Below are 57671 nucleotides of genomic sequence, written 5' to 3' on the forward strand. Positions count from 1 at the left end.
TTGCCAATAGCATGGTATACTTTTTTACCGTCTCTGACCGCATCTTTTATTTCAAGGGTTGCATATCCTGCATTTACGAACCCATAATGTATCCTGAACTTAAACCATTCGCCCGAGTCATATGCTTCAGGCTTTTGGGAATCAAAACTTACAGTAATAAAAACCAATAATAGTAAAAGATATTTTTTCATGTCTTGCAATTGTTTTTATACTGTATTTACAATATCTGTTCCAAATGTACCAAAACAAAAAAACCCAGTCAAATTATGACTGAGTTTTTATGCTATTAACCAACCAAAAAACTATAAATTATGAAAATTTATCCAAAAATTAAAGGAAACCACTCCTCGTTTTTTTGATGGTGCAAATATAATTCAAACCATTACATAATTACAAGTGATTTGTCAACTTTAACAATTAATTAATAAAGAATAGTTGTTTTGCTGGTTGTTTTTTAAATAAAATTCAAATAAATTCGACTTTTATAAAGTTCCTCGTAGCATTTGTTCCCTTTCTATAGATTCAAATAACGCTTTGAAGTTTCCGGCACCAAAACCTCTTGCTCCCATTCTTTGAATGATTTCGAAGAACAGTGTTGGTCTGTCTTCGATAGGTTTGGTAAAAATTTGTAGCAAATAACCTTCTTCGTCAGCATCAATCATAATCCCTAGTTTTTGAAGTTCATTGATGTCTTCTTTGAATTTATGCATGTGATCTTTTAATCGTTCCGGAATCGCATCATAATATGCTTGTGGTGGTGTACTCAAGAATTCAATCCCTCTCGAACGCATATCGGCAATTGTTTTGATGATGTCATCAGTGGCTACTGCGATATGTTGCACACCAGAACCTTCATAGAAATCTAAGTATTCTTCAATTTGGGAACGTTTCTTTCCTTCGGCCGGTTCGTTTATTGGAAATTTAATTCTTCCGTTGCCGTTACTCATTACCTTGCTCATTAAAGCCGAATATTCGGTTGTGATTTGTTTGTCGTCAAATGAAAGAAAGTTTACAAATCCCATGACATCTTCGTACCATTTAACCCAAATGTTCATTTCATTCCATCCTACATTTCCAACCATGTGATCCACATATTTTAATCCAACCGGTTCTGGATTATAATCGGATTTCCATTCTTTATATCCTGGTAAAAAGGATCCGTTGTAGTTTTTACGTTCCACAAACATGTGAACCGTTTCGCCATAAGTGTAAATTCCGGCTCGAACTACTTCGCCATGTTCGTCTGTTTCAACTGTTGGCTCCATGAATACTCTGGCACCACGTTTTGTAGTTTCTTCAAAAGCCGAACGAGCATCTTCAACCCAAAGTGCTACCACTTTTACTCCGTCACCGTGTTTTTTTACGTGTTCTCCAATTGGTGAATTGCTGTTCAAAGCGGTTGTTAAAACCAATCGTATTTTATCCTGTTTTAAAACATAAGACGCTCTGTCTTTCATTCCGGTTTCTAAACCTGCGTAGGCATGTGATTGGAATCCGAAAGCTGTTTTGTAAAAGTGTGCTGCTTGTTTGGCATTGCCAACGTAAAATTCTACGTAATCTGTTCCTAAAAGCGGAAGGAAATCCTGTGCGCCTTCAAATATTTTTTCTAGTCCGTATTCAACGGATTTTATTTCTTTACTCATTGTGTATTATTTTTGCCACGAATGCACGAATAGTCAGTCGTGAAGTTTAATTTGTATTTTTTTAGCCCCGATAGGAGTGGAAATCCTGACATTGCTTTTAGAAATAAGCCCTTCGACTGCGCTCAGGGAGACAAAGCAATGACAGATTGTGACGGATAGCGGGAAATAGCTCCTTACTCTACCCAGGATTTATAATATTGTCCGTCATCTAATCCCATGGCTTCTTCTGTAACCATCAATGGGCGGAACGTATCTACCATAACGGCTAATTCTTGTGTTACGGTTTGACCGATACTGCGTTCCATTGCGCCTGGTGCCGGACCATGTGGAATACCCTTTGGATGCAACGTAATATGACCTTGCTCTATATTGTTTCTCGACATAAAATCGCCATCAACATAATACAGAACCTCATCGCTATCAATATTGCTGTGATTGTATGGCGCCGGAATTGCTTTGGGGTGGTAATCATAAATTCTTGGACAGAATGAACAAACCACGAAAGTCGCCGTTTCAAAAGTTTGATGAACTGGAGGCGGTTGATGCACACGACCTGTTATTGGCTCAAAATTATGGATGCTGAATCCGTATGGAAAATTGTATCCATCCCAACCAATGACGTCAAAAGGGTGCGTAGCATAAACCATTTCGTGTATCATGCCTTCTTTTTTGATTTTGATTGTGAAATCTCCTTTTTTGTCATGCGTTTCTAACTCGGTTGGCAATTTGAAATCGCGTTCGCAAAAAGGAGAATGTTCTAAATGTTGTCCGGAAGCGTTTTTATATCTTTTTGGTGTATAAAATGGCGCATAAGATTCAACGTAAAACAATCTATTTTCGGAAGTTTCGAACTCGATTTGATAAATCATTCCGCGTGGAATAATAAGATAATCTCCGTATTCAAACTGGATATTTCCCATCATTGTGCGCAGTTTCCCTTTTCCTTTATGGATGAAAAGCATTTCATCGGCATCGGCATTTTTGTAGAAATAAGTTGTTAATGATTTTTTTGGAGCAGCCAATCCAATGATACAATCGCGGTTGACCAACATGGCTTTTCGGCTGTCTAAAAAATCATCTTCAGGCTTTAATTCAAAGCCTTTTAGTAGCAATGACTTTATATTTTTGCCAATGGCAATTTTTGGTTCAACTGAATATGATTTGACTATTTCCTTGACTTGCGTTGGTCTGTGAACATGATAGAGCAGAGAAGCGTGTCCGTGAAATCCTTCGGTGCCAAAAAGCTGTTCGTAGTACAAACCTCCGTTTGGTTTTTCAAACTGCGTGTGTCTTTTTTGTGGAAAATCGCCAAGTTTATGATATAGTGGCATTATTTAAAATATTAGATATTAGATATTAGATATTAGATATTAAATTTACGATATATTGATTCATAAATTCATTCCGGATTTCTCTTAATCAGAAATTTTAAATGTGCTAGCAAATTATTCCAAGTAGTTTTCATTTGTCTTTTTTGATTGCCCTTTATCGTGTATATGTAATTCGCAAAGCTCATTTCATGTACACAAATATCGGAAAAATATAACTCCTAAAAATGATAATTATCAATTTTTAATTTTTAATAAAACAGAAAAGGATTAAAGAGCGAACCCTTTAATCCTTCTGTAAATTATTTTTTTAATAAATTATTCTTTAGGATTATTCAGTCTGCTATTTTTCTTGCTGTAGCCAAAATAAACAACAAAACCGATAGCTAACCAAACGATTAATCTCAACCAGTTTGTCCATCCTAAACCATAAATCATTGCAAGACAAACAATAATTCCAAGAATTGGAACTAAAGGCACAAATGGGGTTTTGAATTCACGTTTCATCTCTGGATGCGTTTTTCTTAAAACAATCACTGAAACACAAACTAGGATGAAGGCAAATAAAGTTCCTATACTTGTCATATCACCAACAATGTCACCTGGAATAAATGCGGCAAATAAACCAACAATTACCATAATTACCAAGTTAGCTTTGTATGGTGTTTTGAATTTTGGGTGTATATCACTGAATGATTTTGGTAATAAACCATCTTTACCCATTGAGTAAAATACTCTCGACTGACCTAATAACATTACTAAGATTACAGATGAGAATCCGGCTAATATTGCCACAGTCACGAACTGAGCCAGCCATTCATATCCTGGCATTGCCGAAGATATCGCATTAGCAACGGATGCTTCTTTTCCGCTAGTTCTAAAAAACTCAACAGATTCTAGACCTGTCAATACGTGAGCAAATAGAATATATAAAACGGTACAAACTGCCAAAGATCCTAAGATTCCGATTGGCATGTTACGCTTTGGGTTTATTGTTTCCTGAGCAGCTGTACTCACAGCATCAAATCCGATGAAAGCAAAGAAGACCGTTCCTGCTGCACCAAGAATCCCCATGATTCCGCCATAGCTATGGCCAACACCGTGTTCGTCTGTGAATATTGAAGTTGGAGGAATATAAGGCGTATGATTTTCAGGTTTAATAAAATGCCATCCAAAAATGATAATCATTATCACTATCGCTACTTTAGCCACAACGATAATTCCGTTTACAAAAGCAGATTCCTGAGTTCCTTTTATCAGCAATAAACTTATTACAGCTACTATAAAAAATGCCGGAATGTTTATAATTCCACTAACACCATCTGTTGAAGTTTGAAACGGTGAATGACATAACTCGTAAGGAATTGGGCTCACATGGAGCACATTGACCAGCAGATTATTGAGGTATTCACTCCACGCAATTCCAACAGTTGCGGCTCCAACGGCATATTCTAAAATTAAATCCCAACCGATAATCCATGCCAATAATTCGCCCATGGTCGCGTAAGTGTAAGTGTAGGCACTTCCCGAAATTGGAATAGAAGAAGACAATTCGGCATAACACAATCCTGCCAAAGCACATCCAATAGCGGCTACAATAAATCCTATAGTAACTGATGGTCCAGCATTTTGAGCAGCGGCTGTTGCTGTTCTAACAAAAAGTCCGGCACCGATGATTGCTCCAATTCCTAAGGCAACAAGTGACCAAGCGGTCAGTGTTCTTTTTAATCCTTTTTCAGATTCAGACGCTTCAGCAAGTAATAGCGCCATAGGTTTTCTTTTCCAAATAGACATATTGTGGTTTTTTAGTTAAAAAATAATAGTTTCAAATATAGTTTTTTATGTGTAAAATACATAAAAATGTTTTCTGGCTTTTTAAAACCAAAAGCCAACGCTAAAATAAGTAAATCCTTTAGTTAGCTCAGGCGACCATGAATATTTAATTTCGATTGGCCCAACAACTGATTCTAAAGCATATCCAATTGCATAACCTGTATATTTTGGTTTTGATAACCAATTCCCATTTTCGAATAAATTATCTTCGACATTTGCATAATTTGCGGCAAAATTTATGTGATTCTTTTTGTAAATTTCGTAATCCAAAGTGAAGCATGATTTAACATAACTATCAGCAGATATACTTAAAAAGTCATAACCATAAAAATGTTTAAAATTATTAATTGTATTAAAACCATAACCTCCAAAAACAAAGTCGAAAAAGTGAACGCTCTCTTTACCAATAACAAAACCAGCATCCGACTGTACTTTTAATGTTAACTTCTTAGAAAAAGATTCAACAATTCCTATTTCACCTTTGGCGATAGAATAACGATGGAATTCATTTGTATAATCAGAAGAAAATAAATAGGATTGAATATCTCCGGAAAACAACCAACCTTTTTTGGGAAATAGTTTATTATCAAAAGAGTCGTATTTCATATAACCAAAAACACTTGTGTAACTGCTTTTCTCAAAAATTGGATTAATTTGTCCCAAATTCTCTGATTCAATTTTTAAAAATTTATGTTCTATTCCGGCTCCAATTAAAAATTTTTGGATAAAAACCGTTTGCATATACGCTTGATTTGTTAAATCTGAAAAGTCAATATTTATGCTATTTAAACCCAACTGAGTTAACAATGCCCCGTTTCTAAAATCGGTTGTAAGGTTTCTGTTAAAAGTATTGTAACGTGATTTGAAGCCGAAACTCCAATAAAAACCATTGTCAATATAGTAATCAAAATTGTATCGAATATTATCCCCAAGTCCTATATCCATTGATGCCACATCATTTTTAAATAGTGATTTTTTTTGAGTTATATTTGCCAAAACTGCGCTTTTATACAAGCCATCATAATGAAGTCCAAACTTCAAAAAAGTTTTCGTCGCATTCTCAGTCAAACTCAGTTTTAATTCATCTCCGTCTTGATTTACTCCAATCGTATAGCTAATTCTGCTAAAATTTTGAGTTGCATTTATGTTATTAATTCCCGTTTTCAAATCGTCATAACTTATTTTACTTCCGTTTTTAAAACGCAGTTTCCCTAACATATAGGCTCTAGTATAATTATCCAATTTGTTTATGGAAATATTTTTAATTTGTAAAAAATCCTTTTCGCGCTTTATGGTATTAGGTTGATAAGTTCCTGTTGTATCTCCGAGTTTTTTTATTTGCTCATAAACCCCAAAAGCAGCAGTTTCGCCTTTCTTAATAATTTCTCTCCCTTCATTAAAAGAAATTACACCAAATTCAGAAACAGCGGGTTTAATATAAATATCGGTTAGTTTAATTTTATCTTTCATCATCTTAATCATGTCCAGATTTGTTATTTGAACCAAAATTCGAGTAGCGTCTTTAAGGGAATTTCTATCTTTTAAATCGTCTTGAACATCAACGCCTATGATAATATCTGCCCCCATTTTCCGAATTTCATCTATGGGATAATTATTAATAACACCGCCATCAACTAAAAGTTTACTGTCAATTTCTACAGGTGAAAACAAAGATGGGAAAGCCGAACTGGCCAACATGGCTTGCGCCAAATAACCATTTTGCAAAACCACTTGCTCGCCTTTTTCGATATCAGTAGCAATACATAAAAATGGAATGGGAAGTTTGCTAAAATCGCTTATGTGTCTTACTTTATGTGTAAGTTTTGACAACAAATTATAATTATACATTCCTTTAGAAAGCGCTATAGGAATCCCAATTTTAAGTTTGTTGAAAGGAAGTGTTATTGCGTACATTTCATCATTTCGCTTTTCATAAAAGTTTTTGGATGAACGTGGAATATAATCTTGAAGCAATTGATCAAAGTCAGTATTATAAAAAATAGAATCTATTTGAGTAGCGTTATAACCCGAAGCATACAAACCGCCAACAACGGCGCCCATACTTGTGCCGCCAATAAAATCGATTTTTACGCCAGCTTGTTCTAATACTTTTAAAACCCCAATATGAGCAAATCCTTTGGCGCCACCACCACTAAGAACCAAACCGATTTTTGGTCGAGTCTTTTTAATAGTGTCCTGCGCTTTTGAGGCAATAGGTAGTAATAAAAAGGCAATAGGCAATAGGCAATAGACAATAGTGGCAGCAAGACTACTTTTGACTAATGGCTTTTGGCTAACGGCTATTGGCTCTTTCTGCACTTGCTATTCTTTTTTGTAAAATTCGGAAATTTTTTTGGCTTTTGATACTCCAACAACATCAGAAATTTCTTTTTCTGTGGCTACTTTCAATCTTTTAACACTTTTGAAATGTTTTAGTAACGTGAGCATGGTCTTTTCGCCAATTCCCGGAATCAGTTCTATGGTTGAATTTAATGCCGATTTACTTCGCTTATCGCGATGATGTGTAATTCCAAAACGGTGTGCTTCGTTGCGCAACTGCTGAATAATTTTTAATGTTTCCGATTTTTTATCCAAATATAACGGAACCGAATCGCCAGGATAAAACAATTCTTCCAATCGTTTAGCAATCCCAATAATCGCAATTTTTCCTCGCAAACCCAAATCATCAATGCTTTTCAACGCCGATGATAATTGCCCTTTTCCGCCATCAATAATAATCAATTGTGGCAAGGGTTGATTTTCATCCAAAAGCCGTTTGTATCTTCTATAAACCACTTCTTCCATCGAAGCAAAATCATTTGGGCCTTCTACGGTTTTGATATTAAAATGGCGGTAATCTTTTTTACTTGGTTTGCCATCTTTAAAAACCACACAAGCCGAAACAGGATTCGTTCCCTGAATATTTGAGTTGTCAAAACACTCAATATGTCTGGGTTCAACCGAAAGTCGTAAATCCTTCTGCATTTGTGCCATAATTCTATTGGTGTGGCGTTCAGGATCTATAATCTGGATTTGTTTCAATTGTTCTAATCGTTGGTATTTTGCATTTCTTTCAGAAAGGTCTAGAATTTGTTTTTTATCTCCCAATTGTGGAACGGTAACTTTTATTGTAGAACCAAAATCTAAAGCAAAAGGCAGAATAATTTCTTTGGATGTCAAATGAAATCGATCCCGAAGTTCAACAACCGCAAGTTCTAATAATTCTTCATCGGTTTCGTCCAATTTCTTTTTGAGTTCCAAAGTAAATGACCGAATGATAGCGCCATGTGCAATCTGTAGAAAGTTGACATACGCTGTCGCTTCATCGGAAACAATCGAAAACACATCAATATTTGAAATTTTTGGATTTAATATTGTGGAACGCGATTGGTAATTTTCTAAAACATCTATTTTTTCTTTGATTTTTTGTGCCGCTTCAAATTTCATTTCGGAAGCCAAATCCTGCATCATTTTCTTGAAATCTCGCATGCTGTCTTTAAAGTTTCCTTTCAGAATTTGACGAATCGCATCAACTTGCTTTTGATAATTTTGTAAAGTTTCCAATCCTTCACATGGCCCTTTGCAATTCCCTATATGATATTCCAAACACACTTTAAATTTTCCCGATTTGATATTGCTTTCGCTCAAATCATAGTTACAAGTTCGCAACGGATACAGCTCTTTAATCAAATCTAAAATAGTATTTACGGTTTTGAAATTGGTATACGGACCAAAATATTCCGAGCCGTCTTTGGTCATTCTTCGCGTTGGAAAAATTCGGGAAAAAGGTTCCTTTTTGATGCAAATCCAAGGATAGGTTTTGTCATCGCGCAGCAACACATTATAGCGTGGCTGTAGTTTTTTTATTAGATTGTTTTCCAATAAAAGTGCATCTTGTTCAGAAGAAACTACTATGTGTTTAATGACAACAATCTTCCTGACCAACACATTGGTTTTGGCATTGTCATGGAGTTTATTGAAATAAGAAGCAACACGTTTTTTAAGGTTTTTGGCTTTGCCAACATACAGAATTTTGCCTTCTTTATCATAATACTGATACACGCCGGGATTGTCCGGAAGCGTTTGTATTTGAAGTTCGATAGAAGGAGTTTCCATAGTCATTGCGAGGCACGAAGCAATCTCTTTATAATGTTAGGATTTAGGATTTGTTGATTTCAAAGTTATAAAAATTAAAGTACTTTTGAAGTATGAATAAAAAAGAACTCAGAGCTAAATATAAAGCCTTGCGCCAAGAATTATCGCTTGACGAAATTGAAGACAAGAGTTTGGCGATTGCTAATAGAATGCTTCAACTCGACATCTGGCATAAAACCTATTTTCATTTATTTCTTACTATAGAAGAACAAAAAGAAGTAGAAACGGAATTCGTTCTTCAAATATTGGCAGGAAAAGATAAGGAAATTTTAGTTTCTAAATGTGATTTTGAGAGCAGCGGAATGACTAATTATCTATTGACAGACAATACCAAATTCCAAAAAAACCAATATAACATTTACGAACCTGTAGATGGTCCCGACGCTTCGGGAGAAGTCCCAAATTCCAAAACAGAAGTGGTGTTTGTTCCGCTTTTAGCGTATGACAAACTGGGAAATAGAGTAGGATATGGTAAAGGATTTTACGACAACTTTCTTTCGAAATGTCCTGAAGATGTTATAAAAGTTGGATTGTCCTTTTTTGAACCAGAAGAAACTATTGAAGATGTTTCTCCAACCGATATTCGGTTAGATTATTGCGTTACGCCAACAGCTATTCACTCGTTTCGTTAGTTCCAAGCGACGTTTTCTTTGCAAATGCTTTTTTATTAAACACTATTAGAATTCCAACACCTGTTGAAATCGCCATGTCGGCAATGTTAAAAATAGCATTGAAAAACTTGAATGGATGTCCACCCCAAATAGGCAACCATTCCGGGAAATTCCCTTCTACAATTGGGAAATATAACATGTCGACCACTTTACCATGAAACCAAGTACCATAAGGATTTTCAGCAAATAAAGTTGCTAAGTTATTGTAGCTGTTATCGAAAATAACACCATAAAAAACGGAATCTATAATGTTCCCGACTGCACCGGCAAAAATTAAAGAAATGGCAACCATTAAATAATTAGAACTGTGCTTTGTGCTCGAATCATATAACCAATAGCCAATTCCTAAAACTGCTAAGATTCTAAAAACTGTTAGTATCAATTTGCCATAAGCACCCGGGATTTTTGTTCCCCAAGCCATTCCTTCATTTTCAATCAGTAATATTTTAAACCAACTGGCAACATCAATTTGTCCGGCTTCTCCATAAACGAAGTTGGTTTTGATATAAATTTTGACGAATTGGTCAACCAATAAAATAATGGCAATGATTAAAATGGAATTTCTTAAGGACATTTTTTGGATTTTACTGGCGCAAAAATAACAATATTATTATACAAAAGGCAGAATATTTTTTAGTTATAAATCTCATTCTATACATTTTATGAATGTTAGTAAAAGATTTGTTAACTTCACCATCAAAAGCAACCAATTTGGTTTTTATACATCCAAAAGAAACTAACCAATAAAATAACTGATTATGAAAAAAATTTATTTAATCGCTGCTTGTATTTTTTCTATACTTATATCTTCATGTGATTCGGATGATTCTGCAAAAGAACAAGCAAGATTTGCGGTTCCAACGTTGAAATCATTAGCAGAAATTAGAGGAACTGTCTCTGTAAACTCAGCTAGACAAACCAATTCGGACGGTAAAATTTATGTTGCAGAAAACTATCTTTTCTACATTGCCAAAGAACAAGGCGTTCATGTTTTTAACAACGCTAATCCTTCTGCACCTATAAATATTGCATTTATAAATATTGAAGGCGTTCATGATATTTCTGTGAAAGGAAATTATCTATTTGCCGATAACTTTGTCGATTTGTTGGTTTTTGACATCAGCAACATTCAAAATATCACTTTGGTAAGAACCGTACAAAATTCTATTGGTTTTAGCCCTGTTTTTCCTGATGATGCTGAGTTTTATGACTACACAGTTACTCCTGTCGGAGACGAAATAATTACAGGTTTTGCTATTGAAATGAGAGACAGACCTGAAGCACAGGAAATAATTTTGGCAGAAGATGCTTTGGCCTCATTTAATGGTGCCAACGGAATTGTGGGAACAGGAGGTTCGTATGCCCGTTTCCAAATAAGAAACAACGCACTCTATACAATTGACTCTTATAAATTGAATGTTTTCAATATCACAAACCCTATTACTACCTTTTTTGACAAAGAAGTTTATATGACACAATGGTTTGGTGGCGGAGAATTTGAAACCTTATTTATCCAGAAAAATATACTATTTGTGGGTTCAACTACGGGAATGTATACGGTTGATGCCACTGATGAATTCAACCCTTATTTTGTTTCCGGATTTTCTCATGCAACAGCCTGCGATCCTGTAGTTGTCTATGAGGATACTGCTTATATTACTGTTCGTGGCGGTTCTAGTTGTGGTGCTATTGAAGATCAGATTAATGTTATCGATGTTACTGATATTTCAAATCCGACATTACTATCAACGTATCTGATTGGCGAGCCTTATGGTTTAGGAATTAAAAATGGTACGCTGTATGTTGGTTGCGGGAACAATGGATTAAAAGTATTTAATGCTGCTAACAGCGCTAGTCTTACTTTAGAAAACACCTATGAAGGAAATGTAAAAGACATTATTCCTTTAGACAGCCATTTAATTGTTATTGGTGAAAATAAAATAACGCAATACAGTTACGGCCCTAATTTTACGCTGAATCTGTTAAGTCAAATCAATTTATAAATAAAAAGCCTCTCGTTCCAAAAACAAGAGGCTTTTTTTATGGTAAGTAAAGCTGTTATCGTTGCAAATTTTTAGCTTCAATACTCATCGTAGCGTGAGGAACAACGCGCAATCTTTCTTTTGAAATTAGCTTTCCGGTTACTTTACAAACACCGTATGTTTTATTTTCCACACGGAATAGTGCATTCTTCAAATCGCGGATAAACTTTTCCTGACGAATGGCTAACTGCGAGTTGGCTTCTTTAGACATGGTTTCGCTGCCTTCTTCAAATGCTTTAAACGTTGGCGACGTATCATCAGTTCCGTTGTTTAAGTCATTCATATAGGCGCTCTTTATCAACTCTAAGTCAACTTTTGCCTTTTCCATTTTGTTTATAATAATTTCTTTGAACTCTGCTAAATCTGCATCTGAGTATCTCATTTTTTCTTCTACCATCGTTATGCTATTTTGAGATTAATATTCTTGTTTTTATGTCGTCAAATTCTATTTCTGTTCCGTTCTTTAAATCATCTACAAAAACTAAGGATTCTGTTAGTGTTTCCGATTTGATATAATTTTCATTGGCCGCAACTGCTTTTTCTAAACCGTTATTTGTCTGCAAATGAACCTTTATTTTATCCGTTACTTCAAATCCTGAATCTTTTCTTAGGTTTTGAATTCGGTTAACCAATTCTCTTGCGATTCCTTCTTTTATCAATTCCTCCGTTAAGGTAATGTCTAGCGCAACAGTTATGCCATTTGCATTTGCCACTAACCAACCCGGAATATCTTGAGAGGAAATCTCAACGTCATCGGATGTTAAAATTATACTATTTCCTGAAATAACAAGCGATAGCTCGCCATTTATATCTAATTCGTTTATTTGTTCTGTCGATAAATTTTGTATCTCTTTGGCAATCAAACCCATGTCTTTACCAAAACGTGGTCCAAGCACCTTGAAATTTGGCTTAATTTGTTTCACCAAAACTCCCGAAGCATCGTCTAAAAGTTCTATTTCTTTAACGTTAACTTCGGCTTTTATTAGGTCGGAAACTGCCTCAATTTCAACACGCTGATTGTCGTCAAGCACAGGAATCATTACCTTTTGCAATGGTTGACGCACCTTTATCATTTCCTTCTTTCGAAGTGATAAAACAAGCGACGAAACCGTTTGTGCTTTCATCATTTTGCTTTCGAGCGATTTATCAACAAAGTTTTCAACCGAAACAGGGAATTTTGCCAAGTGAATGCTGGTAAATTCCTCACTATTAGTGGTGTTAACTAAATCACGATACAGTTTGTCCATAAAGAACGGAGCGATTGGCGCGGATAATTTTGCAACATTTATCAAACAAGTATATAATGTTTGGTAAGCCGCAATTTTATCTTTTTCGTATTCGCCTTTCCAAAATCGTCGCCTGCACAGACGAACATACCAGTTACTCAAATTCTCCTGAACAAAATCAGAAATAGCTCGAGCTGCTTTTGTTGGTTCATAATCGGCGTAAGCTTCATCAACCACTTTTATCAAAGTATGCAATTCCGATAAAATCCAACGGTCAATTTCAGGTCTTTCGTTTAACGGAATTTCTGCTTCACCATATTTGAAACCATCGATGTTAGCATATAAACTAAAGAAAGAATATATGTTATATAAAGTTCCGAAGAATTTACGACGCACCTCAGCAACACCTTCAATGTCAAACTTCAGGTTGTCCCATGGATTTGCATTCGAAATCATGTACCAGCGTGTGGCATCAGGTCCATATTCTGCCAGTGTTGTAAATGGGTCAACGGCATTTCCTAAACGTTTGGACATTTTTTGTCCGTTTTTGTCCAGAACCAAACCATTTGACACTACATTTTTATAGGCAATTTTATCAAAAACCAAAGTCCCAATGGCGTGTAAAGTATAAAACCAACCACGTGTCTGGTCAACTCCTTCCGCAATAAAATCGGCTGGAAAATCTTTATTCTCGTCAATTTTATCTTTATTTTCAAATGGATAATGCCATTGTGCATATGGCATCGCGCCTGAATCGAACCAAACATCAATCAAATCAGCTTCGCGTTTCATAGGTTTTCTAGAAGCCGAAACTAAGGTGATGGCGTCAACCACATTTTTATGCAAATCAACCAAGTCGTAATTTTCCTCGCTCATGTTTCCGATTTCAAAACCTTTGAACGGATTTTCTTTTTGGAAACCTGCTGCAATTGATTTTTCTATTTCTGTGACCAATTCTTCAACCGAACCGATTAAAATTTCTTCGGTTCCATCTTCGGTTCTCCATATTGGCAACGGAATTCCCCAATAACGTGAACGTGATAAGTTCCAATCGTTAGCGTTTTTCAACCAATTTCCGAAACGGCCTTCGCCGGTTGCTTTTGGCTTCCAGTTGATGGTTTCGTTAAGGTCGAACATTCTGTCTTTGACTTCGGTTACTTTGATGAACCAAGAATCTAACGGATAATATAATAATGGCTCGTCGGTTCTCCAACTGTGTGGATAACTGTGAACGTATTTCTCAACTTTAAAAGCTTTGTTTTCTTCTTTTAATTGAATGGCAATTTCTACATCAGCTGAACGTTCTGGTACCTTATCAGCATCATAATATTCATTCTTCACATATTTTCCAGACAAATCGCCCAAGCCTTGAATAAACTTGCCTTGTAAATCAACTAAAGGCACTGGATTACTATTAGCATCTAGAACCAACATTGGCGGCACTTCTGGTTTTGCTTCTTTGGCAACTTTCGCGTCATCGGCACCAAATGTTGGCGCGGTGTGCACGATTCCGGTTCCGTCTTCAGTAGTTACGAAATCTCCCGAAATTACCCTAAACGCATTCTCTGGATTTTGATATGGCAAAGCCAAAGGCATTAATTGTTTGTATCGGATTCCAACTAAATCTTTTCCTTTGAATTCGGTTAAAGTCTTAAACGGAATGGTTCTATCTCCAGCCTTGAAGTCTGCAAAATCAGCATCATCAGTACTTGCAGAAAATCCTTTTCCGAATTGTTTTCCAACTAAGTTTTTAGCCAGAATAACATTTACTGGTTCGAAAGTATATTGGTTGAAAGTTTTTACCAAAACATAATCTATATTTGGTCCGACTGTCAATGCTGTATTACTAGGTAACGTCCATGGTGTAGTCGTCCAAGCCAAAATATGAACTTCTCCAAAACCTTGTAAAAAGCTTGGTAATGTTTCGACTTTTGTTTTGAATTGAGCTACAACTGTTGTATCCGTCACATCTCTATAACTTCCGGGTTGGTTTACTTCGTGTGAAGACAAACCTGTTCCGGCTTTTGGAGAATAGGGTTGTATTGTGTAGCCTTTGTATAATAAATCCTTATCGTAAATCTGTTTTAATAACCACCAAACCGATTCCATATATTTGGATTTGTAGGTCACATAGGGATCTTCCATATCTACCCAATAGCCCATTTTTTCGGTAAGATCATTCCACACATCAGTATAGCGCATAACGGTTCGTTTACACGCTTCGTTGTATTCTTCGATGGAAATGGTTTTCCCGATATCTTCTTTGGTGATGCCTAATTCTTTTTCGGTACCTAATTCAACTGGCAAACCGTGCGTGTCCCAACCTGCTTTTCGCTTAACCTGGAAGCCTTTTTGAGTTTTATAACGACAGAAAATATCTTTGATAGCACGTGCCATTACGTGGTGAATTCCGGGTAAACCATTTGCAGATGGCGGCCCTTCAAAAAACACATAAGGTGTCGCGCCTTCACGAGACGTAACACTTTGTTCAAAGATGTTGTTTTCTTTCCAAAAATCAAGAACATCTGAGGCCACTTTTGGCAAATCAAGTCCTTTATATTCAGTAAACTTAGTACTCATTTTTGTCGTTTTCTTTAATCAAGTCTGCGAAAGTAAGGAATTTTGAGAAAAGAGAATAGAAAATAGAGAAAAGAGAATAGACTTTTACTAAAAATTAAGAAAGAAGAATGTTTTTTTGAACTTTTAAGCAAAAACCTCTTTTAAAACTTCGAGTGATTTTGGTTTTTTGAAACCATCGAGATGAATGGTATAATAGTCTAGTAGAATTTTTAGTAGGATTTGACGTTCGATTACGCCAAAAACCTTTTGGTCGCTGTCAAATTTTAAATCAATTAGTTTTTTGAACAAAAAAGTTTCGTGTTCGGATAGGCAATTGGTTCCCTGAAATGCTGTAAAGTTTCCTTCTTTGCAATCGAAAAATTTGAAAACCGCTTCAGAATTGTCGGGATAAAACCCAAAAAACTTGGTCATCTCCAACATCAAAATCAGATGAAAATTAGCCATTTCGTCATGAGCATCAAGCCAAAGCAAAGCCGATTCGAGAAAGTTGAACAAGTTTTCGTTTTTTTCTTCTTCGTGTATACTGTGATGAATGATTTCGGAGAGAAACATCACGATAGTGCTTTTGACGATATCGGTGGAAATTGTTTGATACGCGTGTGCGAGTTTTATTTCTTTGAAATGCTCGAGGGTTCCTTTGTTCTTGTGATTGGCTTCGATTTCGAGTAACGATAAAGGCTGGAAATACGCAATCTTTTGATTTGATTTTTTAGCTGCAAAAGCATTGGGCACAAAGTAACTTTTTAAGCCGTCGCTTTGCGTGAAGCATTTTACTATCAGGCTTTTTTCCTGATATTTTAGAGAAGAAATGACGATGGCTTTGGTTTTGACGAGCATAGTTAATTACGAATTGCGAATTACGAATTACGAATTAATGACTCGTAAATCATAATTCGTAATTTATCTGATTATCATCACTTTTTTAACAGCAGTTTCTGAGGCATCTTCGGCAGCGATGAAAATCATATACACTCCAGAAGCTACATTGTATTTACCAAAAGCTTTGGTATCCCATTCTACCGTTCCGCCTTCGGAAGTGGTTTCGTAGACTAAATTTCCTTCGATGTCTGTGATTTTTATGTTGGCTTTCGAAATTAATCCCGCGATTTTTACTGTTCCCACAAATTCGGGGCGAACCGGATTTGGATACACATATACCGCGTCTAAATTATCGGCTGATTTTGTCGCTGTGCCTTGAAAAGAAACCATTCCTCTATCGGTAGCAAAGAAAATTTCACCGGTAACTGAATTGATGTCGATGTCATTGATTACATTGCTTGGTAAGGGTGAATTGTCTTTTGTGAAATGATAAATCGTTTCCTGACCATTGGAAGAAAAAAGAAAAACCCCTGAATCTGCTGTTCCAATCCATTTTTGATTCGAACCATTCACGGCAATATCTGTAATAAATTGTTCGTATAAAAGTTCTTGTGCCAAACCATCTTCCAGAATTATAATCGCATTGGCTTTCATTTGATCATCACTATTGTAGCTTCCGGCACTTGGCAATACTCTCAATCCCCGTGTTGTTCCTATCCAAACCTGATTTCTATTATCTACAGCAAGAGCTCTAACGTCTTGAGAAGGAAGATTTCCTAAATCAACTCCTTCTGATAATTTTTTAAAAATATTGGCCGTTTCGTTAAAAGCAACAACTCCGTTTTTATATGTGGCAATCCATTTTGTGCCATTTCTGTCGACGGCTATTTTACTAAAATCATTACTTGCATAATCTGTTAAAATGGTTTCCATGTCAAACGCTTGCCATTGACCTCCAGATTTTAGAACATTCAGTCCGGTTTTTACACGACTGTTAGTTACCCATAAATTTCCTGATTTATCATAAACTGAAGGGCCGATTCTGATACCTGTTGTTGAAGGCGAACTTAGTGATTTCAATGTACTGTTGCTTTCGTTAAAAAGTGTCGTTGGCAAATCTAAATCTACTTGCAGCAAACCTCGGTTATAGGAGCTGAAAAAAGCTTGGTTTTCATCGTTCGGATTTACCGTTATTCTTGTCAATGCTTCTGTACTGGGAAGAGCGCTATAGGGAATATAAGACCAAAGATTAGTTGAATTGTATTTGCTTATTCCAAATGTTGAAAGCGAAAATCCTATGTAATTAAAAGGATTGTATAATATATCATATCCTCCATAAACTGCCCATAAATTAGAGGACGAACTATTTATCGAAAATATATTATTCCGAACTGGTCCGTTAGGCATAATAAATTCGAAGTTAGTGGGAGAATTAATAGGTGAGGAAACAATTCCATTTTCATTTGTTCCGATATAAATCGTTTCATTAACAACGGTTGCACATGTAAAAGTTACCGGAATTGAAGTTATTTGCGAGTTTTGAATATGAATTATTTGGCTTAATGATGTGTTGTAAATAAAAACGTGATTTAAAGAAGTAACTATTAAATAATTTGAAGTGGCACGAATATCAAGTCCTGTTTGTCCAATAGTTCCAAATTCTTCAAAAAAGAAACCATTGTATTTGTAGACTTTATTGTTTGTGTTCATTCCGACTAGCTGATTATTAAATGTCACTAAACCGTTCCAAAAACCGCCATCAAAAACCTGCCATTGTGCAAAATCAATCAAATTTGGATTGGTTACAGCTGCTTTTCTGATTCCGTAATATTGTGTCACAGCATATATTGCAGTATTATAAATAGCTGTTTGATAGACTTTTATTTCCTGTCCGGCCGGACCGATAAAATAAGTATCTCCAAATTCTAAAGTTGCCAATTTATATTGCACAATTCCAAAATCACAGGAAACATAGACAATGCCATCATATTCCATGAAATGATTTACTCTTTTGATATTTGAAGGAATGTTTTTATTGATGATGTCCACCACATTTAACATACTTCCGTCGGCATCATTAATGATAATCATCAATCCGTCTTCATACCCTACAATTGTTTTATTGAAAGTGTCGCTGTGATAAATTGCAGAAATGGTTTGTCCCGAAAGACCATCAATCGTATTAACAGTTTTTATATCATTAGATACAACGTTTTTGGTAAACAGCGCATTTTCGGCAGCAGCATAAATTTTGGTGTTTGATTCTGAGATATCTTTAATTTGATTGTATGAAAAATAACCTTTCCAATTTTGAAATGGTTGTGATAAGCAAATTTGAAAAAAAAGAAATAAAACCCCGAAAAAGCACTTTTTCATCTGTAAATAATTAGCATACAAATATAGTATAAACGCAAAAATTATCTAATTGTTGTATTTGAATCAAAAAATGCCATCATTTCTGATGGCATTTCAAGGGTTTTGGTTGGTTTATTTAATTATACTATTCCTTGTGCTAACATGGCATCAGCTACTTTTACGAAACCGGCAATGTTTGCTCCTTTTACATAATCTGTATATCCTGTTGCATCTGTACCGTATTTTACACAAGCCTCGTGGATGTTTGCCATGATGTTTTTCAATCGTTGGTCAACTTCTTCCGATGTCCAGCTTAAACGCAAAGAGTTTTGTGACATTTCAAGACCTGAAGTCGCAACTCCACCAGCATTTGATGCTTTTCCTGGAGCAAAAAGAATTTTTGCTTTTAAGAATTCTGTAACAGCTTCCGGAGTTGAAGGCATATTTGCACCTTCGGCAACGCATGTACATCCGTTTGCAATAAGCGCTTTTGCTTCGTCACCGTTTAATTCATTTTGAGTAGCACATGGTAAAGCAATATCACATTTAACTTCCCATGGGCGTTTCCCAGCTACGAATTTTGCTGAAGGGTATTTTGCAACGTAATCGGAAATTCTTCCGTAGTTTACGTTTTTGATTTCCATGATGTAAGCCAATTTTTCAGATGTGATTCCATCAGCATCATAAATATATCCTGAAGAGTCAGAAGCTGTAACTACTTTTCCTCCAAGTTCGGTTGCTTTTTCGATTGCATATTGCGCAACATTTCCTGAACCTGAGACCACAACAGTTTTTCCATCAAAGCTTTGTCCTTTGGTTGCTAACATATTTTGAGCGAAGTAAACATCACCATAACCTGTAGCTTCAGGGCGGATTAATGAACCTCCGAAAGTAATTCCTTTTCCGGTTAAAACTCCGGTAAATTCGTTTCTCAATCTTTTATATTGACCGAACATATAGCCAACTTCTCTTCCTCCAACACCGATATCTCCGGCAGGAACGTCAGTATCAGCACCAATATGTTTAGCTAATTCGGTCATGAATGCTTGACAAAATTTCATGATTTCGATATCCGATTTTCCTTTTGGATCAAAATCAGAACCTCCTTTTCCACCGCCCATTGGTAATGTTGTCAAACTGTTCTTGAAAGTTTGTTCGAAAGCCAAGAATTTTAAGATACTCAAGTTTACTGATGGATGAAAACGAATTCCACCTTTGTATGGTCCAATAGCTGAGTTCATTTGAATTCTGTAACCACGGTTTACTTGCGTGTTTCCGGCATCGTCAATCCAACACACACGGAACATGATTACTCTTTCTGGCTCTACCATTCTTTCCAAAAGCATTTTGTTTTGGTATTTTTTATTTTGTTCAATAAACGGAATTACTGTTTCAGCAACTTCCATAACTGCTTGCATAAATTCAGGTTCATGGCCATTTCTTTTTGCAACCAATTCCATAAATGTGTTGATACTTTGTGACATAAAATTATACTATTATATTTTTTAAGAAATCGATTTCGTAAAATCGGACAAATATACATTTTATTCAAATAATGACATCTTTTTTTTTAAATTCTCATTGCTTTTATTGTTATCCCAATAAAAGTTGAATAAACCTATTAAAGTGACAGCTTATAAAACTTTTTATTTATTTCTTCATATATAAATCAAGTATTTTTTATTTATATTTTATAACTGATTGATGTTTTTATATATTTGTCGAGATTTGAACTAATTAGAATGCAAATGCCCAAAAATTTTATCATAACCTTACTACTGTTATTTGGTTTGTCAAATAGCGTAAATGCTCAATTTGGATTTTCCCATGAAATTGGTGCAATACTTGGTCCTGTTGCTTTTCAGTCGGATTATGGTGAGCGTCATGATTTTTCTACAAATGCGGGGAACACCGGATATGGTATTGGTATAATTCATTATTTAAATTTTTCCTATAAAGCCGAATGTAATTGTTACACTCCCGAGACCTATTTTAATGATCACTTTAAATTAAGAAGTGAGTTGTCCTATAATAAAACCGAATTGCAACATTTTGGAAAATGGGTTGATGCTAGCAGAACCAGTTTAATGGCCAATCAATTAAGAGCTATGAGAGGTAGCACAGCTGTTACCAATGTTGGTATGCAATTGGAATTTTTTCCATTAAGTATACGAGAATTTACAGCTACTTTAGGTTCGTTTGCTCCATTTATTAGTTTGGGTGGACAATTTAGTTTTTACAGCCCTAAAGCTTGGTCCACTCTTGGCCCTATAGGCACACCACTTACTACACCCGATAAATATTTAGATGGCTGGAGAGACGAAAGCGGAACCGTTTGGTCTATAGTTTCCAGTATTGGTTGTAGATACAAATTAACGGAACTATCTGATTTAATGGTTGACCTTAGATGGCAGTATTATTTCTCTAATTGGGTCGACGGTTTGAATCCTGACCCAACCAGATATCCTGAGAATAGAGCAAATGATTGGAATCTTTGGTTGAATGTTGGATACATTTATTATCTTCAATAGAAATTAAACGCTACTCTTTTTCTACGGCATCTTTATAATCTGGATAAAGAAATTTATTATAAGGGAATCTGGTGACGTGAATTTTTCTCACGGATTCATATACTTTTTCTCTGAATTCTTCAAAATTTTCTTTGTTGGTAGCCGAAATAAACAAGGTGTTTTTTTTACCAACATTACTCATCCAAGTTGTTTTCCATTCTTCCAAAGTGTAATGCTTTGTTGTTTTTTCGGTAATTAAATCATCCTCTTCAATTTCTTGATTTTTAAAAGCATCTATTTTATTAAAAACCATTATAGTAGGTTTGTCATTGCTCTTTATATCTTGTAAAATCTGATTAACGGAACTTATGTGTTCTTCAAAATCAGGGTGCGAAATATCAACAACATGTAATAGCAAATCCGCCTCGCGAACTTCATCTAACGTACTTTTGAAAGAATCCACTAATTGTGTTGGTAATTTTCTAATAAATCCAACGGTATCTGAAAGCAGAAAAGGCAGATTTCTGATAACTACTTTACGAACAGTAGTATCGAGTGTAGCGAATAATTTGTTTTCGACAAACACTTCGCTTTTGCTAATTACATTCATCAATGTCGACTTCCCAACATTGGTATAACCAACCAAAGCTACTCTGACCATTGCGCCACGATTGCCTCTTTGAACCGACATCTGTTTGTCAATGGTTTTTATTTTTTCTTTCAGCAAAGCTATTCTATCCCGAACAATCCTTCTATCGGTTTCAATTTCTGTTTCCCCAGGACCACGAAGACCAATTCCTCCTTTTTGACGTTCTAAGTGTGTCCACATTCCGGAAAGTCTAGGTAATAAATATTGGCATTGTGCTAATTCTACTTGAGTTCTTGCATAAGAAGTTTCTGCTCTTTGTGCAAAAATATCTAAAATTAAATTTGTTCTGTCCAGAACCTTACAATCAAGAATTTTAGAAATATTTTTTTGTTGAGATGGCGACAATTCATCATCAAAAATTACTGTTGAAATATTTTTTTCTTTGATGAACAAACTAATTTCATCCATCTTACCTGTTCCTAAAAAGGTTTTAGGGTTTGGTCTTTCTAATTTTTGAGAGAATCTTTTAATAACCTCACCACCAGCTGTGTAAGTTAAAAATTCCAGCTCATCGAGATACTCTGTTAATTTTTCTTCGTTTTGATTTTGCGTAATTATTCCAACAATTACAGTTCTTTCAAAATTAATAATTTCTTTTTCTAACATTTTTTTTGATTCTATGGCAAAATTAGACATTTGAGAATTAAAAAATCACATAAATTGTTAATGATTCTTAATAATAGTTTGGATTGATTTGTTAAATGTGTGTCTATCAAAAACAATTCATAAATAATTCATAAATTTTACTAAATTTGGGCGTCAAAAATTTTCAAGAAAAATTAACAAAAAACTCAAAATTTTCATTTTATGAAAAAAATTACTTTACTACTACTGTTTTTATTATTCTCTATAAGTGGCTATTCCCAATTAGCTCTAGAAGGTTTTGAAAATACTACAGGTCCTGATGCATTTCCGTCAACACACTGGCCTTTAGGTACGGGAGACTGGGCTGTATTTGATACTAGCGGATCTCCAGTACGCTGGGAAATTAATACCGCCTTTCCATACCAAGGAGTTAACGCTGCTTATGTTAACAGGGAAAATATTGGTGCCGGAAATACTACCGAAGAATATTTAGCAACTCCACCTGTGCAAATTCCAACCAATGGAGTATTACATTTTTATACAAGAATGTTTACCAGTGGAAATCAAGGGACTATTTATCAGATAAAAGTAGCCTCTGTCGCTACTGGATCACAAACCAATCCAAATGACTATTTATTAGTACAACAATGGACAGAAGATGAGTTAATTACGCCAACCACTAACTTTAACATCTACACAGAAAAAACTGTTGATTTGGCTGCTTTTGCTGGTCAATTCGTTTACGTTTCTTTTGTAAAAGTATTTTCCCAACCAGACGGCAATTTTGGTGGTGATAGATGGTTAGTAGATGATGTTAGCATTGATGCTGCGTGTTTGTCGCCAACAGGATTAGTTTCATCTGTAATAACTCCAAATGGAGCTACCTTAAACTGGACAAATCCTAATGGTGCAGTAAATGGTTGGGAAATAGAAGTTGTACTTGCTTCAGGGACTCCAACAGGAGTTGCAACACATACCACAACTACATTCCCTTATGCAGTAACTGGATTACTTCCGAACACTGCTTATAAATTTTATGTAAGAGCAGTATGTACCACCGGATTCTCGAGTCCCTGGTCTGTAGCTTCTGCCAACTTTACAACTTTAGTAGCTCCACCTGTCTGTGGAGGTAATTTTGTAGATTCGGGTGGTATAGGAGGAAATTATGCGAATAATGCAAACGTTAGTACCACAATAAACCCAGTAACTCCGGGGGATTTAGTAACCGTTACTTTTACAACCTTTAATACAGAATTAAATAATGACTTGTTAAGAGTTTATGCAGGTACTGATACAACTGGAACTTTATTAGGAACTTTTTCAGGAACTACTTTGCCCCCTGCTATTACGTCAAGTGCTTCAAATGGTAGCTTAACCTTTGTCTTTACTTCTAATGGTACAACAACCGCAGCAGGTTGGGTTGCAAATGTAACCTGTGGACCTCCTCCAGCATGTCAACAGCCAGTAGCCTTGACTACAGCTGCTTTATTATCTACTTCGGTTGATTTTGGTTGGACTAATGCTGGAAGCGCAACTTCTTGGCAGGTAATAGCTTTATCATGTGGATCACCAGCGCCAACAGCGATTACAACTGGGTGGATTGCTGCTCCAACAAATCCTTTTACAATTACAGGATTAACACCTGGAACATGTTACGATTTATACGTAAGAGCAGATTGTAATGCCTCTTCAAGCGGAGTAAGTGCATGGTCTGGAGCAAGAACAGTTACTACTCAAATTGCACCTCCAGTTTGTGGTGGTAACTTTGTAGATTCAGGAGGATTGGCAGGAAATTATGCCAATAATGCGAACGTGACCACAACAATAGTTCCTACTATTACTGGTCAGGTGGTTACGGTTACTTTTACTTCTTTTAACGTTCAAAACGGATCTGACTTATTGAGAGTATATGATGGTAGCGACGTTACAGCTCCACTTTTGGCAACGTTAACCGGAACAACTCTACCTCCATCCTTTACAGCATCATCGTCTGCAGGAACCTTGACTTTTGTATTTACATCAAATGCAACCACTACAGCTGCTGGGTGGGTAAGTAATATTACTTGTGGCCCTCCACCATCATGTAGAATTCCAACAGCACTTACTGCAGGATTAGTTACAGCAAGTTCAGTTCTATTAAACTGGACACAACCTATTAATCCTGATACAACAGTTGCTACTTCATGGCAAGTCATAGCATTACCTTGTTCTTCGTCAGCACCAACTGCAACGTCAACACCGACTGCAACTGCTACAACTAATCCTTACACGCTTTCGACAGGATTGACAGCAAATACGTGTTACAATATTTATTTAAGAGCAGATTGTGGTGGTGGATTATATAGTGAATGGTCTACTCCCATAACAATCAATACTCCGTGTGCTGCTTTTACTGTTCCTTTTCAAGAAGGTTTTAATAGTACTTCTACATCACAAGCATGCTGGACAGTTTTAAATGTTAATGGTGATACCGATACATGGAATATGAACTATGCTATAAATCCATTTGAAGGAAATGAATCTGCAGCTATCACTACAGATTTTAATGCTGGTGCTAACGATGACTGGTTGATATCTCCTCAAATTGTACTTACAGGAAACCAAAGATTAAAATTTAGATATAGAGTCCAATCTACTACTGAGCCTAATGACTTTAGAGTTATGCTTTCTACAACTGGTTCAGCTCCAGCAAACTTTACAACTATTTTAGTTCCTTTAGCTTCTTATTCAAATATTACATATGTTGAAAAAATTGTTAATCTTGCTGCCTACAGCGGTACGGTTAATATTGCTTGGCATGTTCCTGCTGGTGGACTTGATGGATGGAGATTATATATTGATAATGTAATTGTAGAAGATTTACCAACTTGTCCTGAACCAACTAATATAGCAGCGAGTAGCGTAACTTCTAATTCTGCCTCTTTATCTTGGACAAATGGTAACACCGAAACAGGATGGCAAGTTTTAGCATTGCCTTGTGCTTCGCCGGCACCAACTGCAGCTTCAACAGGTTTTGTTAGTACATCTACAAATCCTTTTACACTGACAGGATTAAGTTCTGCAACATGTTATAACATTTATATAAGAGCGGTTTGCTCTGTTACAGATAGTAGTAGTTGGGGAGGTCCCGCCATCGTAACAACTCAAATTGCGCCACCAGTTTGTGGTGGTAACTATATTGACTCAGGTGGTTTAACCGCAAATTATTCTAATAATGCAGACTCTACTGTAACAATTTGCCCTACAATTCCTGGAGAATTAGTAACGGTAACTTTCACAACATTTGATACAGAAGATGAATATGATGGGATATATGTTTATGATGGAAATTCAATAACTGCTCCTCAAATATCGAGTACAAATGGTGTCGGTTTTGGTCCTTTAACAACACCCGGCGCTTTTTGGGGAACAACAATTCCTGGTCCGTTTACTTCATCAAGTAACTCAGGTTGCTTAACTTTTAGATTTAGAAGCGATGGCTTATTTACCAATTCAGGATGGGTTGCTAATGTTACTTGTGCGCCTGCACCAACTTGTCTGAAGCCTATCAATTTAACCGCTACTAACATCACATCAACTTCAGCATTATTGGGTTGGACTGATACTAATACAACTCCGGCAACCCAATGGGAAGTTTTATATGTATCATTTGGATCACCAATCCCTTTACCAACTGCTACGGGTGTAATTGTTTCGGCAAATCCAAGTTTAATAACTGGTTTAAATCCTGGGACAAAATATACTTTTTATGTAAGAGCTGTTTGTTCTTCTACAGATTCAAGCGCATGGTCTTCAGGCAAAGATTTTTTAACGTTAATAATTAATGATGATTGCTCGGGTGCAATTTTTGCCCCTGTAAACTCATCTTCAGTTTGTCAACAAGTTACACCCGGGACTATAACTGGTGCAACAGCTTCAACTCCCGGGACAACCGCACCGTGTATAGGTAATGCAAATGATGATGTTTGGTTTCAATTTGTAGCAACAAATACTTATTTAAATATTTCTCTACAAAATGTTACTGGTTCTACTACCAACTTAAATCACGCTGTTTATTCTGGTCAATGTGGAACTTTGACACAGTTATATTGTAGTGTTGCAAATAGTCTTTCAAGTGTTGCAAATAACTTAGTTGTAGGTCAAACCTATTTTATTAGAGTTTATTCCAATTCTGCCGCAGTTCAAACAGTTACATTTAATTTGTGTATTTCAACACCTTCGACTTGCCCTACTGGCTCAACAGTATGTAGCTTAACAAATTATGCTAATACAACAGGGGTGACTAGTTTAGGAACAATCGGATGTTTAACTACATCACCAAATCCTGCATACTTTACAATTCAAGTAGCAACTTCAGGGCCTATTAATTTTTTACTTACACAATCATCTACTGCTGGAGGCACGCCAGATTTAGATGTAGATTATGCTGCTTGGGGACCATTTACAAGTCAAGCTGCTGGGTGTGCTGCCATAAGCGGTGGACAAGCACCTGGAATTGGTGTTCCGATAACACAAACTACAGGATGTAGTTTCTCATTAGCATCAACTGAAAATTTAAACATAGCAAATGCGGTTGTAGGACAATTTTATATTGTATTAATTACTAATTTTTCCGATGATCCAGGATTTATTAATTTAACACAAACTAATAGCACTGCACCGGGACATGGTACAACAAATTGTTGCCCAGATGCTTTTTTTAGTTACAGCCCTGCATCTTACTGTAGAGCAGCGGGTGTTTCTAATCCAATTCCAACTATAGCTGTAGGATCTTTAGCGGGTATTTTTTCATCAACTCCTGGTTTGGTTTTTGCAGACACTGCTACTGGTGAAATAAACCTTCAGGCAAGTACCGCAGGAAATTATGTAGTTACAAATACTGTTGCTGCAACTGCAAGTTGTATTCAATTTGTAAAATCATATACTATTAATATTTCTGAACCTACCACAGCAACTATTAGTTATAATAGTCCATCTTATTGTAAAAGTGTTACCAGTCTTCAAACTGTAACTCAAACTGGAACAACAGGAGGAAGTTATTCTGCAATTCCAAATGTTGGGTTGAGTATTAATCCAACAACAGGTGAAATAAATCCAAGTTTAAGTTCACCTGGAATTTATACAGTAGTTTATGGTTTACCTGGTTCTGTTTGCACAACTGGAAATCCTTCTACTCAAGTTGAAATTATAGCATTGCCAAATATAGTTCAACCTGCGCCAGTTGCTGCTTGTTATACTTACACTTTACCAAGTTTAACTCTTGGTAACTATTTCTCTCAAACTGGCGGAGTAGGTCCATTAGATATTACAGCACCGATTACAAATACTCAAACAATTTATATATATGCGGTCGGAGCTAGTGGATGTACTAATGAGAAATCATTTACTGTAACTATTAATACAGTTCCAACACCAACGAATATTACAACCACTCCATCTTCTTGTTCATCACCAACTGGGACAATTAGTTTTACCCCATTAGATGCTAGTGGACCATTACCAGCAGACTTATTTATCTCTGAAGTTACCGATGCAGATACTGGTTCTTTAACTTATGTTGAGCTATATAACGGAACTGGAGCTCCATTGAGTTTAGCTAATTATAAATTGAAATTTTATACTTGGGGTTCACCGCCTGTCACAGCAACTTTATCATGCGACTTGCAATTAACAGGAACTATTGCAAATAACACTACTAATGTAATCAAAGTAAGTAGTAATGCTAACATACCTGGTATTGTTCCAAATCAAACTTTTACAGGATGTGGAGGGGTAAATAATAATGATAATATTAGGTTAACTACATCAACCGATGTTGAACTAGATGTTTGGGGCGTAACGAACGGTTCAACATTTACACCAAGTAATCAAACAGGTTACACCTACAGAAGATTAAATACTGCAACATTACCAAGCACAACATGGAATCCTGCTGATTGGACAGCTATAGATCCTGAAGATTATACCAATGTTGGTAGTTATGCTTTTTCGATTTCTAATTATCAATATAGTGTTGATAATGGAACTTTTCAATCGAGTACTACATTCAGTAATTTAGCTATTGGTGATCATATACTTGTAATTAAAGATTTGTCTACTGGTTGTACATCTCCACCATTAACTGTAACTATTGATGCTCTTAATCCTATTGTAGCGGTCACTGGATTTAGTTACTCAACTCCGGTTTGTCAAAATGCAACTCCAAACCCTACACCAATTCCAACTTCAGGGTTTACAACGGGAGGAATTTATTCAGAGGATATAACTACTACTGGACTCGTGTTTGTAAACATATCTACTGGAGAAATCGATTTAGCGAATTCTACACCGGGAACACACACCGTTAATTATACTGTAGCAAATCAACCAGCAATATGTCTTGCAGGAGGACAAAGTTCAGCCACAATCGTTATTAATCCGATAATAACACCAATCATTGGATTTAGTTATTCGACACCTATTTGTAAAAATGCGCAGGCTACTTTGTCTCCAAGTCTAGACTCAGGTTTTAGTAGTTTTGCCACATTCTCAGCTAGTCCATCAACAGGTTTAGTTATTAACTCAACTACTGGTGTAATTGATTTAGCAAATTCAACCCCCGGAATTTACTCAATTGTTGTTAATGTTGTCGCAGATCCAGCTTCATGTAGGGTAAGCGCAACAACATCGCCAGCATTCTTACTTGAGATAAAACCAGTGGTTACTTTAGTGACAGGTTTCAATTATGACACCCCATTCTGTGCGAATAATGGTTCTGAATTACCAAATCTTAATTCTGGATTTGCATCAGGCGATACATTTAGCTCAACAACTGGTTTGATAATAAATCCTTTAACTGGAGCTATCGATTTAACGAGTACACCTGGAACATATACAGTGACCTATACCACGAATCCAAATGTTAGTAATTGTGAAGTTTCAACACCAGGTACTACTCAGGTTACAATAGTTCCTCCAGTAACAATTGAACTTACCGGTGGATGTCAAAGTGTGAATTATATTTTAACTGCAACTCCTGTAAATGGTTCGTTTGATCCTGATACAGCAACTTATTCTTGGCATAATGACGCAGGTGCTGAAGTAGGAAATACACAAAGTATAACGGTAACAGCAATTGGGGTTTATACTGTAACTATAACTGTAGATGGATGTTCTACTGTGTCACTTCCTTTTGATGTAGATTCTGTATTCTGTACTATACAAAAAGGTATTTCTGTTAACAATGATGGGTTAAATGACACTTTTGACTTAACGGGTTATGATGTTAGAAAATTAACTATATTTAACAGATTGGGAATGAAAGTTTATTCGCGCAATGATTATGTTGATGAGTGGGGCGGAAAATCAGACGACGGAGATGAACTTCCAGATGGAACCTATTATTTCATTATTGACCGAAATAATGGTGAAACCAAAACAGGATGGATTTACATCAATAGAGCACAATAACTTACTATATAATTTGCATTCAAAATAAAACAAAACAAAATGAAGAAAGTATATTTCATTGCGATATTGGCTTTAGCGATTACAGAGTTAAGAGCACAGCAAGATCCGCATTACACACAGTACATGTACAATATGAGTGTGATGAATCCAGCTTATGCTGGTTCAAAAGAGAGTGTGTCAGGTGGATTCCTCTACAGAAAACAATGGGTTGAAATTGAAGATGCGCCTACAACTGGAACATTCTTCATCCACAGCCCGGTTGGAAGAAACGTAGGTTTGGGACTTTCTGTAATATCAGATAAAATTGGACCCGTTGAAGAAAATAATTTCTACGCTGATTTCTCTTATACTCTTAATTTAGGTGGTGAGCGTAGATTAGCTTTCGGTTTAAAAGCTGGAGCAACCATGCACAAAATCGATTTCAATACTATTTATCCAACATTACCCGATTTAGGAGATGATGTTTTTGGTTCTGGAAATCCAAATAATACCTTCTTAAATATTGGTTCGGGGCTTTTCTATTATACCGATAAATATTATGTTGCTTTTTCAGTGCCAAATATGTTAAAATCTAAATATTTAGATTTTGATGGGAGGCAATACGGAACTGATGTAATCCATTATTTCTTGACCGGAGGTTATGTATTTGACATCAACCCTAATTTAAAATTCAAACCTTTTGCGATGATCAAATCATCGGTAAATGCACCAACATCTTTTGATGTTTCCACTAACTTCATGTTCTATGATAAGTTAGAATTAGGAGCAACTTATAGATTGGAAGACTCTTTTGGGGCGATGGTAAACTTTGCCATTACACCAAGCTTGAGAATCGGATATGCGTACGATCACATTATTTCAGATTTAAATGTTGTAACACCAGCTTCTCACGAAGTAATGCTGTTATTTGATTTGAACTTCCCGAAAAAAGTATCACGTTCACCAAGATATTTCTAACCTATAAAGTAATTCTAAAAATGAAAAATTTATATATAGTATTAAGTTTTGTTGCCATCAGTTTTACAATGTCGGCGCAAAATAAAAACACCAAGGTCGCCGATAAATTATTCGCCCGATTTGAATATATCGACGCTGCCAAAGAATATCAGAAATTGGTTGAAAACGGAAAAGCGGATCCTTATGTTTATAAGCAATTAGCCGATGCCAATTATAATATGTTTAATTCTACAGAAGCGGTTAAATGGTATGCCAAAGCAACCGAAACACAACAAGATGCTGAAACGTATTACCGTTATGCTCAAATGTTGAAAGCGGAAGGAAAATACGAAGATGCTAACAAGCAAATGCGAAAATTTGCAGCGGCTGCTCCAAATGATTTAAGAACCAAAGCATTTAATGAAAATCCAAATTACATTCCAAGATTATTAGATAAAACTAAGCTATATGATGTTAAATCTTCTGACATCAGTAGCGACAAATCTGATTTTAGCGCCGTATTATATGAGAACAGTTTGTATTTTGCCAGTGCCAGAAATGGTGCCCGTAAAAACTACGGTTGGACAGATGAACCATTCTTAGACATTTATAAAGCAGATTACAATACAGATGGAACCATCACAAATGCTTCGACTGTGACTGAGTTAAATTCAAAATGGCATGATGGTCCAATAACAATTAGTGCTGACGGTAAAACGGCTTATTTTGCTAGTGAAAGCTACAAAGAGAAAGAATCTACACCTAAAGATAAAAAGGCAAATGCCAAATTCAGTCAAGTGTATCTTTTTAGTGTAACTAAAAATGGAGATTCTTGGGGAAGTATTTCTTCTTTGCCATTTAATGACGAAACGTTTTCAAACAGCAATCCAAGTTTGAGTAGAGATGGTAAAACCTTATATTTCTCGTCTAACAGACCTGGAAGTTTAGGCAGCGGAACTACTGATATCTGGAAAGTAGCAGTTAATGCTGACGGAACCTATGGCGATCCACAAAATCTGGGAAACAAAGTAAATACCGAAGGAAATGAAAGTTTCCCTTTTATTGCTGACGACAACAAAACATTATTCTTTGCTTCAAGCGGGAAACAAGGTCTTGGTGGATTTGATGTATACCAAATTGATTTATCCAATGGTTCAGAAGCAACTAACTTGGGTAAACCAGTAAATTCTGAAAAAGATGATTTTGCTTTTACATTTAATGAAAGTAAAAAAATAGGATTCTTATCGAGTAACCGAGGTGGAAACGACGATATCTTTATTGTTAATCCAATTTGTGCTGTTGATGTTTTAATTGTTGTTTCCGATGCAAAAACAGGTGCTATTTTAGTCAATGCAAGCGTTTCGATACTTGATGACAAGAAAAATGTTATCGCTACTGAAATGTCAAATGCGAAAGGCGAAGTAAGTTATAGAGTTGAATGCGACAGAGCTTATGTAGTTCAAGCTTCAAAAGATGGTTATGAAGGAAATACTTTTGCCGTAACTAAAAGCAAAGGACCAAAAGCAAGAGTGGATGCGCCATTACAACCAATAGATGTTATTGTAACTGAAACAGAAATTTTATTGAACCCTATTTACTTTGAATTTGACAAAAGCAATATCACACAAGAAGGTGCTTTTGAGCTAGATAAATTGGTTCAGGTAATGAAGAATAATGACAAAATGGTTATCATGGCTAAATCGCATACCGATAGCAGAGGAAGCGATAACTACAATTTACCATTATCGGATAGAAGAGCAAAATCAACCGTACAATATATAATTTCTAAAGGAATTGATGCCAGCAGAATTTCCGGGAAAGGAATGGGAGAATCAGAACCAAAAGAAGTTTGTAATCCTTGTACAGAAGCGCAACACGGTCTAAACAGACGTTCAGAGTTCTTGATTGTAAAGTAATTTAAAGACTTTCTTTATTAAAATAAGAAAACCGTCTCGTTATAATAACGAGACGGTTTTTTGGTTTTTACAGGTTACACATATTATAGTAAAAAGCTTTTAAAATAGGCGTATATTAGCTTTGCTTTAGTTAATTTGAATTAATATGGTCTTGGAATACTATAATAATTATTTTTGAATTCAGTAATACAAATAACAAAAGAAATCAAAAGGTAGAGACTAAATCTTAGAATGTATACCGATTAGATTAATATAGTAGTTAGCTGTAACTTTATGACTCAACAACAAGACAAACTTTGCGCTTTTTGTGACGCTCCTTTAACTCGAGAAAATCGAAGCAAGGAAAATGTCATTCCCAAATGGTTGCTAGACTTTTTAAAAGTTAGGCAAGAAAAAATTCAGCCAACACATTTTTCAAATATCGGAGAGACATTAACAACAAGACAACATACTCTAGAAGGCTTGCTTGCTGGACAAATTTGTGAGGAATGCAATAATGGATGGATGAGTGAATTAGAACAAGACGCAATACCGATATTAAAACCTCTTATGCTAGGAGAATCAACAGTTGTTGAACTAAATGACAACGAACGACAGATTTTAAGCAGATGGACCGCAAAAACGGCATTCACATTGAATTCCTCTTCAAATTATTTAAAGAATATTCCATCAACGCATTTTCAACATATTCGATTAAACATTGACAGTTTACCCTTAAAAGTTTCATCTTATGGACAACAAAATCATGGGGACAGACCATTTTATTGGATTCAATCACCAACTTGGTTGTTAAACGGAAATTCAGAGAAGATTTCTGAATTGGCAACTGAATTAAAAAACAACTCTTATAAGATTGCATTTGAATTTGGTAAACTAATGCTATTAATTAGTTACATACCATTTGAAAACATTTATCCCGTTCTCTGTAAAGGAATTCACGTTCCACTTTTGCCTAAAACCGGAAAATGTGGTTATTATGAAAAGAAAGAATTTTCATGGTCTGATAACGAAAAAGCTCTAAACGAATTTCACTTTGGACTTCAAGCAACAATTATAGAATGAAAAAAGCTACAGCTAACAGCGGTTTGTATCAACTGCGTAATGAGACATACTATTAATCCTTATTTATGAAAATGCATGCCGTTTTACAACAATATTCCACAAAAAAAAGAGCCCCAAATTTGGGACTCTTTTTAATTTAAACTGTATTTAAAATACTAATTGATAACAATATCGTCAAGTTGAACGGTAGTAGTAACAGTTGTTGTTCCAACATATTCAAAAACAAAATAGCCATTACCTGTTAAACTTCCCGGAATAGCGTAAGTTCCAGCAGAATTAAAAGTGTTTTCTGATGAACCAATCGCTGGGTAAGAAATAGTAAAACTTGATGTAATATTTACAAAAGAACTCATATTTACAGGTAAACCCGGTGTATAATTAGCTGCTGTTACATAATAAACATTTAAAGCTTCACCATAATTAAATCTAATTTCTTTTTTAAATGTAAATGTACTTGCAGCCGCAAAATCAACTGGTACAAAAAACAAAACTTTGGCAGGCACCCCAGGATTACCTGACCCTGCAAAAGAGCTCATTTCAATATATTTGTTGCCGCTAAATGTTTTAAGTTGCCACAATCTACTTCCAACTACCGGGTCGTTAATGTATTTTGGAAAAACGGTAGTACTAACGTTATATGAAGTAAAAGGTTCATTCAATGTTCCTGTATATGCTAAAGCAGTTCCTCCAACGGGTGGATTTGAATCAAAACGAGGTTGTGTTAATTGAATATCACTTTCGTATCTAACAATGAATTGGAAATCAGTATCATATTTTGTCAATACACCACGGATTCTCCCGCTTAGTGACGGTACCATTTTTCCAGTAAAAGGAGCAAAGCTACTAAAACGGATAATCTGTTCAGAACCACCAGTTGAAGACACCAAAGTGTGGTTTGTTGCACCACCACCTGAATCAATGTCATAATAAGTTCTTCCTATTGATGAATCTGAAAACTGAACAACTTCTAAATCGATTAAAGTATTTTGTACATCATCAGTGTAAGCCTGTGACAAAGTCATTGTTCTTAACATCGCACTTTCAGGTTCTACAGTTGATGATGGGAATAAATGATCTTTATATTCAAATTCAGAAATCCTTCCAATAGTTCCTTGATATAAAGAACCTATTTGTAATGAACCGTATACAATTCCTGCGTACAAACCGTTTAATTTGATGTATACCTTTCTACCTGGTGTAAAACCTTCTCCAAATAAAGTTGTGGCGTTAACAGGCACACTAAATCCTATTGGAGCCGAAGCATCCGTTGGAATGGTCTGAAATGAAATAGATTTATAGAATGTTCCCTGAGCATCACTTGAAGTCACATAAGCTTCAATGATATCATCTGTTGTAATTTCTACCGGTGGTACTAATCCTGGCAACTGATCATCTACAAAAGGTGCTGCAGCCTTTACTGCTGCAACTGTTGTAGTAGGTGTAAGTTCGGTTGTTGTCAAAGTATTGTCCGGCGTAGTATAATGATCATCAGAAGCACAACCAGAAAAAAGTCCGATTGTCAACGATAATAATAAGCCTAATTTTGCAATTGTTATTTTCATAGTTTTTATGATTTATTTTTTGTCGAAAATTCTAATGTTGTCAATTTCATATGTTCCGTCAAGAGAAAAATTAGTTCCCGACCCTTTACATTTAAAAGCGATATAAATATTTCCTGTATAACTGGATAAGTCAACTAAGCCCGAACTGAAGAATTTAAATCTATCCTCGTAAGCTAATGATGGCGTTTTGAACGTTAATGGCTGCCAATTAGCCGTCATCACATTTGTACCATCATAGTCAGTCGAAACAAATAATTCGATAGAATTAGAAGATGAAGAAACATAAGCCTGAGCAACGCCAAAAGCCAACGTTTCATGATCCATAGTGTCCATGTTAATAGCCGGTGAAATCAACCAAGCAATATTAGAAGCCTGTCCAGATCGAAACGAAGTGAATTCCGCGTATTTTGAACCGCTGTAGAATCCTTGATTCCATTTTACACTTCCCACTTGTGCATAGTTTGTCCATCCCTCTAATGCAATCGGATCAGGAATATTATCACTTAAATCCTCAACAAAAGTTGAAAAATCCTGATAGAATTTGTAATCTGTTGAGTTAGGTAATACAATATCATTTTCAGGAGAACATCCTGTGAATGATAATGAAACGATTACTCCTAACAATAAAAATTTAATTGTTGTTTTCATAGCTATTTTTTAAAAATTAACATAAAGGTTTAAGAAATATGTTCTACCATATCCGTAGAAATATTTAGGAGCAAATGCTGGTGTTCCACTTGAAACGTCCTGATTTACCTCTCTAAAGTTACCATTTCTTGTTTGTTCAAAACCACCAGTTTTGTAATCAACATCAAGAACATTATTGATTGTTGCGAATAATCCAAATGTAGTGCTTTTTATCTTCCAAGATTTTCCTCCGGTTAAATTAACAAGATAAAAATCGTCAAATCTCTCTTGTTTTAATAACTGTGCTCCTCTTTCTTGTGTAGCTTCCGGAAAAGATAATCCCTCTGGATCCTGCGGATTTCTGAAGAAATTATCCGTTCTCAATAATGATGATATATCTAAATAATTATCAGCAAGATAGTTTGCGTTAGCACCAATCCACCAGAATTTTGGATCTCTATATTCGATTCCGAATGAAGCAGCCGTTTGTGGTCCGCCAGCAAGTCTGTAGCCTTTCAAATAAGCTGGCCCATACTCAGTTACTGGATTTGTATTAGTGGCCGAAGCTAAATCATCATTGTTTAAAGAAACATTTGGATTGTTGTTGTATGTGTACTCTCCATAAGCCCCACTAAGTGATAATTTAATTGTAGACGTTATTTGGTATTCCATTCCTAATTCCAAACCGATATTTTGCTTTTCGATACCTTTTACAGTTTCCGCTACGAATGCATCTCCACCGTCTCCACCATCGTCTGCAAAAATTCCTTCACCAAAATAAAATGAAGTTTCTGTTGCGTTTTTAATATTTGAATAGAAAGCCGTAATCCTAGATTTGAATTTTGGAGCTTTGATGATGTAACTTACATCTCCACTTGTTATATTTTCTGATTTCAAATCCCCAACTACATTATCATTAATACGTGCATTAGGAAAAAGGTTTCTTAATGATGGTGCTTTTGTCATGTAAGCAGCATTAACTGCTAAGAATTGTTTACCAGTAATTTTATAAGTCAAACCACCTTTAAAACCAAAGTTCTCATAGATGTATTTATTACTTTTTCCAAATGAGTTTGTTGAGTATATCCCATTTCTGTATAATCCCTCTCTTTGGTATTGTGTTCTTGTGAAAGACTCTGCCAAATAGAAATCAATTTTTTTATATGTGAATTTAAATTGCGTAAAGGCATCAACAGTATTAGCTAACAGATTGTAATTGTATGAAAATTTGCCATCTCCAGAATTAACCTGTAATTCAGTGATTTGTCTTTGCGGATTATTTAAATCTGCTTCCGCTCTGTCTCCAGCTTGGAAATTATCAACGTCTCTAAAATAATCAGCTCCAAGTAAATCTAAAATATTTGCAAAATTGTGTGATTTCAATTTTCTGAAAGTCACTCCTGCATTCATATTGATATTATCTGCCAATTGTGAATTAAATATCGTGTTTGCTGTCCAAACTTTATCATCTGTTCTATCTTCATACAAAATATATGCAGCACTCAAACCTGCTTCATTAGTAGCTCTATTAGCTTCATACATTGCATTCCAGTCAATTTGCTTGTGTGCAAGAAAATTTGAAGCTGCCGCTTGACCCGCTGCTACATTTGCAGGATCATCTCCTAAGAAATTAGTGTAATCATCAGGATCATATGCTGAAGTGTAAAAACTTGGAAGGTTTCTGTAATACGTTGGATCTGGATTATCAGCACCATTAAAGTCTAAACGGCTATTGCCAATTTTACCAAACTGATACGTAACACTAGTATTCAAGTTAGTCTTATCGGTCACTTTCCAATAATGAGTCAACATTAAGATTGGTTCGTCAACCACTTTATCTCTTGAATTACGTTTTTTACCATCTTGCCAACCCCAGTAGGAATTATATTTTTCACCACCTAAGTTTCTAACCTCATCCGTATTTGGCGAACTTTTCCCTCGGCTATTTTCAGAGTAAATTGATGTAAAGCCTAAGGAATGATGCTTGTTGAATCTTTTTTCAACACTTGCAAATAAGGCTTTTGCATCATAGTCTGTACCTTCAAAATAACCTTCTTTTGCCCAACGTCCTGAAGCCGAAACTACAAATGCCCAACCATTTGTCCCCATACCTGACGCATGTGTTGCCATGGTTCTCCAACTATAGTTAGTGTTTGTTCCAGAAAACGAAAGTCTGGATCCTTTTCTATATATAGATGCTCTTGTGTTAATCTCTTGTGTTCCAAGAATTCCTCCAAATGTATAATCTGACGGAGCTAATCCTGTTGTGAATTCCTGATTTCTTGTAGCATCATTTAATCCACCCCAATTTGACCATTGTGGTCTTCCGTCGTAAATTTTATTCATGGTAACACCATTTATCATGGTTGTTCCGTACTCATTGTCAAGACCTCTTATTCTAAAACGGGCTTGTCCCCAGTTAAAAGCTGCAGCTTGTTGAAAAACATCTCTTGAAGCTTGTAATAATCCTGCAGTGCTTTCAGAACCACTATTATCATCACCTAAATCATTTTCGGTAATGGTAATCAAACTTAATTGTTGCTCAGAAGTAATGTCTTCTTCAAGGACTACAACGCCTAAATCTAATATTTTGCCCTCTTCAACTTCAACTGCCAACAACTGATCTTTTAATCCGGCACTTTTAATTTGAATTAATTGGCTTCCTTTGGGAACGTCTTTAAAAGTAAAAATACCCATCGCATCTGTAAGAACTGTTAAGCTCGTATTTTGAATAGAAGCTACAACGTTTTGTAATGGTTTTTGCGTTTTAGAATCTACAACTTTTCCAGTTATCCCAGTTGTAGTTTGTGCAAAACTAAAAAGCACTTGCATTACCAATAATGTACTAAAAACAAGTTTTTTCATAAATAAAATTAAGTTAATTTCTCTCTAACTGTAAGCTTAATAAAAACTTAACAGCCGACAAATGTACATCTTTTAATAATATTATCTACTTTTGGCTCGAAGTTTGTAAAAAACTTGATATTAAATTAATATATATATTATGAGAATTAGAAAATTTATAGCCGTTTTCTTTGTTTTATTCGCAATTTTAGGAGCAAATGCACAAGCTAAAAAATATATAGTGCATACCGTTGCATTTTATAATTTTGAGAATTTGTTTGATACAATTAATGAAGCAAATAACGATGAGGAATGGTTACCAAATGGAGCTCAGAACTGGACTTCAGAAAAATACAAGCAAAAACTACACAATTTGGCAAAAGTCTTGTCCGAAATTGGAACAACAGAGAATCCAAACAATTCTCCTGTACTAATTGGTGGTGCGGAAATCGAAAACAGAATCGTTTTGGAAGACTTGGTAAAAGAGCCTGCACTTATAGGTAAAGATTACGGAATTGTTCATTTTGATTCTCCAGATAAAAGAGGAATTGATGTGGCATTACTATATCAAAAGAAACATTTCAGACCTACAAGTTTCAAGAACATCCCATTATTGATTTATAAAAATCAACTGAACGCAAAAGCTAAAGAAAAGAATGCTTCCGATGATGCTTCCGATGACAAATCAGAAATAGACAAAAATTTAGACCGCGTATACACAAGGGATATTTTATTGGTAACCGGTTTTCTTGATGGTGAAGAAGTGAACGTCATGGTAAATCATTGGCCTTCGCGCTCTGGTGGTGAGAAAAAAAGTTCCCCTTTCCGTGAAGCTGCAGGTAGATTAGGGAGAAAAGTAATGGACTCGATTTACAAAGTTAACCCCAATTCAAAAATCATAATAATGGGTGATTTGAATGACGGAACTTACAATAAAAGTGTGAAAGAAGGCATCGGAGCCAAACGCAAAAAAGAAGACGTAAAACAATTCGGTGTATACAATCCTTTTGAAGAAATGTTCTACAAAGGAAATGCAACGCTTTTCTATCGTGATGCGGGAGATATTTTTGATCAAATCATGGTTTCTGAAACCTTGATTCAAAAAGATACTTCTTCTTTCCGTTACTGGAAAGCCGGAATCTACAACAAACCTTATATGATAACAACCGTCGGACAGTATAAAGGATATCCGCTAAGGCACGGTGCAACCGAAATAGGATACAGTGATCACTTTCCAGCTTTTATTTACCTTATTAAGGAAGTGAAGTAATATTTTAAAGTCCCGAAACGTTCGGGACTTTTTTATTTTATAACTTTACTAAAAATTACTATCATGGCAATACCAAAACCATTTAACCTCAACAAATGGATAGACGAAAATCGTCATTTACTAAAACCGCCTGTTGGGAATAAGAACATTTATGTTGATTCCGAAGATTATATCGTGATGATTGTGGCTGGTCCAAATGCCCGAAAAGATTATCATTACAACGAAACCGAAGAATTATTCTATCAACTTGAAGGCGAAATCACTGTCTATGTTCAGGATAATGGCGAAAAGAAAGCTATGAAACTTTCGGCTGGCGATATGTATTTGCACCCGGCAAAAACGCCACACTCTCCCAACAGAAGCGAAGGTTCAATAGGTTTAGTAATCGAACTAAAACGTGCTGGAACTAATGCAAAAGATGGCCTGCTTTGGTTTTGCGACAACTGCAACAACAAACTCTACGAAGTCTATTTTCCACTGACCGATATCGAAAAAGATTTTCTGCACCATTTCGAACATTTCTATAATTCAAAAGAACTGCGAACGTGCAATAAATGTGGAACCGTAATGGAAATCGACCCAAGATTTACGGCCAAATAATCAGGAGCAATTCCAGCTGTCCACTATATCTTTTTATTGTTTTGTCACCCTGAGCCTGTCGAAGGGCATTCTACAAAACAATAAAAAGGATGCCGTTCCCATCTGGGCTAAATCGAAATAAAGATTTACTTTTGTCAAAAATAAAACACATTTAAAATGTCAACAATAACAAATTCAACAATTGCGCAACAATTCGGCATGACCGAAGCGCTTGAAACTCTTGGAGTAAAAGCTATAAACGAAGGAACTTCTACAGGAAATAATTGGTTTTCAAACGGAGAAGCTTTCGAATCTTATTCACCGGTAGATGGACAATTAATCGGAAAAGTAAAAGCATCAACCGCCGCCGATTATGAAAAAGTTATGCAATCAGCAACAGAGGCTTTCAAAACATTCAAACTAATGCCAGCACCACAACGTGGTGAGATCGTGCGTCAGTTTGGAGAAAAATTACGTGAAAACAAAGAAGCTTTAGGAAAATTGGTTTCTTACGAAATGGGGAAATCTTTACAGGAAGGTTACGGAGAAGTTCAGGAAATGATTGACATCTGCGATTTTGCTGTTGGTCTTTCTCGTCAATTACACGGATTAACAATGCACTCAGAACGTCCTGGACACAGAATGTACGAGCAATACCATCCAATGGGAGTTGTCGGAATCATTTCAGCATTCAACTTTCCAGTTGCCGTTTGGGCTTGGAACACAGCTTTAGCATGGATTTGTGGAGATGTTTGCGTTTGGAAACCTTCTGAAAAAACGCCATTATGCGGAATCGCCTGTCAAAATATCATTGCCGAAGTATTAAAAGAAAACAATCTGCCGGAAGGAATATCCTGCTTAATAAACGGTGATTATAAAGTTGGTGAGCTAATGACACATGATAAAAGAATTCCTTTGGTTTCTGCAACAGGTTCAACAAGAATGGGTAAAATTGTCGCGCAAGCTTGCGCGGCTCGTTTAGGAAAATCGCTATTGGAACTTGGCGGAAACAACGCAATCATTGTAACTCCGGATGCTGATATCAAAATGACGGTTATCGGAGCTGTATTTGGAGCTGTTGGAACAGCAGGGCAACGTTGTACTTCTACGCGTAGATTAATCATTCACGAAAGTGTTTATGACAAAGTAAGAAATGCCATCGTTGGTGCTTATGGCCAATTACGAATCGGAAATCCATTAGACCAAAACAATCACGTTGGTCCACTTATCGATACCCATGCAGTTGAAATGTACAACAAAGCATTATCAAAAGTTGTTGAAGAAGGTGGAAAAATCCTAGTGGAAGGTGGCGTGCTGAATGGTGCAGGTTACGAAAGCGGCTGCTACGTAAAACCAGCGATTGCTGAAGCTAAAAATTCATTTGAAATCGTGCAGCACGAAACCTTTGCGCCGGTTTTATATTTACTGAAATATTCTGGAGATGTAACCAATGCAATTGAGGTTCAAAACGGAGTTGCCCAAGGTTTATCTTCAGCCATCATGACAAACAATCTTCGTGAAGCAGAAGCATTTTTATCAGTTGCAGGTTCAGATTGTGGAATTGCCAATGTAAACATCGGAACTTCCGGAGCTGAAATTGGTGGTGCTTTTGGTGGTGAAAAAGAAACCGGTGGCGGACGCGAATCAGGTTCTGATGCCTGGAAAGTGTATATGAGAAGACAGACCAATACTATTAATTACACTACTAGTTTGCCATTGGCTCAGGGAATAAAATTTGATTTGTAGTGCATTATAAATTATTTTAAACAAAAACGTCCAACACATCTTGGACGTTTTTTTCTTTAATAGTTTTATCTATTCATTAATATCTTTGAAAAATTTAGGTCCAATTTCCTGCTGATTAAATCCGGTCATTACCCGTCCGTATAGCAATTCATTATTTTTCGCACAGATAAAAAGTACAAACTTTAAATTTCTATAATTAATCACTTTTAAGAATACGGCATCCTCATTTTGATCTTCGATAGCTTTTTCTATATTTTCACGGGTTGTGAAAATAAATTTATAATTGTATACTTTTTTTAAACCCGCTTCATGGTCAATTTCATCTTTAAGACCATTACGAGTTACATAAAGTGTTTTGCTTTGTATTCTTTTTTTGTTTTTTTCATTTACTTCATCCAGATAATCTTTTATATCAAGATCCTTTTTTGTATTCAAATCAAAAACAAAATTAATTTGACTTTGCATTTGCTGTATTGAACAAAGTATTTCTAAAGGAGTCATTTCATCTATTTGTACCAACGACATAACTCCTTTAGGCGTGCCTTTTTTATATTCTTTAAACATCGCAAGTTTTGGCACTCCGTATTCCATATTTAGTGCTCCTGTTGTACCTCCCGTTCTCGAAAAACTATACTCAACCTGATCAACAAAAAAAGAACTTTCTCCTTTTAATTTTTCAACTTGATTGGAAGTAATCATTTCAAATTTATTGACTGTCCAATATTTTATCAAAATGTCATTAACAATCTTATTGTATTTTTTATCATTAGACTTTACAAAATAAGTTGTTCCTTCTTTAAAAGCTTTGTATTCTCTAATATCCGTATTTACTTCCTGGCTATAGCAACATGAAGATAGTAGCAATAGAATAAGGCATAGTTTTTTTATCATAATTTTTTATTTATTATTAGTTTGGATTTTGGTTGGTCGTATACCAAATTCATACAAGTATATACAAATTTGATTTAAAATCAAAACCGACTCAAATTAGTCGGTTTTTTACGCAACTTTATGAGCGTTTTCATATCTACTTCAAAAATCAAAATTCAGAAGCTATGAAGAGATTATTCCTCTTTACATTATTAGTTGCATTATTGATGATATCATCCTGTAAAAATGACAATGACGATCAGATTGTCTGCACACAACAGTATGTATATGGTTTGAATATTGTTGTTCTTGATGCCACAACCGGAAATCCTTTAGTAGAAGGTGTTACTGTTGAAGCAACTGACGGAAGTTATAATGAAACCTTACAACTAATTCCAGGATTAGAGTATTCGTTTGCTGGAGCCGGAGAAAGAGTCGGAATTTATACTGTGACTGTCACCAAAGATGGCTACCAAACTTATACCTCAAGTCCTATTATTGTAACTCGTAATGTTTGTCATGTGATTCCGCAATCACTAACAGTCAATTTACAGTCGAATTAATCACAAAAAAAAGCGTCCCGAATTAGGACGCTTTTTAATTTATAACAATTTGTGTTTTACTTTGTTTTCTTCACATATTGCGTTAGAATAACAATATGTTGTCCTTCAACTCTGCCTTCAATTTGATCGGCGTTGTCCCAAACCAATTTGATATTGTGAACTGCTGCACCACGTTTTGCGGTAAAGTTGGCGCCTTTTACATCTAAATCTTTGATTAAAACAACAGAATCGCCTTCTTTTAGGATGTTTCCATTACCATCTTTGTGTACAATTTTGCCATCTTCATCTTCGCCTTCGCCAGTAGCGCCAGCCCAAACTAAAGTTTCATCATCAAGATACATCATATCCAACAAATCCTGAGGCCAGCCTTCTGCACGCAATCTGTTAAGCATACGCCAAGCCACAACTTGAACAGGTTTATTTTCATTCCACATACTATCACTAAGACATCTCCAATGATTTGGGTCTGTTGGCGTAATGTTTTCTATTTGGTTTTTGCAGGTTGTACATACTAATACAGAGTTGTCTAAAGATATAGCTTCCTCTTTTGTTAAATGAATTCTTAAATCTTCGGTTGAACCACACAATTCACATTTGGATCCGCTTCTGTCGTTTAATCTTTGGTCGATAACACTCATTCCTTATAAATTAAATGAGGCTCCTATTTGAAACACAAATTGATTATTATATTCTTCAAACCCTTGAACATTTGAATCGTATTTTGCCAATGGAATTCCGGCTTCTGTATAAACGCCAAAGCCTTCAGTAAAGAAATATCTAAAACCTAAATGCGCTCCGAAATTTCTTGTCCCTAAATTTAATCCCGGATAGATATCCATTGCTTTATCCAATTTAAATACGCTTCCTAGATTAGCATTAAAACGAACTTTAAAATCAGCTCTATCTTCAAAATCTGGTTTTACATCGCCAATTTTATCCACCGAGAGCAAATAAGACGCTACAAAACCATAAGACATATTTTCACCGATACCAAAATCAACAGAAGTATTAATTCCTGTTCCATGATCTTGGACATTCAGTCCAACTTGCGCTTTGATGTCTCCTTTTCCTTTGTAAGCTTGTGCGTTTGCTATACTTACCATAGCGATTGCTGCTATTGTGATTATTTTTTTACTCATGTTTTAAATATTTTTTGTTTGGTATTCGTGAATCTTCGATTTCATTTTAAAATCTATTTATTTTAACTTCGTTCAGTTCGGTCATTCTGACCTCGAGTGTTGCAAAAGTAGTTAAATTAATTCCTTCCTTTCTCATTAAAATACAACGCATTCAAAGGTTCACTTTGCCAAAATTCTTTAGTATCAACATTTAAAATGGTTAATGACCCTTTGAAAGCTGCTCCGGTATCAATATTCCACACGCAGGCTTTTTGGATTGGAACTGTTTCGTTTATTTTGGTTACAGGTGTGTGACCAATATAAATTTCGTCATACAATGTTAGTCGTTTTGGATAATGAAGACTGTACTTAGGAAGCGATTGATCTAATGACAAAGCGGTTTCCCAAAGCGTTCTGTCCCAATAAAATAATTTTGGAAAATATTCATAATGAATGCCGTTCATATTCGTAAAACCCGCATGAATGAATAATCTATTTTGTTCATCTAAATAATAATCTTGAAGCGATTTTAGAAAATCAACATGGATTTGTTTTTTTGCTGCTGAAATATTAGTATATGCTAAAACTGTGGCTTCTCCACCATGTTTGTACCATTCAAGATTGTCTTTGCTCTCAGATAGCCATTGCAAAAGCAGTTCATCATGATTGCCTCGAATGAAAATGCATTTGTTTTTTTTATTCAATTCTATCAAATAATCTATTACTTGTGGTGACTCGCTCCAGCCATCAACATAATCTCCAAGAAAAATCAAGGTATCATCTTTACTGACTTTTGCCCGTTCCATAATTTGATGCAATGCTCTTAATCCGCCGTGGATATCACCTATTACTAATTTTCTATGCATTGTTGGTATTGTATTTCATTTTTCTTAATATTCGCATGGCTTCTTTAAAACTTAAATATACTGTTGGGTTTTTTTTGTTTTTTAGAAAAAGTTTGACATCGATCAGCTTTTGCTTTGCATCATCAAAACCATTGAGATAACAAATCATCAAAGTCGAAGATAAATTTTCCAAATCTTTTTCTTCTCGTTCACTAAGTGGCAAGCCTTTTTCTAGCTTATTGATTACTGCAATAGTGGCATTGTAAATATGATGCAGCATTTTTTTGTTATACGCCGGTGGCTCAAAAAGCAATTTGGTTTCCATTTTATAATATCCATTGTCAAAAAAATGAATCGTCAATTGTTCCAAAGGATAGTAACTGGTTTTGTCATTTAATCCAAGTGCCACATGCTCAATAATTGTAAAACTTTGCTCATCATAACTAATAGAAACAACATCAAGCGCTGAGTAGAAAAGCTTCACTTGCTCGTTTATCAGTTCAATATCTACACGCGAAAGATACGTTGTGTCCCTGATTTTTTTCGGAACTCCAGCCCAACAAATCACAAACAATTCTTTAAATACATTATACTTTGACGTCATGTCTTTATGACGATTATTCATAAAATCAATCACACCGTCCAATGTGTACGCAATGCTGTTTCGCGAACTGTTTTCGATGCTGATAACCGTTTCAATATTCTGTTTAGAATACGGGATTTTTTCTTCCGTAGGCATTGTGTTGCTTCCTACTCTTACAAAAGTAGTATTGGCCAAAATCGTATGAATATTTTTCTTAAAAAACGATGCCTTATGTTTTGGTTTAATAGTTACCAAACCCACAACTCTGTCTTTTGGCAGATTCGGAAATGGAACATTTTCATATTGAATTTTCGGTGGATTTTCCAAATAAGCATTTACCAGATTCTGAATTCGACTGTCATCAAAAAAGTCATCACCTAGGATTTCGTTGTCCTGGTCTTCAACACCAACAACAATATAAGAGTTGTTAGAAGGATTAGAATTCGACAAAGCACAAATATGTTTTAAAAACTTGCCTTTTCCTTCTTTAGTATGTAAATTTAATTGGCGTTTCTTATCATAAAAACTACACTCATCATTGTGAGCCAGTAGGTTTTTTATGAGAAGACGCTTGTTTATCATTCTTTAAAGTGTTCAGTGTTCAGTGAATAGTGTTCAGTTTCTGCCAACTAAATACTGACCACTGACCACTATTTTACGGAACCTTATTCCCCATGCTTTCTGTCCAAATCGCAAACCAATCCAGTTGGTCTAAATCCATTTCAACGGCTTTCATCAAGGCCTGAATTCGGGCAATGTTTACTGTTCCCGCAACTGGAATCACATTCGCCGGATGCTTTAAAATCCAAGCTAACAAAATGGTATCCGAACCTAAATGATATTTGTCAACCAATTGCGCTAACAATTTTTTTAATCTTCGTGTTTGTTCAATATCTTCTCTAAAAACGGTTCCAAGCGGATTCCAAGACATCGGACGAATATTGTGTAACTGCATATAATCAAGACTTCCGTCTAACATCGCCTCATGATGCGTTGCCGAAAACTGTATCTGATTATAATTGATTTCCGTTTTTTGTCGAATCAATTCGGTTTGAGAAGCCGTAAAATTGGAAACGCCAAAATCAATAATTTTACCTTCTTTTTTTAATTTGGAAACTGCTTCAGCGATTTCATCAGCAACCATCAACGGACTTGGACGATGCAATAACAACACATCCAAATAGTCAGTTTGTAGATTTTTTAATGAATTTTCAACCGACCAAATGATATAATCTTTTGAATAATCATAATGTTTAATAGCGTTATTTCTGGCTCTCTCAAGTTGTATTCCGCATTTTGAAATCAATTGAAGTTTTTTTCGGTCTATTTTACTTTGGGTGAAAGCCTTTCCAAAATCCGATTCGGTAGTATAACCTCCATAAATATCAGCATGGTCAAAACTGGTGATTTGATTTTCGAAACAAATATGAATCAGATGCTCCATTTCTGAAACCGAAAGGTTTTTATCCCAAACTCCCCAATTCATGGTTCCGGCAACGATGGGCGATAATTTTGTTTTCATTTTTAATTTTTTTGCTGTGTTGAAGTCTGTTTTTGTTTTTCGGAAATTTTATTATTTTGCAACCGAAAATTCCCCAAAACAGATTAGGTCTTAAAATTATAAAAAGAAAATCATAAATCATCCTTAAAATCGGGATGTTTTGTAAAGTTTTAACGCATTGTTAACATCTGATAAGAGATTAAATTTTCACTTTTGAAATGTTAAAATTATAACCGTCACACATTAGAATAAATAGAGTAACTATGGAAGAAAATGGTACTGCTTTAGACATTAGAGCAATTAATGAAAAAATTGAAAGAGAAAGTGCTTTTATCGACTTGCTGACTATGGAAATGAATAAAGTCATCGTTGGTCAGAAACACATGGTAGAACGATTGTTAATTGGACTTTTAGGTCAAGGACATATTCTGCTGGAAGGCGTTCCTGGTTTGGCAAAAACCTTAGCCATAAATACTTTGTCACAGGCAGTTCACGGAAGTTTTAGCCGTATTCAGTTCACACCCGATTTATTGCCAGCTGATGTTGTTGGAACAATGATTTACAATATTAAAGCCAACGAATTTTCTATAAAAAAAGGACCGATTTTCGCCAATTTCGTTTTGGCTGATGAGATTAATCGTGCTCCGGCAAAAGTACAATCGGCTTTGCTAGAAGCGATGCAGGAAAAACAAGTGACTATCGGTGATACAACATTCAAATTAGACCGACCATTTTTAGTTTTGGCAACACAAAATCCAATTGAACAAGAAGGAACGTATCCATTACCAGAAGCGCAAGTCGATCGTTTTATGCTAAAAACCGTTATCGATTATCCAAAAATGGATGAAGAAAGATTGGTTATCCGTCAGAATTTAAAAGGTTCATACGAAAAAGTAAATCCAGTTGTTTCTGTTGAGCAAATCCTAAAAGCACAAGAAGCGGTTCGGGAAGTTTACATGGATGAAAAAATTGAAAAATATATTTTAGATATCGTTTTTGCTACTCGTAATCCTGAAAAATACAAACTTGAAAGTTTAAAACCACTTATCGGATTTGGCGCTTCACCGCGTGGAAGCATTAATTTAGCTGTTGCTGCCAAATGTTATGCCTTTATCAAACGTCGTGGTTATGTAATTCCAGAAGATGTTCGAGCCGTAGTTCACGATGTATTACGTCACAGAATTGGCGTTACTTATGAAGCAGAAGCGGAAAACATCACTTCTGTTGACATCATCAACAAAATCGTAAACGAAATAGAAGTACCTTAAAATTTAGTTTACAGTGTTCAGTCACAGTTTTCAGTTTAAAACTGATTAATTACTGCGACTGCTACCTGCGACTGAAAACTATTGAAGATGGAAACAAAAGACTTACTGAAAAAAGTTCGTAAAATCGAAATCAAAACCCGAAGACTGAGTGATCATATCTTCTCGGGCGAATACCATACCTCGTTTAAAGGTCGTGGGATGACGTTTTCGGAAGTGCGGCAGTACCAGTTTGGGGACGATATTCGTGCCATCGATTGGAACGTGACCGCTCGTTACAACGAACCCTATGTAAAAGTTTTTGAAGAAGAACGCGAACTGACCATGATGTTGATGGTTGATATTTCGGGTTCTGAAAGTTTCGGAACCAAAAACCAACTCAAGAGTGAAATCGTTACTGAAATTGCTGCAACGATGGCTTTTTCAGCAACGCAGAATAATGATAAAATTGGTTTGATTTTATTTACCGACCAAATCGAATTGTACATTCCTCCAAAAAAGGGAAAATCACATGTGTTAAGAATCATCCGTGAACTTATCGAGTTTCAGCCAAAAAGCAAAAAAACTGATTTATCCCAAGCATTGAAATTTTTATCTAGCACTCAAAAAAAGAAAGCGATTGTCTTTGTCATTTCTGATTTTATGGTAGATGACGATTACGAGAAAACCTTGAAGATTGCGGGAAAAAAACACGATATTACCGGTGTTCGTGTATACGATATCAGAGAAGAAAAAATGCCAAACATCGGAATGGTACAAATGGAAGATGCCGAAACAGGAGAAGTTTTGGTAGTGAATACAGGTTCTAAAAAAGCGCGTTTGAGTTATGAAAAACAATATCAGGACAAAGTGAGTTACTTCAAAGATATCTTTTCAAAATGCGGTTCCGGAACTGTGAATACAAGAGTTGATGAAAGTTATGTGACAAAATTATTGGGTTATTTTAAATCGAGATGAAAAATTTAACCGCTAAGAACGCAGAGAAGGCGCAATGTTAGCAAAGCTTTCGAATTGAACTTTGCGGTCTTTGCGAATCCCGAAGCTTCGGGATAGCGCACTTTGCGGTTAAGAAAAACAACAAATGAAAATTAAACTATACATATTATTCTTTCTGTTATCGACTTCGCTTTTTGCTCAAAAAGTGGCGACTTCTGTCAATGTTACCAAAAACAAAATCGGAGCCGAATTCAAATTGACTTTAAAAACAGATGTTGATACATTATCAAAAGTAAAATTCCCTGAAGCGAAGAATTTTGGTGCTTTGGAAGTAATTCATTCGTATAAAATTGACACGGTTAGGAATGGCGCGCGATATGAATTAATCAAAAAATATGGGCTAACGCAGTTCGACAGAGGTAGCTATGTTATCCCAAGAATTCCTGTTTTGATTAACGGAAAAGCTGTTTTTTCCGACAGCATTAAATTAGAAGTCAATGATGTAAAAGTCGATACGCTGAAACAAAAGATGTACGACATCAAAGACATCGCTCAAGCTGAAAGTCCGCTAGGAACTTGGTGGATTTACCTTTTAATATTATTAGTTATCGGGATTGCTGGTTATTTCATTTATCAATTCATTAAGAAAAGACAAAGTCAACCAAAAGCTGAAGTAATTGTTTTTAAATCGCCTATCGAAAAAGCAACAACTTTATTACAACAATTGGAAGTCAAAGAACTTTGGCAAAAAGGCGAAATCAAACATTATTATTCTGAATTAACAGATATCGCACGTAATTACATTGAGGAAGAAATTCATATTCCAGCTATGGAAAGTACAACTTCCGAATTGATTGAAGGATTGCGTAAAGCGGCCAAACAAAAGAAACTCAAGCTCTCAAACGAAACGGTAGAAAATCTGGAAAAGGTTTTAATGCAAGCCGATTTGGTAAAATTTGCCAAAGTAAAACCGCTTGACTATGAAATTGAAGAAGATAAAAAACGCATTTCAAGTTCTATTGTAATCATTCATAAGTCAATTCCGGAAGTTGTGGAAGATGATGATGAACTGGCGTTATGGAACGAACAACAAAAAGAATTGGCGCGTTTGCAAAAACTGAAAAAACAAAAGCGCGTCCGAATTATTTCCACCATCGGAATCATATTGGGAATGCTGATGCTTTTTGTTTTAGGCTTGATTTATTTCAAAGGATTTGATTATGTAAAAGACAATTTCCTTGGTCATCCAACCAAAGATTTAGTCGAAGGCCAATGGGTTTATAGCGAATACGGAAATCCCGGAGTAAGAGTAGAAACACCAAAAGTGTTGAAGCGAATTGACGCAACAAAAACACTTCCAAAAGATGCTATGGCGTTGATTAAGGAAATGCAAACTTTTGGTTATGGAAGCTTGTTGGAAGATTTCTATATCGCAGTTTCGACAGTAACCTACAAACAGCAAACACAAATCGATTTAGATAAAACAGCCGAAGGTTATCTGAAAATTATGGAGGCTCAGGGCGCACAAAACATCATCGTGAAGACAGAAGATTTTGATACTCAGAAAGGGATTTCAGGTAAAAAAGCCTACGGGACAATGACAGTTTTAAATAAAATAAAAGGCAAGTCAACTAAAATGTATTATGAAGTATTGCTTTTCAGTCAAAATAGCGGCTTACAAACTATTTTGGTAATGCATCGTGAAGATGATAAATACGGACAGCAAATTGCGGAAAGAATGTTGAACTCGGTCGAATTACAAACAGCGCAAGAATGAAAGAGGTAAGTTTTTTAAATCCTGAGTTTTTCTGGTTGTTTCTATTACTTCCGGCGGCAGTTTTGTGGCAAATCTGGAAAAGAAAACAACAATCCGCTACTTTAAAAATAAGTTCGGTAAAAGGTTTTAAAGCGCAAAAATCGTTGTTAGCCAAGCTAAAACCGTTTTTGTTTGTATTACGGTTATTGGCGTTGAGTTCGTTGATTATTGCCATGGCAAGACCAAGAAAAGTAGATATCAGCAGCCAAACCAAATCGACCAAAGGAATTGACATTGTAATGGCAATCGACGTTTCGGGAAGTATGTTGGCCAAAGATTTAAAGCCAAACCGAATGGAAGCTTTGAAAAAAGTAGCCGAGAATTTCGTTGAGAGAAGACCAAATGACCGAATCGGAATTGTAGTTTATGCTTCAGAAGCATACACAAAAACACCGGTTACAAGCGACAAGGCAATTATTCAAGAAGCGATTCAAAGCATTAAATACGACAACGTTTTGCAGGACGGAACCGGAATCGGAATGGGATTGACGACAGCCGTAAATCGTTTGAAAGACAGCAAAGCCAAAAGTAAAGTGATTATTCTTTTAACGGACGGTGTGAACAATGCTGGTTTTATAGAGCCCGAAACAGCTTCGCAAATTGCAAAAGAATACGGAATAAAAGTATATACAGTCGGAATCGGCACGAATGGAAACGCGATGTTTCCCTATGCGTATGCTCCAAATGGCGGCTTTTTATTCCGAATGATGCCTGTTGAAATTGATGTGAACTTATTACAAACTATCGCCAGAAATACGGGTGGAAAATATTTCAGAGCAAGTAGTAATAGCAAATTGGAATCGATTTACAAAGAAATCAATAAACTGGAAACCACCGAAATTCAAGAGCTGAAATTCTATGATTATGATGAAAAATACAGGTTGTTTGTTTGGATTGCAGGGATTTTAGTTTTAATTGAGTTTGGTTTACGAAATACAATTTATAGAAGTTTTATATAAAAACACAAATAGCAATGACCAAATAACAAATAATATTCAAAATCAAAAATCAAAATTTCAAACTAAAATTAGGATTGAAAATTGAAATTTGGAGTTTATTTGAATTTTGGGATTTAACATTTGAAATTTAAAAACATGTACGAGTTAGAAGAAAAATGGTATCTATACTTTTTGTTTGTCATTCCAGTAATGACGCTCCTTTTCCTGTACATTCAATTCTGGAAAAGAAAGAAACAACGCGAGTTTGGTGATTTGGATTTAATCAAAAAATTAAGCCCTGAAAAATCAGCTTTCAAACCTGCTTTGAAATTGGGTGTAATTCTATTGGCATTAACTTGTTTGATAATCGGATTGGTTAACCCAAAAATCGGAACAAAATTAGAAACGGTAAAACGCGAAGGAATTGATATCATTTTTGCGATTGATGTTTCTAAAAGTATGTTGGCCGAAGACGTAGCGCCAAGTCGTTTGGAAAAAAGCAAGCAATTGGTTTCACAGATTATCAATAATTTGGGCAGTGACCGAATTGGAATCATAGCTTATTCAGGAAGTGCTTTCCCAGTTTTACCGATTACTACCGATTATAGTGTCGGAAAAATGTTTTTGCAAACCATGAATCCGGGAATGATTTCAGCACAAGGAACATCAATAGATCAGGCGATTAATTTGGCTCTAACTTACATCGATAAAAAAGATAAAACCAACAAACTTTTAATCATCATCACCGATGGAGAAGATCATTCAAATGTTGCTGTCGATGCTGCTGAAGAAGCTAAAAAAGTTGGTTTGAAAATAATGACTATTGGAGTTGGAACCGAAAAAGGCGGAACTATTCCGTTGAAGAGAAATGGTGTGGTAGAAAGTTTTCAACGCGACCAAAATGGTGAAGTAGTTATCACCAAACGAAACGCAGAAGTGTTGAGAACCATTGCGAAAAGTGCTGGCGGCGGTTATGTTGACGGCAACTCAACCAAAAAAGTTTTGGATTATGTGAAAAACGCCTTAGATAATATCCAAAAAACCGAATTTGAAAGCACACAAATGGCCGATTTCAAATCGCAGTTTCAATGGTTTTTAGGATTTGGTTTTTTCTTGTTGCTTTTGGATGTATTCCTTTTAGAGAAAAAGACAAAATGGGTGAAAAAGATGAATTTATTTAATGAGAAAGATAATTAGATAATAGACTGATAGATGATAGACAGAAACAAATATTTGATATTAATTTTTATATGCTTATTTTCCTTTTTTGCGAAAGCTCAAGAAAAGGAAAAAGATAAGGATTTGCCAAAAGGAAACGATTCTTTTGCCGAAAAAAAATATGATGATGCCGAAGCAGAATACCGAATTTCAGAATCTAAAAATCCGAAAAAATCTATTGCGGCTTACAATTTAGGAAATGCTATTTACAGGCAAAATCAATCTGGCGAAGCCAAATATCATTATGCTAAAGCATTGAAAATCGCTAAAACCAGAGCAGAAAAACACCAGGCTTTTCATAATATTGGAAATACGCTTATGAAAGATAAGGATTATGGCGGCGCAGTAGAAGCCTATAAAAATGCATTGCGCAACAATCCGGCTGATGAAGAGACGCGTTATAATTATGCTTTGGCTAAAAAGATGCTAAAAGAAAATCCTCCAAAAAAAGACGATAAAAAGGATAAGGATAAAAAAGACAAGAACAAAGACAAAAACAAGGACAAAGACAAGGATAAAAAGGACGACAAGAAAGACGGAAAAGATAAAGACAAGGATAAAAAGGACGGCGATAAGGATAAAGATAACAAAGACAATAAAGATCAAAATCAAGGTCAACCAAAACCGCAACCTGGCGGAATTTCGAAACAACGTTTAGAGAATTTATTAGACGCTGTAAACAATGAAGAGAAAAAAGTTCAGGATAAAGTAAACAAACAAAAAGTACAGGCCAATCCTAAAAAAGCCGAAAAAGATTGGTAGTTAAATGATTAGACAATTCGTAAATTTGAAAATGAAAATGAAAAAAGCAGTTGTTTTAATTTTACTCATTTTGGGAAATTCACTTTTTGCTCAAGTACAATTTGAAGCAAAAGTGAGCAAGAATTCTTTGGGATTAAACGAACGACTTCGTGTTGATTTTACAATGAATGCCGATGGGGATAATTTTGTGCCACCAAATTTTGAATCGTCCGGTTTTAAGGTTGTCGGCGGACCAAGTCAATCGGTAAGTCAATCTTGGATAAACGGAAAAAGCTCGTTTAATAAATCGTATATATATATTTTATTGCCTACTCAAAAAGGGGCTTTGACTCTTAAACAAGCTTCGATTGAAATCAATGGGCAGACTTATAAAACATCACCCATTAAAATCAATGTGACCAATGCAGTTGAAATTCCAAAAGATCCTAATGAAGCTCCTGCAATCAGCGCAGACGACAACTTGTATTTGGTTGCGGATATTTCAAAAACCAATCCGTATCTGAACGAACCAATTACAGTAGTTTACAAATTGTATTTCAGTTACAACATCGGAATCACCAATTGGCGTGAGTTGAACAAGCCAAAATACAATGATTTTTGGAGTCAAAATATCGACATCAAACAATTAGTCGCACAAGACGGAATGTTTAAAGGCGAACGCTATCGTTATGTGGTCTTGAGAAAAACTGTTTTATATCCACAAAAATCTGGGAAACTCGAAATTGAGCCTCTTTCATTAGATATCGATTGTCAGGTTCCAACGAATAAAAGAAATTTTTGGGGACAAGCTTTAATGACCGAAGACAGCAAACGTGTTTCGGCAGGAAGTAAAGTCATCAATGTAAAAGCATTACCAGAAAAAGGAAAACCTGAAGATTTTACTGGCGCTGTTGGTCGTATGGATTTCAAAGTAAAACCATCCAAAACCATTTTGAAAAACGGAGAATCTATGGATTTAGATGTAAGCGTAGTTGGAACCGGAAACATGAAATTGTTTACGTTGCCAAAACCGGTTTTACCTTCTGCTTTGGAAATGTATGATCCGGTTCACGATGAAAATGTCTCAACACCATTAACTGGAATGACAGGAAGAATTTCAGATAAATACACGATAATTCCACAATACAAAGGCAATTACCAAATCAAACCGCTGCGTTTTACCTACTTCGATTTAGGATCAAATAGTTACAAAACCATCACTTCTCAACCGATAACTATCAATGTTTTGGATGGACCAAGTATAGCAAGTTCAGAAAAAGCAAATCCGAATGATGTAGCCAAAACCAAATTCGAAGCTGCCAAATCGTTTGCGTACATAAAACAAAAAACATCTCTGCAACCTATGGAAAAGGATGATTTCCTAGGTTCCGGATTATTTTATTCTTTAGTGTTTTTGCCGTTTTTAGCGATTCCGTTTCTGATCATCGGAAGAAGGAAAAAAGAAGAAATGGACAATGATGTTGTGGGGAACAAAATCAAAAAGTCGAATGCTTTGGCTAAGAAATATTTGGGCGATGCCAAGAAACATTTGGGCAACAAAGAACCGTTTTACATCGCGCTTGAAAAAGCAATGCACAATTTCCTAAAAGCCAAACTACATATCGAAACTTCGGAAATGAGCAAAGACAAAATAACCGAACTTTTACTTTCGCGAAAAGCAAATGCGGAAACGGTTTCTGAGTTTATTCATCTGACCGAAAACTGTGAGCTAGCACGTTATGCGCAATCTTCTGAAACGGCTATTCAGCAAGATTATGACAAAGCAGTGGTGATTATTTCTGACCTTGAAAAGCAATTAAAATAATGAAAGAGATGAAGAAAATATTGATTTTATTGCTATTTATTTCTCAGGCTTTTTGGGCACAAACTGCTTTTGACCAAGGAAATAAATACTATGAAAAAGAAAACTATGAAGCTGCAATTTCGAGTTATGAAAGTGTTGCAAACTCCGGAAAACAATCGGCTGAATTGTATTTTAATTTGGGAAATTGCTATTACAAATTGCACAAAGTAGCGCCGGCGATTTTCAATTATGAAAAAGCATTATTGCTTAGTCCAAACGATACAGAAATAAAAACCAACTTAGAATTTGCCCGAAAAATGACGATTGATGATATCAAAGTCATCCCAAAAGTAGGCTTCAACAAACTGATTCAGGATTTCACTGCAAAATACTATTACGACACTTGGGCTTGGATTGCGGTGACTTTTGCGTTCTTGTTCTTATTGTTTTTTGTGGGTTATTACTTTTCGTATTCAACCGTTTTGAAACGTATTTTCTTTTTTGGAATGTTTCTTTGGCTCATCGGAATTGGCTTAAGTGCTGCTTCTGGTTTTTATGAAAAAAGCCGTATGGATAACGAAAGACCAGCAATAGTTTTTGCTGAAACGACATCCGTAAAAAGCGAACCAAAAAGTGCTGCGACAGATGCTTTTGTGCTTCACGAAGGAACCAAAGTGTACATCCTGGAAAGCATTGCCAACTGGAAAAAAGTAGAACTCACCGACGAAACTACCGGCTGGATTGAAGACAGCGCGATTAAGGAAATAAAGAATTAGTGTTCAGTGTTCAGTTATTAGTGTTCAGTATCATTATCTTTGCAATCTTAATTTAGAATTATAGATAATACAGTCTATTCTCTATCATCTATTTTCTATTCTCTAAATTCAAAAAATGTCAAGAGACGAACAATTAAAAAACCGCTGGAACAAAGTCGTAGAAATCCTTTCCAATCAGTTTGCTGAAGGAGATATTTTGGATTTGGACGCAATCATATACTTAATTGGAGTGCAGGAATTAGGACAATTCAAGCAGGCTTTCAAAAAAGATGAAAAAGTAAACCTGATGCACATCGCCATTTGCCGTTTA

At 35.6% G+C, this 57671-nt stretch carries 42 protein-coding genes (1 of these 42 running past the window's edge); 20 read left to right on the top strand and 22 right to left on the bottom strand.

The genetic code is table 11. From position 1 onward, the window contains the following. The 6 genes from RMN97_RS08770 to uvrC all read right to left on the bottom strand — a co-directional run. The coding region (locus RMN97_RS08770; RefSeq protein WP_309614140.1) for a DUF3108 domain-containing protein at positions 1–191 on the bottom strand (191 nt) is incomplete at its 3' end. A 291-nt stretch (positions 192–482) separates the two neighbouring features. Then, positions 483–1643 carry a 4-hydroxyphenylpyruvate dioxygenase gene (gene hppD, locus RMN97_RS08775; protein WP_309614141.1) on the bottom strand — a complete coding sequence of 387 codons (1161 nt, stop codon included), beginning with the start codon at positions 1641–1643 and terminating at the stop codon, positions 483–485. A gap of 173 nt (positions 1644–1816) precedes the next feature. Then, on the bottom strand, positions 1817–2974 hold the full coding sequence (locus tag RMN97_RS08780; RefSeq protein ID WP_309614142.1) for a homogentisate 1,2-dioxygenase: 1158 nt from the start codon (positions 2972–2974) through the stop codon (positions 1817–1819). Between the two features lie 315 nt (positions 2975–3289). Then, the gene (locus RMN97_RS08785; RefSeq protein ID WP_309614143.1) at positions 3290–4765 is read right to left on the bottom strand and encodes an amino acid permease; all 1476 of its coding nucleotides are present in this window, start codon (positions 4763–4765) and stop codon (positions 3290–3292) included. Between the two features lie 81 nt (positions 4766–4846). Then, on the bottom strand, positions 4847–7123 hold the full coding sequence (locus tag RMN97_RS08790) for a patatin-like phospholipase family protein (RefSeq protein ID WP_309614144.1): 2277 nt from the start codon (positions 7121–7123) through the stop codon (positions 4847–4849). A gap of 3 nt (positions 7124–7126) precedes the next feature. Continuing rightward, positions 7127–8920, bottom strand: a complete 1794-nt coding sequence (gene uvrC / locus RMN97_RS08795; protein WP_309614145.1) for an excinuclease ABC subunit UvrC — start codon at positions 8918–8920, stop codon at positions 7127–7129. Between the two features lie 92 nt (positions 8921–9012). Here uvrC and RMN97_RS08800 point away from each other — a divergent pair, with 92 nt between their 5' ends. Continuing rightward, on the top strand, positions 9013–9591 hold the full coding sequence (locus RMN97_RS08800; RefSeq protein ID WP_309614146.1) for a 5-formyltetrahydrofolate cyclo-ligase: 579 nt from the start codon (positions 9013–9015) through the stop codon (positions 9589–9591). Here the strand turns inward: RMN97_RS08800 and RMN97_RS08805 are convergent. Next, positions 9572–10204, bottom strand: a complete 633-nt coding sequence (locus tag RMN97_RS08805) for a lipoprotein signal peptidase (protein WP_309614147.1) — start codon at positions 10202–10204, stop codon at positions 9572–9574. The genes RMN97_RS08800 and RMN97_RS08805 overlap by 20 nt on opposite strands. A 184-nt stretch (positions 10205–10388) precedes the next feature. On the opposite strand from RMN97_RS08805, the gene RMN97_RS08810 reads away from it, so the two are divergent. Continuing rightward, the gene (locus tag RMN97_RS08810; RefSeq protein ID WP_309614148.1) at positions 10389–11633 is read left to right on the top strand and encodes a hypothetical protein; all 1245 of its coding nucleotides are present in this window, start codon (positions 10389–10391) and stop codon (positions 11631–11633) included. Between the two features lie 55 nt (positions 11634–11688). Here the strand turns inward: RMN97_RS08810 and RMN97_RS08815 are convergent, their stop codons facing one another. The 5 genes from RMN97_RS08815 to gdhA form a co-directional block, all read right to left on the bottom strand. Next, positions 11689–12069 carry a TraR/DksA C4-type zinc finger protein gene (locus RMN97_RS08815; RefSeq protein ID WP_136150994.1) on the bottom strand — a complete coding sequence of 127 codons (381 nt, stop codon included), beginning with the start codon at positions 12067–12069 and terminating at the stop codon, positions 11689–11691. Positions 12070–12076: 7 nt separating this feature from the next. Further along, positions 12077–15478 carry an isoleucine--tRNA ligase gene (gene ileS / locus RMN97_RS08820; protein ID WP_309614149.1) on the bottom strand — a complete coding sequence of 1134 codons (3402 nt, stop codon included), beginning with the start codon at positions 15476–15478 and terminating at the stop codon, positions 12077–12079. Positions 15479–15601: 123 nt separating this feature from the next. Beyond that, positions 15602–16315 (bottom strand): DNA repair protein RecO, encoded by a 714-nt coding sequence (gene recO / locus RMN97_RS08825; protein WP_309614150.1) that lies wholly within the window; start codon positions 16313–16315, stop codon positions 15602–15604. A gap of 63 nt (positions 16316–16378) precedes the next feature. Further along, on the bottom strand, positions 16379–18673 hold the full coding sequence (locus tag RMN97_RS08830; RefSeq protein ID WP_309614151.1) for a T9SS type A sorting domain-containing protein: 2295 nt from the start codon (positions 18671–18673) through the stop codon (positions 16379–16381). A 119-nt stretch (positions 18674–18792) separates the two neighbouring features. Continuing rightward, on the bottom strand, positions 18793–20136 hold the full coding sequence (gdhA, locus tag RMN97_RS08835) for an NADP-specific glutamate dehydrogenase (RefSeq protein WP_309614152.1): 1344 nt from the start codon (positions 20134–20136) through the stop codon (positions 18793–18795). 258 nt (positions 20137–20394) lie between these two features. Between gdhA and RMN97_RS08840 the strand changes: the two genes are divergently transcribed. Next, positions 20395–21183 (top strand): THC0290_0291 family protein, encoded by a 789-nt coding sequence (locus RMN97_RS08840; RefSeq protein WP_409024886.1) that lies wholly within the window; start codon positions 20395–20397, stop codon positions 21181–21183. 10 nt (positions 21184–21193) lie between these two features. Here the strand turns inward: RMN97_RS08840 and hflX are convergent, their stop codons facing one another. Then, positions 21194–22417, bottom strand: coding sequence for a GTPase HflX (gene hflX, locus RMN97_RS08845; protein ID WP_309614154.1), 1224 nt, complete (start codon positions 22415–22417; stop codon positions 21194–21196). Positions 22418–22618: 201 nt separating this feature from the next. Here hflX and RMN97_RS08850 point away from each other — a divergent pair, with 201 nt between their 5' ends. From RMN97_RS08850 to RMN97_RS08865, 4 genes are all read left to right on the top strand, one after another. After that, on the top strand, positions 22619–29845 hold the full coding sequence (locus tag RMN97_RS08850) for a choice-of-anchor J domain-containing protein (RefSeq protein ID WP_309614155.1): 7227 nt from the start codon (positions 22619–22621) through the stop codon (positions 29843–29845). 39 nt (positions 29846–29884) lie between these two features. Then, complete coding sequence (locus RMN97_RS08855) at positions 29885–30802, top strand: type IX secretion system membrane protein PorP/SprF (RefSeq protein WP_309614156.1); 918 nt, start codon at positions 29885–29887, stop codon at positions 30800–30802. Positions 30803–30822: 20 nt separating this feature from the next. Further along, positions 30823–32697, top strand: coding sequence for an OmpA family protein (locus RMN97_RS08860; protein WP_309614157.1), 1875 nt, complete (start codon positions 30823–30825; stop codon positions 32695–32697). A gap of 273 nt (positions 32698–32970) precedes the next feature. Continuing rightward, on the top strand, positions 32971–33759 hold the full coding sequence (locus tag RMN97_RS08865; RefSeq protein ID WP_309614158.1) for a hypothetical protein: 789 nt from the start codon (positions 32971–32973) through the stop codon (positions 33757–33759). A 155-nt stretch (positions 33760–33914) separates the two neighbouring features. Here the strand turns inward: RMN97_RS08865 and RMN97_RS08870 are convergent, their stop codons facing one another. From RMN97_RS08870 to RMN97_RS08880, 3 genes are read right to left on the bottom strand one after another with little or no spacing between them, the layout of a single operon-like run. Next, the gene (locus RMN97_RS08870; protein WP_309614159.1) at positions 33915–35321 is read right to left on the bottom strand and encodes a DUF5689 domain-containing protein; all 1407 of its coding nucleotides are present in this window, start codon (positions 35319–35321) and stop codon (positions 33915–33917) included. Positions 35322–35333: 12 nt separating this feature from the next. Beyond that, positions 35334–35969 carry a DUF5017 domain-containing protein gene (locus RMN97_RS08875; protein ID WP_309614160.1) on the bottom strand — a complete coding sequence of 212 codons (636 nt, stop codon included), beginning with the start codon at positions 35967–35969 and terminating at the stop codon, positions 35334–35336. Between the two features lie 9 nt (positions 35970–35978). Further along, a complete protein-coding gene (locus RMN97_RS08880) occupies positions 35979–38813 on the bottom strand; it encodes a TonB-dependent receptor (protein WP_309614161.1) in 2835 nt (944 codons plus the stop codon). 139 nt (positions 38814–38952) lie between these two features. Between RMN97_RS08880 and RMN97_RS08885 the strand changes: the two genes are divergently transcribed. From RMN97_RS08885 to RMN97_RS08895, 3 genes are all read left to right on the top strand, one after another. Next, a complete protein-coding gene (locus RMN97_RS08885; protein ID WP_309614162.1) occupies positions 38953–40062 on the top strand; it encodes an endonuclease/exonuclease/phosphatase family protein in 1110 nt (369 codons plus the stop codon). Positions 40063–40125: 63 nt separating this feature from the next. Next, a complete protein-coding gene (locus RMN97_RS08890) occupies positions 40126–40662 on the top strand; it encodes a 3-hydroxyanthranilate 3,4-dioxygenase (RefSeq protein WP_309614163.1) in 537 nt (178 codons plus the stop codon). 156 nt (positions 40663–40818) lie between these two features. After that, on the top strand, positions 40819–42387 hold the full coding sequence (locus tag RMN97_RS08895; protein WP_309614164.1) for an aldehyde dehydrogenase family protein: 1569 nt from the start codon (positions 40819–40821) through the stop codon (positions 42385–42387). Between the two features lie 69 nt (positions 42388–42456). Here RMN97_RS08895 and RMN97_RS08900 read toward each other — a convergent pair whose 3' ends face one another. Next, the gene (locus RMN97_RS08900; RefSeq protein ID WP_309614165.1) at positions 42457–43278 is read right to left on the bottom strand and encodes a hypothetical protein; all 822 of its coding nucleotides are present in this window, start codon (positions 43276–43278) and stop codon (positions 42457–42459) included. Between the two features lie 164 nt (positions 43279–43442). Here RMN97_RS08900 and RMN97_RS08905 point away from each other — a divergent pair, with 164 nt between their 5' ends. Then, entirely contained in the window at positions 43443–43820 is a 378-nt protein-coding gene (locus tag RMN97_RS08905) for a carboxypeptidase-like regulatory domain-containing protein (protein ID WP_309614166.1), read from the top strand. Between the two features lie 56 nt (positions 43821–43876). Here RMN97_RS08905 and RMN97_RS08910 read toward each other — a convergent pair whose 3' ends face one another. The 5 genes from RMN97_RS08910 to RMN97_RS08930 form a co-directional block, all read right to left on the bottom strand. After that, complete coding sequence (locus tag RMN97_RS08910) at positions 43877–44458, bottom strand: PhnA domain-containing protein (protein ID WP_309614167.1); 582 nt, start codon at positions 44456–44458, stop codon at positions 43877–43879. Positions 44459–44461: 3 nt separating this feature from the next. After that, positions 44462–44959, bottom strand: a complete 498-nt coding sequence (locus tag RMN97_RS08915) for a DUF6646 family protein (RefSeq protein ID WP_309614168.1) — start codon at positions 44957–44959, stop codon at positions 44462–44464. Between the two features lie 116 nt (positions 44960–45075). Next, positions 45076–45804 carry a metallophosphoesterase family protein gene (locus tag RMN97_RS08920; RefSeq protein ID WP_309614169.1) on the bottom strand — a complete coding sequence of 243 codons (729 nt, stop codon included), beginning with the start codon at positions 45802–45804 and terminating at the stop codon, positions 45076–45078. After that, positions 45797–46948: a DUF5929 domain-containing protein gene (locus tag RMN97_RS08925; protein WP_309614170.1), complete on the bottom strand. Its 1152-nt coding sequence runs from the start codon at positions 46946–46948 to the stop codon at positions 45797–45799. The genes RMN97_RS08920 and RMN97_RS08925 overlap by 8 nt, the downstream gene beginning before the upstream one ends. A gap of 73 nt (positions 46949–47021) precedes the next feature. After that, positions 47022–47888: an aldo/keto reductase gene (locus RMN97_RS08930; protein ID WP_309614171.1), complete on the bottom strand. Its 867-nt coding sequence runs from the start codon at positions 47886–47888 to the stop codon at positions 47022–47024. Between the two features lie 242 nt (positions 47889–48130). On the opposite strand from RMN97_RS08930, the gene RMN97_RS08935 reads away from it, so the two are divergent. From RMN97_RS08935 to RMN97_RS08975, 9 genes are all read left to right on the top strand, one after another. Then, positions 48131–49135 carry a MoxR family ATPase gene (locus RMN97_RS08935; RefSeq protein WP_309614172.1) on the top strand — a complete coding sequence of 335 codons (1005 nt, stop codon included), beginning with the start codon at positions 48131–48133 and terminating at the stop codon, positions 49133–49135. An 87-nt stretch (positions 49136–49222) separates the two neighbouring features. Next, the gene (locus RMN97_RS08940; RefSeq protein ID WP_309614173.1) at positions 49223–50089 is read left to right on the top strand and encodes a DUF58 domain-containing protein; all 867 of its coding nucleotides are present in this window, start codon (positions 49223–49225) and stop codon (positions 50087–50089) included. Positions 50090–50213: 124 nt separating this feature from the next. Further along, on the top strand, positions 50214–51845 hold the full coding sequence (locus tag RMN97_RS08945) for a hypothetical protein (protein ID WP_309614174.1): 1632 nt from the start codon (positions 50214–50216) through the stop codon (positions 51843–51845). Continuing rightward, entirely contained in the window at positions 51842–52843 is a 1002-nt protein-coding gene (locus RMN97_RS08950) for a VWA domain-containing protein (protein ID WP_309614175.1), read from the top strand. The genes RMN97_RS08945 and RMN97_RS08950 overlap by 4 nt, the downstream gene beginning before the upstream one ends. 135 nt (positions 52844–52978) lie before the next feature. Then, positions 52979–54019: a VWA domain-containing protein gene (locus RMN97_RS08955; RefSeq protein WP_309614176.1), complete on the top strand. Its 1041-nt coding sequence runs from the start codon at positions 52979–52981 to the stop codon at positions 54017–54019. A gap of 15 nt (positions 54020–54034) precedes the next feature. Further along, complete coding sequence (locus RMN97_RS08960; protein WP_309614177.1) at positions 54035–54802, top strand: tetratricopeptide repeat protein; 768 nt, start codon at positions 54035–54037, stop codon at positions 54800–54802. A 37-nt stretch (positions 54803–54839) separates the two neighbouring features. After that, positions 54840–56606, top strand: coding sequence for a BatD family protein (locus RMN97_RS08965; RefSeq protein ID WP_309614299.1), 1767 nt, complete (start codon positions 54840–54842; stop codon positions 56604–56606). 8 nt (positions 56607–56614) lie between these two features. Continuing rightward, positions 56615–57361, top strand: a complete 747-nt coding sequence (locus RMN97_RS08970; protein ID WP_309614178.1) for a tetratricopeptide repeat protein — start codon at positions 56615–56617, stop codon at positions 57359–57361. Positions 57362–57476: 115 nt separating this feature from the next. Continuing rightward, positions 57477–57671: the 5' portion of a hypothetical protein gene (locus tag RMN97_RS08975; protein ID WP_309614179.1), read on the top strand. It continues 162 nt past the right edge of the window; 195 of the gene's 357 nt are visible here — the first part of the coding sequence; the start codon lies at positions 57477–57479; its stop codon lies beyond the right edge, outside the window.

The sequence above is a fragment of the Flavobacterium sp. genome, assembly GCF_031381455.1.
In the GTDB taxonomy this organism is placed as follows: domain Bacteria; phylum Bacteroidota; class Bacteroidia; order Flavobacteriales; family Flavobacteriaceae; genus Flavobacterium.

Coding starts and splice junctions, on each gene's coding strand:
- hppD (WP_309614141.1), bottom strand. CDS start 1,643: ATGAGTAAAGAAATAAAATCCGTTGAATACGGACTAGAAAAAATATTT.
- RMN97_RS08780 (WP_309614142.1), bottom strand. CDS start 2,974: ATGCCACTATATCATAAACTTGGCGATTTTCCACAAAAAAGACACACG.
- RMN97_RS08785 (WP_309614143.1), bottom strand. CDS start 4,765: ATGTCTATTTGGAAAAGAAAACCTATGGCGCTATTACTTGCTGAAGCG.
- uvrC (WP_309614145.1), bottom strand. CDS start 8,920: ATGGAAACTCCTTCTATCGAACTTCAAATACAAACGCTTCCGGACAAT.
- RMN97_RS08800 (WP_309614146.1), top strand. CDS start 9,013: ATGAATAAAAAAGAACTCAGAGCTAAATATAAAGCCTTGCGCCAAGAA.
- RMN97_RS08805 (WP_309614147.1), bottom strand. CDS start 10,204: ATGTCCTTAAGAAATTCCATTTTAATCATTGCCATTATTTTATTGGTT.
- RMN97_RS08810 (WP_309614148.1), top strand. CDS start 10,389: ATGAAAAAAATTTATTTAATCGCTGCTTGTATTTTTTCTATACTTATA.
- RMN97_RS08815 (WP_136150994.1), bottom strand. CDS start 12,069: ATGGTAGAAGAAAAAATGAGATACTCAGATGCAGATTTAGCAGAGTTC.
- ileS (WP_309614149.1), bottom strand. CDS start 15,478: ATGAGTACTAAGTTTACTGAATATAAAGGACTTGATTTGCCAAAAGTG.
- recO (WP_309614150.1), bottom strand. CDS start 16,315: ATGCTCGTCAAAACCAAAGCCATCGTCATTTCTTCTCTAAAATATCAG.
- RMN97_RS08830 (WP_309614151.1), bottom strand. CDS start 18,673: ATGAAAAAGTGCTTTTTCGGGGTTTTATTTCTTTTTTTTCAAATTTGC.
- gdhA (WP_309614152.1), bottom strand. CDS start 20,136: ATGTCACAAAGTATCAACACATTTATGGAATTGGTTGCAAAAAGAAAT.
- RMN97_RS08840 (WP_409024886.1), top strand. CDS start 20,395: ATGCAAATGCCCAAAAATTTTATCATAACCTTACTACTGTTATTTGGT.
- hflX (WP_309614154.1), bottom strand. CDS start 22,417: ATGTTAGAAAAAGAAATTATTAATTTTGAAAGAACTGTAATTGTTGGA.
- RMN97_RS08850 (WP_309614155.1), top strand. CDS start 22,619: ATGAAAAAAATTACTTTACTACTACTGTTTTTATTATTCTCTATAAGT.
- RMN97_RS08855 (WP_309614156.1), top strand. CDS start 29,885: ATGAAGAAAGTATATTTCATTGCGATATTGGCTTTAGCGATTACAGAG.
- RMN97_RS08860 (WP_309614157.1), top strand. CDS start 30,823: ATGAAAAATTTATATATAGTATTAAGTTTTGTTGCCATCAGTTTTACA.
- RMN97_RS08865 (WP_309614158.1), top strand. CDS start 32,971: ATGACTCAACAACAAGACAAACTTTGCGCTTTTTGTGACGCTCCTTTA.
- RMN97_RS08870 (WP_309614159.1), bottom strand. CDS start 35,321: ATGAAAATAACAATTGCAAAATTAGGCTTATTATTATCGTTGACAATC.
- RMN97_RS08875 (WP_309614160.1), bottom strand. CDS start 35,969: ATGAAAACAACAATTAAATTTTTATTGTTAGGAGTAATCGTTTCATTA.
- RMN97_RS08880 (WP_309614161.1), bottom strand. CDS start 38,813: ATGAAAAAACTTGTTTTTAGTACATTATTGGTAATGCAAGTGCTTTTT.
- RMN97_RS08885 (WP_309614162.1), top strand. CDS start 38,953: ATGAGAATTAGAAAATTTATAGCCGTTTTCTTTGTTTTATTCGCAATT.
- RMN97_RS08890 (WP_309614163.1), top strand. CDS start 40,126: ATGGCAATACCAAAACCATTTAACCTCAACAAATGGATAGACGAAAAT.
- RMN97_RS08895 (WP_309614164.1), top strand. CDS start 40,819: ATGTCAACAATAACAAATTCAACAATTGCGCAACAATTCGGCATGACC.
- RMN97_RS08900 (WP_309614165.1), bottom strand. CDS start 43,278: ATGATAAAAAAACTATGCCTTATTCTATTGCTACTATCTTCATGTTGC.
- RMN97_RS08905 (WP_309614166.1), top strand. CDS start 43,443: ATGAAGAGATTATTCCTCTTTACATTATTAGTTGCATTATTGATGATA.
- RMN97_RS08910 (WP_309614167.1), bottom strand. CDS start 44,458: ATGAGTGTTATCGACCAAAGATTAAACGACAGAAGCGGATCCAAATGT.
- RMN97_RS08915 (WP_309614168.1), bottom strand. CDS start 44,959: ATGAGTAAAAAAATAATCACAATAGCAGCAATCGCTATGGTAAGTATA.
- RMN97_RS08920 (WP_309614169.1), bottom strand. CDS start 45,804: ATGCATAGAAAATTAGTAATAGGTGATATCCACGGCGGATTAAGAGCA.
- RMN97_RS08925 (WP_309614170.1), bottom strand. CDS start 46,948: ATGATAAACAAGCGTCTTCTCATAAAAAACCTACTGGCTCACAATGAT.
- RMN97_RS08930 (WP_309614171.1), bottom strand. CDS start 47,888: ATGAAAACAAAATTATCGCCCATCGTTGCCGGAACCATGAATTGGGGA.
- RMN97_RS08935 (WP_309614172.1), top strand. CDS start 48,131: ATGGAAGAAAATGGTACTGCTTTAGACATTAGAGCAATTAATGAAAAA.
- RMN97_RS08940 (WP_309614173.1), top strand. CDS start 49,223: ATGGAAACAAAAGACTTACTGAAAAAAGTTCGTAAAATCGAAATCAAA.
- RMN97_RS08945 (WP_309614174.1), top strand. CDS start 50,214: ATGAAAATTAAACTATACATATTATTCTTTCTGTTATCGACTTCGCTT.
- RMN97_RS08950 (WP_309614175.1), top strand. CDS start 51,842: ATGAAAGAGGTAAGTTTTTTAAATCCTGAGTTTTTCTGGTTGTTTCTA.
- RMN97_RS08955 (WP_309614176.1), top strand. CDS start 52,979: ATGTACGAGTTAGAAGAAAAATGGTATCTATACTTTTTGTTTGTCATT.
- RMN97_RS08960 (WP_309614177.1), top strand. CDS start 54,035: ATGATAGACAGAAACAAATATTTGATATTAATTTTTATATGCTTATTT.
- RMN97_RS08965 (WP_309614299.1), top strand. CDS start 54,840: ATGAAAAAAGCAGTTGTTTTAATTTTACTCATTTTGGGAAATTCACTT.
- RMN97_RS08970 (WP_309614178.1), top strand. CDS start 56,615: ATGAAGAAAATATTGATTTTATTGCTATTTATTTCTCAGGCTTTTTGG.